This is a genomic window from Sinorhizobium psoraleae (assembly GCF_013283645.1).
Lineage (GTDB): Bacteria > Pseudomonadota > Alphaproteobacteria > Rhizobiales > Rhizobiaceae > Sinorhizobium > Sinorhizobium psoraleae.
The window spans coordinates 110,144-166,240 of the sequence record NZ_JABEKV010000005.1; the positions used below are offsets into that span (position 1 = coordinate 110,144).

Below are 56,097 nucleotides of genomic sequence, written 5' to 3' on the forward strand. Positions count from 1 at the left end.
GAAGGCTTTCTCGGAGGACGAGGCCGAGATCGGCGTCAGTGCGCTGGCGCAAAGGCTGAAGGTCGCAAAGAGCACGGTCCATCGTTTGGCGGTGACGCTCGTAACCGAAGGGTTGCTCGAGCAGAACCCGCAAACGGAACGCTATCGGCTTGGCGTCGGCCTTTTCGCCCTCGGCACGCTTGTCCGCCGGCGCATGGATCTCTCCAACGAGGCGAGACCCTATCTGTTCGACCTGCGCAAGCTGACGGGCGAAACGATCATTCTGGGCATCCCCTCCGACGGCGAGGTGATGCACGTCTATGACCTGGAGAGCCCGCAGGCCCTGGCGATGAAGTCCGATCTCGGCGCGCGCAAGCCCGCCCATTGCAGTGCCGTCGGGCGTGCGATCTTCGCCTTCGCCCCGGAACCGGCGATTGAGCGGATGCTTGCCGGGCCACTGCAGCGGCGAACGGCGAAGACGATTACCGATCCGGTACGCCTGAGGGAGATGCTGGCCGAGGTTCGGGAGCGCGGTTACGCCATCGAGGACGAGGAAAGCGAACCCGGAATCCGCGGCATTGCCGCTCCGGTGCGCGATTCGACTGGCGCTGTCGTCGGCGCGGTCGGTATCGCAGGCCCATTGCAGCGGCTGTCTCTCGAGGCGCTTGAAGGCTTTTCGCCGGCGCTTCTCGAAGCGGTCGCGGCTATTTCATCCCGCCTCGGTTACACGGCGGCTTTTCGAGAGAGATACGACCTAGGGAGTTGAACATGCCGGCAATTGCACTCAAGGGAAGCGACGTCGAATGGAATTGTGCCGATGGCGACACGATCATGCGCTCGGCGCTGCGCGCGGGCCTCGGCTTTCCCTATGAATGCAATGTCGGTTCCTGCGGCAATTGCCGTTTCGATCTTCTCGAGGGTGAGATCGAGGAACTGCGCCCCGATGCGCCAGGTCTCAGCGACCGCGATCGGGAGCGCGGCCGGCGTCTCGGTTGCCAGGCCCGGCCGCTGACGGACTGCGTCGTAAAGCTCCGGCTGATGCCGCAATATGAAAGTCGCTTCCCGCCGGTTCGGCAGGAGGCGGAATTGACCGAAGTGCGCGACATCACGCACGACATCCGCGAGTTTCGTTTCCGGCTGGATAAGCCGGCCCGCTTTCTCCCCGGCCAATATGCCCTGCTGGATCTTCCGGGGGTCGAGGGTAGCCGTGCCTATTCCATGGCCAATACGGAGAACGAGGCGGGCGAGTGGCACTTCCAGATCCGCCGCGTTCCGAACGGCGCGGCGACGGGCAAGCTGTTCGACGGTCTCGCCATCGGCGAGCGCATCGGCGTCGATGGTCCCTACGGCATGGCCTATCTGCGGACCGAGTCGGACCGCGACATCGTCTGTCTTGCCGGCGGTTCCGGTCTTTCGCCGATGATATCGGTTACCCGCGCCGCGGCCGTGTCGCCGCTCCTTGCCGGGTGTCGGCTCGACTTCGTCTATGGCGGGCGAACGGCGCGTGATATCTGCGGCAGGGACATGCTGGCCGAACTTCCCGGCTTCGGCTCGAATATCCACTATCATCCGGTCGTCTCGGGCGCGGACGACGATGATTGGGACGGTCATCGCGGCTTCGTGCACGAGCTTGCGGCAAAGCTTTTCTCCGATCGCCTTCCCGAATGCGAGGTCTATTTTGCTGGTCCTCCGCTGATGGGGCAGGCGATCCAAAAGATGCTGATTGACCTCGGCGTGCCGCCCGCCCAGGTTCATTTCGACCAGTTCTATTGACCGGTGAAAGGCTCGCATCAGAATGCTTGGACATGCAATGAAGCTCCGCCAGCTTGCCTATTTCGTCAAAGTCGTCGAGGTGGGCAACATCACCCGGGCAGCCGAGCAGCTCAACCTCGCGCAGACCGCGCTTGGTATCCAGATTCGCAATCTCGAGGACGCTCTGCAGATCCAGTTGCTCGATCGCCACTCGCGCGGCGTCAGCGCAACGCCCGCGGGCATGCTGCTGTACGAGCGCGCCATCGAAATTCTGCAACGGCTCGAGGAAACGCGCCGGGACCTGATCGCACTTGGCGGTGAGCGGCTGCGCATCAGGTTCGGTGCGACGCCGAGCATTCTAAAGCTGATCGGGACTGAACTGCTCGTTGCCGCCAACGCGCAGCTGCCCGGCATCGCGCTCCATGTCGTGGAGGAACTGAGCTTCGTGCTTGCCGACGCGCTTGAGCGCGGCGAGCTCGATTATGTGCTTGCTTACGATATCGAGGAGAACGCGGGTATCCGGCGCGTCGCGCTGATGGAGGAGGATCTCCTCCATGTGTCGGCGCCGAACGGCGGGGAACAGGGTAGCGATATTTCCTTCCGGCAGGCGGTCGCCGGTGATCTCGCCCTGGTTTCGAACCGCGACATCATCTGGCGGCGGGTGCACGAGACGGCTTCGCGTCTCTCCGTCGACGTCAAGATCACCTACCAGGTCCAATCCAACGAGGCGATCAAGGCGCTCGTTCTGCATGGCGTGGCGCAAAGCATCATGCCTTACGGGATCGTCGCGGAGGAGATCAAGACGGGCCAGATCATCGGGCGGCGCGTGGACCGGCCCGCTGTCAAGCGGACGCTGTTTCTCGCTCACCCGGCGCATCGAGGGGTGGCTGACGAAAAGCCTTTCCTCGCGTTCATCGACAAGATGGTCGACCGCCTGGTGGCTGAGGTCGGGCCTTACGCGCACCCGATCGATCGGCTGGTTCCCGCCGAGCAAGCGTATTCTCTTTGAGCAAGCCAATAGGTTTTATCTTGGACATTTGACGGCGCGCATTCGATGATCGGCGCAAATTGGATGTGAAAAGGGCGGGAAACGGTGGAGGAGCCGTCCGGGATTTTCGCTTGTAAGTCGCGGGCTTGCGCTCGGCCAACCCAAGCTTTCCTGTCCCCGGTATTGCTAGGGAGACTATTCTGACTTCGTCGCTTCGTTTGTCGTTCGGTTGCTGGAACTACGACCGGACACGCCCCCTCATGGACAGAACGGTCGCGCCCGATGGGATCGATCTCGTCTATCTCAACATGCCCGTGGAAGAGACTTTCTTTCGCATGCTGCGGCATCGTGAATTCGACATCGCCGAGATGTCGCTTTCGTCCTACGTCATGTCCTGCTTTGCCGAGACACGTCCTTTCGTGGCGATCCCGGTCTTTCCGTCCCGTTATTTCAGACATTCGTCGATCTACGTGAATGCCGCGGCCGGCATTCGGGAGCCGAAGGACCTGATCGGCAAACGCGTCGGAACGCCCGAGTATCAGATGACCGCCCCGGTTTGGATACGCGGCATCCTTTCCGACGAGTACGGCGTCAAGGTCGATGACGTCACCTATTATGCCGGCGGTGAGGAGCAGCCGAACCGGCCGGAAAAGCTGCCGCTCGATCTGCCAAGTCACATCCGCGTCAACCGCATCGGCCCGACGCAGACGCTATCGGCCATGCTGCGCGACGGCGAGATCGACGCGCTCTACACAGCGCGAAAGCCTTCTTCCTACGAGGGACCGGCCGGCCGTGTCCGGCGTCTGTTCGAGAACTTCGTCGAGATCGAGCGGAGCTATTTCAAGCGGACCAGCATCTTTCCGATCATGCACACGATCGTCATTCGGCGGGAAGTCTATGAGGCGAATCGCTGGATCGCACAATCGCTCTACAAGGCCTTTGCCGAAGCGCAGGCGCGCGTCTACCGCGAACTCGAAGAGACGGCGGCATTGAAGGTCATGTTGCCCTGGTTGAACGCGCACGTCGAGGAAGCGCGTCGACTGATGGGCGACGATTACTGGAGCTACGGTTTCAAGCAGAATCGGGAGACACTCGAGACATTCCTCCGCTACTCCTACGAGCAGGGACTGTCGAAGAGAAAGCTTTGCGCGGAGGAAATCTTCGCGCCGGAGACGATGGAGAGCTTCGTCATCTAAGGCCGAATCGACGCTTGTCTGGCAGAGCGGATCCTATTGGATTAATTCAACCCGAATAAGCCGTTAGCGGAGTTTATGAGAGGCACCCCCTGCCATGCGATCGCTGCATGGCAGGGCTGTTTGCGTTGGTCTTTTTATTGTTGCGTTGCGGTATTAGATGCAACCGGTATGCAACGGAGAGATGATTGAAATGACAACGCTCGCAGCACGCCGTCCGGCTAGCGCAGAATGGGTTCGCAGCATGTTCGGCGGGTTCATGGAGGGCATGAGCCTGGTCAGTGCCGCGCACGAGTGCGCAATGGCGACCAGGGAGCGACGCCGCCCGTCAGCCGCTGCCCTGCAGACACTCGGCATCGACGAGGTCGCCTTCGGTCGCACCCTCAGGCGCCGCTAACGCGATCAGCAGCGAAGAGCGCGGGGCCGCACGGTTGGAAGTGACTTCCTGCGACGGCCGCATTGTTTCTAAGACAGCGTGAACGGGCCGCTCGTTGGAGCCGCCCGTTTTTTGTTTCTTGCGTGGATAGCTTCCCTGCCTCGCAGGAACCGTGCTTACAGAACGCCGGTCATGATGCCCAGGCCGGCGAGTGCCATGGCACCTCCGCCGAGTTGCGTTGCGACATGGGACTTGGCGCCAAAGCGTCCAAGGGCAAGGCCCAGTCCGATGCCGACGAGATGCAGCAATGCCGTTGCAGCCATGAAGCCGAACGCATACTGAACGCCCGATGCATCCATCGGCATCTCGGCGCCGTGGGCGTAGCCGTGGAAGACAGCGAAGAGGCTGACGACACCCATTGCCGCGGCAGTCGACGGGCTCCAGCGAAGCGCGACTGCCAGGCCGAGCACGATCACCGATGCCGCGATGCCGGTCTCGACAAACGGCACGGCAATGCCCTCGGTCCCCAGAGTACCGCCCGCGGCCATCATCAGCACGAAGCTCGCCGGAACGAGCCAGAGGGCGCGTCCACCGAGAATGGAGGCGAATGTGCCGACGGCGACCATGGCGAGGAGATGGTCCAGGCCGCCGACCGGGTGCATGAAGCCGTGCGCCAGGCCGCCTGCCTGGCCGACGCCGGTATGGGCATGGGCGATGGCCGGGAGGGTTGCAGCGGCCAATGCCAGCAGACCACTTTTGATTGCTGCTCTCATCTTTCAGTTCCCTTGATGTTGCGAACGATTCTGCAGATGCCAACCGCTCGGTACCTGTGCGGATCTCATTGGGGGCGAACCTGCTACGTTGAAAATCAACCATCTCAGCACGAAAGTAAATTTTAATCTCTTTACGTGCGCATTAAGTTTTTTTATGCTTCACGAATGAAAAATATCACGTTTCGGCAGTTGAAGTCGATACGCGCGATCGAGGCACACGGTAAGGTCGTCGGCGCCGCGAAAGCACTCGGCTTAACCGCGCCGGCGGTTACCTTGCAGTTGAAACAGATCGAGGCGGAAGCCGGCGTCCAGCTCTTCGAGCGCATGGCCCACGGGATGTTTCCGACGGAAGCCGGACACGCGGTCCTTGCTGCTGCGCGCGATATCGAGGAGCGCCTTTCGCTGCTGGAAGCGGAGCTCGACGCGTTCAAGGGCGTGAAGCGCGGGCATATCGCAGTTGGAGCGGTTTCCACGGTCAAGTACTTCGCAAAACCGATGGTCGCGGCCTTTTCGAGGGCATATCCCGACATCGACCTCGAGCTTTTTGTCGACCGCCGCGCCGAAACGGTGGAGCGTTTGAAGAACAGAACGATCGACATCGCGCTGCTTGGGCGCCCGCCGCGGGAATTCTCGGTGCGCGCGGCGATATTCGGAGAGCATTCGCTGGTCGTCGTCAGCGCGCCCAATCATCCGCTTGCCGGGCGGCAGGGCATTTCCAAGGCGGAAATCGCGCGCGAGCATTTTTTCCTTCGCAGCCCCGACTCCGGGACGCGCATCTTCTTCGATCGTTTCATGAGCGAGATTCCAGGAAGGGTCGATGGCCCCAATACGGAAATGGAATCGATCGAGGACATCAAGCGCGCGGTGATGGCTGATACCAGCGTCGCCTTTCTCGCCGCCCACAGCGTCGCCGCGGAGGTCCAGGCCGGCGAACTGACGATCCTTGATGTCGTCGGCCTGCCGATCCGCCGGCAATGGTTTGCCGTCAGCCGGACAGATCGCGCGATGACCCCGGTCATTGCCGCCTTCGAGGACTTCCTCGCGACCCAGGGGAAGGAATTTCTGCCTGATCTCGTGGCCGCGGAGGATGCGGCCCCCTGATCTTCGGGAGCCGCTTTGTGCTTATCAGCCGTTACGCGACGCTTCTGCCTGGCGGAGGAATTCGATCACGCGCGCGTTGGTGGCGGCGGAAGTTTGCTCCAAGACAGGGACGTCCCAATACTGCGATCCGGGGATGCATTCCTGGAGGTATCGCGCGGCCGATGTCGCGTGAGAGGCGTCGGCCCCAGGAATGATCAGCGTCGGGATGTTCAGGCGCAACAGGTCCTCCGGTTCGGCGCCGGGCGAGGTATCCCTGTCGAGCAACGTTCTTGGCATACCCGCGAGGATCGCCTTGTAATGATCGACATTCTGCCGGACATAGCGCTCCGCGAACTCCGGATCGTGCCTGAGAACCGAAACCCATGGGCCACCGCGAGGATCGGCACCGAAAGCCTTGTTGCTCTCCTTCGCCAATGCGACGACCGCCTCCAGGTTATTCTGATGGACGAAGGCCAGGTGCTCGGCGAAGCGCTGGTGGCCCGCGATGCGGTAACGTGCGCCGCCGACCGGCCAGAAGAGCACCATACCGAGCACGGATTCGGGAAGCTCGGCCGCAAAGGCGGCGACGACGCAACAGCCCATGCAGCCGCCCATCAGATAGGCCTTGTCGATGCCGAGATGGTCGAGAAGGCCCTTGCCCTGCCTGACGTAATCCGACCAGGTGACCCGCTCGACGCGGCCGCCGGACTGGCCAGTCTCGCGCCGGTCGAAGGTGATGCAGGTAAAGTGCTCAGGCAATTGTTCGAGGAACTGGATCTCGGCATAGATGCCCTGCGTTCGCCATTTCTCGATGGTCGCATCAAAGCCGCCGGGCGAGTACATGAGCAGCGGTGGTCCCGAACCAAGGACCTCGTAGCGCGTCGCGATGCCGTCGATCGTTGTCAGTGCCATATTCAATCCTCCTCGAAACGGCGCATCATTCTTTACAAAGCCGATAAGCGCGCCACCGGACAGTGCCTTTGAAGGCACCGTGACGCGTCGGAGCAACCGGCTCCGGAACGTGTCGCTCCCGGCAGGGCGCACCAGATCACTGATTTGGGTCGGATCGACCTAAATCAGTGATCGATTCTGACAGGTCAGAGCGGGATGCGGCGGGAAAACCGCTCACACTATCCCCCGCTCTAGACCCCGCCGCAGCCGAGCTTCTTCAGACTTTCGTCCACCCAGAGCTTCGGGTCGAGCTTGCCGGCGAACGTGTTGGTTAGCGTTTTCGCCTCAGCCTCGTTTTTGGCTTTCGCCTTGGCGTAGACGTCCTCGACCTGGTCGAACGGTACGCAGACGAGGCCGTCTTCGTCGCCGAGCATGAGATCGCCCGGCTCGATGATCATTCCGCTAAGGGAAATTGGAACGTTGATCTCGCCTGGTCCGTCCTTGTAAGGGCCGCGATGGGTGATGCCGGCGGCAAAGACCGGGAATGTATTGGTCTTGATCCAGCCGTAATCCCTGACGGCACCATTGATCACGACACCGGTGACGCCGATCGCCCTTGCATGGGAGAGCATGAGTTCGCCGACGAGGGCGTTGGTGAGATCCCCGCCGGCGTCGACCACGATGACGTCACCCGGGCCGGCCATCAGCAGCGCCTTGTGGATCATCAGATTGTCGCCGGGCCGTGTCTTCACCGTGAAGGCCGCGCCGGCGAGCACGCCGGAGGCATGAAGCGGCCTGAGGGCCGCCCCGCCCGCCGTCATGCGGGACATGACGTCGCTGACGTTCGCCACCGGCAGCTCACGAAATTTTTCGATCATCGCCGTGCCGACGCGCTGCTGCCGCTCGAGGACCCTGAATCCAAGTGTCATCTGCTTGTTCCTCCCTTGATCGCTACGGCTCACATCCACGGCATCAATGATGCATGGATGACATCCGGTACGCCCTGCCCACCGACCGACTTGATCGCCAGATCGGCGTCCTTCAGGCCGAAGCGGTGCGTGGTGATCTTTTCGAGCGGGAAGCGGTTCGATGCGATCTGATCGAGCGCCAGCTCGCAGGCGAGATAGCTGTGACCGCGCGCACTCTTGATGGTGATCGCCTTCGTCGTCACCTTCTCGAGCGGGAAATTCGGGAACTCCTTCATCTCGCCCTGGACGAGGATGGTGCCTGCTTTTCGCTTCAGCGCCTCGACGCCGAGCAGGATCGGAATCGTGCCGGCGCCAGCCGTGCAGTCGAGAGAGATGTCGACACCCCTGCCGCCGGTAATCTCCATGATGCGTGCAAGCGGATCCTCCTGCTGCACGTCGATGACGTAGTCGGCGCCAAGTGTCTTCGCGACCTGGAGGCGGGCCGCGTCCTTGGAGGTTCCGGTGACAATGATCAGCGATGCGCCCGCCTGCTTGCAGACAACCGTTTGCGACAGGCCCTGCTGGCCCGGCCCCTGGATAAGGACTGTGGAGTTATAGCCGACGCCGGCATCGAAGAGCGACCATTCAACCCCATTCGCCATCGGCGTGACGAGGCCCGCGAGCTCCGGCGTTACGCCCTTCGGCACGCGGTGGACGACGGCGTTCCAGGGGAGATAGACATATTGCGCGAAACCGCCCCAAAGGTGCGGCGCGCGTTCGGCCGAGGTGTAGCCGTAACGAATGCCATCAGGATTGTTGCGCCAGTCGGTGTTCTCGCAATGGCGATATTGTCCCTGATGACACCATTGGCACTTACCGCACATGACATAGTGCTCGACGAAGACGAGGTCGCCTTCCTTGAAGCCCTTGCGACGCGTGAATTCGCGGCCCGCTTTGGCGATGTAACCGATGTTCTCGTGCCCCATGATCGTCGGCGCGTTCGTCGGCGGGCTCTTGAAGAGCTTGACGTCCGTGCCGCAGATGCCGGCGACCTCCATCTTGAGGAGGGCTGCATCCTCCGGAACGTCCGGCATCGGGAATTCGCGGATTTCCATCTTGCTCGGACCGGTGCGGACCGCCGCGAGGACCTGTTCTGGCATGTTCACTTTCCTTTCGAATGCTGCGTGGCCGTTCGCATGCGCGGCATGCGAATACGGTCAGGCCTGTTTTTCCGGTTTCGTTTTTGACAGGAGCGGCCACGCCGCCCTATGTAACGGGAGACCGCTTCCGGCTCAGGTGCCGGCGCGACTGGTTCAAAATCATGCTCAAGACCGCCGCTTCGAAACCCGAACATCTCGCCGCCGTCCGCCAGGTGAAGGCCTGGACGCGCGAGCGTTTCGCGCTTGCCGACGATGTCGCGATCATGGTGTCGGAAATCGCTTGCGGCCTGCCGGGTTGCCCGCCGCTCGAAACGGTTGTCGCCTTCTGGACGGCACCCGACCGGCGTCACCAGTTCAAGGTATTCAAACGCGCGGTCGAGGTTCGGGAGGACGATCTGCCGCCGTCCTGGATGAAGAACGCAATCATCTCGGACGACGACGCGTCCTGCTGCTGAAGCGGCCCAGCGGGGGGCCGGCGGGCAGCGGTGGATTATGGGTGAAACGCCTCCCATGGCGTGTCACGCTGCCCGCGCCGGCCGCCCGCGCTTTGCGAGCTGGGCATCGAGTCTCGGATAGACGCGGCGGGCGTTGCCTTCGAAAATCTTGTAGCGGCTTTCCTCGTCGAGCGTTTGAAGCTGATCGATGTAGCGCTTCGTGTCGTCGTAGTGGTGCCCCGTTTCCGGATCGATGCCCTTGACGGCTCCGAGCATCTCCGAGGCGAAGAGGATGTTGTCCGCCGGGATGACCTTGGCCATCAGTTCGATGCCCGGATAGTGATAGACGCAGGTGTCGAAGAAGACGTTGTTCAGCAGGTGCTCCGAGAGCAACGGCTTCTTCATCTCCTGAGCAAGCCCGCGATAGCGCCCCCAATGGAATGGCACCGCGCCGCCGCCGTGCGGGATGACGAATTTCAACGTCGGGAAGTCCCGGAAGAGATCGCCCTGAATCAATTGCATGAAGGCGGTGGTGTCGCCGTTGATGTAGTGAGCGCCGGTATGGTGAAAGCACGGATTGCACGAAGACGTCACGTGGATCATCGCCGGCACCTCGAGCTCGCAGAGCTTCTCATAGAGCGGGTACCACTGCCGGTCCGTGAGCGGCGGATCGGTCCAGTAGCCGCCTGATGGATCGGGATTGAGATTGACGCCGACGAAGCCCAATTCGTTGACGATGCGCTCAAGCTCGGGAATGCAGTTCTTCGGCGGTGTGCCGGGATGCTGCGGCAATTGTCCGACCGCGGCGAAATTGTCGGGCAGCAGGCTGCAGATTCGATAGATCAGGTCGTTCGACATCGCCGACCACTGCATGCTGATGGCTTCGGTTCCGACGTGATGAGCCATGCCGGCGGCTCGCGGCGAAAAGATCGTCAGATCGCTTCCGCGTTCCTTCTGGAATTTGAGCTGCGGTTCGACCGATTTCAGCAGCATCTCGTCGGTGATGCCGAGGTCCGACGACAGTGGCCGTCGCATCGGATCTGCGAGACCGGCGAGCTGCTTGTCTCGGAACTGGTGGAGCGCCTGTGGCTCCGTCGTGTAGTGTCCGTGAATGTCGATGATCATTGCGGCATCCTTGTGCTGCAGCGGGCGAGGGCGGCCTCGTCCGCTTCTTCGAGCCTCAAATTGAATGGAATAGTTCGTCCACGTCGTAGACGCGCGGTGTGATCTGCTGCTCGGCCGAATAGGCAAAGGCGAGCTGCAGCGATCGGCGGTTTTCTTCCAGCCCGTAAGGCGGAGGCGGTGCCGCTCCGTCGGCCTCCGCTACACGCCGCGACTCGTCGAACAACTCCATCAGCTCGCCGGCGAGCCACGGGTGCTCTTGCATAAGAGACGTCTTGACCGTCAGCACGTGGTTGATCGGAACGATGCCGGTCGCGGCAATCCAGTCTTTCGCGGCCCTCTCGGCATCGGGGATGACGCTGCGGATCCCCACCGGATCCACCTCGCGCTCACCCATGATCGCGGACAGCTCGCCTGTGAGCATCAGTGGCCGTAGGGCCATCTCCGATTGATTGCGCACCGCGATGGCCGGGTCGTCGTATTCGCTGAGATGCGCATCCTCCATGGTGACCCAGGTGATGCCGTTGAGGTCGACGCCGTACTCATGCTGAAGGACGCCCCGGACCCAGACGCCGGACGTCTGCGCATAGGCGCGCACGCCGACCTTCGTGTTTTCCAGGTCACGCGGTCCATCGATCTTCGCACCGACGGGACAGACGAGGTTGGTATGCGGCAACCGGCTCCAGAGCGGTACGGCGAGGCCGGTGATCGGCTTTCCATAGTGGTGCGCGAGCAGATGGGTGACGATCGCCATTTCCGAAAGATCGAGTTCTCCGCCGCGCACCATCGTACGGAACGCCTTTGGCAGCGGATCGAATTCCTGGAACTCGAGCGTTACACGGCTCGATCGGACCCTGCCGTCCTTCAGGGGCTTTACGTGATCGTGTTTCCCGACCGCGGTCCGTAAAACCAATGGTTCGGCCATCTGCGTGTACCCTCCCTTCAGGTGTTCCTTTATGCGGAACGATGTTCTGATTTAAGTATCATACCGTGAATCACCTTGCGGTCAATCGCGGCAGGACGATTTTTATCTTTCGTCAGGTTCCAAGGGTGACGTCGGGCAGCAATGGCGACGGCCGAGGTCCTCGGCCGCAGTCGGGTGCGCCCGCGAGACTTGAACACGCATGGAAATCGCGTGAGGTTTCAGGCCATTCCGGCGAGGCTCAGCAGAAAATAGCCGACACCGACCACGGCAAGGAGGGGATAGGCCCCGGTTTTCGTCGTCAACAGGACGGCACCCGCGCCGAGGGACGTTGCCAGTTCGAGCGGCGTGAAGCTGGCCGACTGCGCGACGGTGAAGACGCCGGCGAAAATCAGGCCGACGGCGACGGGGGCGAGGCCCTTTTCCGCCGCCATCGCCCAGGCAGAGCGGCGATGGCGTTGCCAATAGCTGCCCAAAATGCAGAGCAGGACGGACGAGGGAATGAATATCGCGAGCGTTGCGAGGATCGCTCCCCAAAGGCCGCTGACCTCCCATCCGATCAGCGCTACGATCAAGGTGCCCGGCCCGGGAGCCGCGCGCGAAATAGCGTAGAGATCGGTGAACTGCGGACCGCTCAGGAGTTGCAGAACATCGACAGTCTGATGCTGGAGGCTCGCCACGATCGTCTGGCCGCCGCCGAAGGAAACCAGCGACAGAGGGATACAGAGCAGAATCAGACCGAGCAGCTTGTCGTCAACCACGCGATTTCTCCCGTTCGATCCAGAATGTTGCGGCAACGCTGACGGGAATGGTGGCCGCAACGACGGCGACCAGGGACCAATGCAGGACGCCAACCATCAGGAAGACGGACAGCGCCATTAGGATGGGCAACGCATGCGCCTTGAGCCGGCGGGCGGTTTTGATTCCCATCGTCAATGAAGAGGCGATGCCAACGCAGGCAAGTCCCCGCAGCACTGCCTGTGCCTCCGGGTGGGACCTGAGTTGCTGGTAAGTGACGCTCATCACCAGGATCACCGCGAAGGCGGGCAACACCATGCCGAAGAGGGCGATGCAGGCGCCGGCTATCCCGCGCAGTCTAAGACCGATATATACGGCGAGGTTGACCGGATTGGCGCCCGGCATGATCTGGGCGACCGTCAGCGTCTTCAGGAATTCCTCGTCGCTCAACCAGGCGCGGCGTTCGACGATCTCACGATGGGTCCAGCCAGCCATGCCGCCTCCGAAGGAGGAGGCGCCGAGCCGCAGAAAGGAAGCGAGCAGGGCAAGAGAGGTCACGGTCTGCTCCTTCTCCATGCCGATGTCGCCGACAGGTTTGTCCATTGGTGCTCCGAAGCCGCAATCTCCCGCTCGGCAGTCGGCAAGAGCGGGGAGAGCAAATGATAGAGGTGCGATTGGCGCGACACGCTTGCCCTGCGCTTGCGTGAGACCGTCGGATGCTAGTGGCGCAAACTCCGGAAAGTCCATGCTATTTCGCCTTAGCGTCGCTTTAAGAAAAATTTATCGACGCTATCCGTCCACGTGACGCATGTCTGGCGAGAGGGCCAGTTGAGGCCGGTCTTGCCTGACCAAGTCACAACCATAAAGGTGGCGGAGATAGCAGTTCAATTAAGATTACTATGTTCTAAAGAACAGAAATAAAAGGAATATCAAGTGGATAAACGTGGGGTTGCAGGTCGCGGCAACAGCGTCCTCGATCATGGTGCCGATTTCTGTCCGCGCAAAAACTGTTGGACTAAGCATAATTTTTTGCTTTGGACAAAGGTCACAGCGATGGCACTAATGAAAACCACGCGACAGGCAGGGGCCAGCACCAATGCTGGTAATCGCCCTGTCTGCAGGAGGAGTTCGCAAGTGATTGCCCGATGGAGCCGCGATTTGATCGGCGGGAACTCCATTCCACGGGAGGATTGGAACCAGAAATGATCGAGACTATGTTCGGGGCGCTCTTCAATCTTGTGAGCACCCCCCACACCATGGGTCTCATGCTGATCGCAGTCGTCTTCGGACTGCTCGTTGGCGTGACGCCCGGCATCGGAGGCAAGCTCTCCATCGCCATGGCGATTCCGTTCGTCTATGGCATGGACATGGTGGCAGGCGCCGTTTTCCTGCTGACCATGCACGCCGTCAACGGCACCAGCGGCCAGATATCGAGCATCATGTTCGGCATCCCCGGCGATGGGGATGATGCGGCAACTACGCTTGACGGTTATCCACTCGCCAAGCAGGGCCAGGCGGCGCGTGCGCTCGGCGCCAGCATTACCGCCTCCGGTGTCGGCGGCATCATCGGCGCCGTCGTATTCGCCGTGATGATCCCTGTGCTGGAGCCGGTCATCCTGATGTTCAGCCCGGCCGAGTTCTTCCTGATTGCTCTTCTCGGCATCAGTTTCATCGCTTTTCTCGCGAGCGGGAGCAAGATCGTCAAAGGCCTGATTGTCGGCTTCTACGGCCTCATGCTTTCGACGATCGGCATGGATCCGATCACCGGCACGCCGCGCTATGCAGGGGACATGCTTTTCCTGTGGGACGGCGTTAGCTTGGTGACCGCGGTGCTTGCGATGTTCGCCGTGCCGGAAATGCTGGCACTTGCCACCAAGGGCGGTGCGATCTCGGCTGCACCGATGGACAAGGCCTTCTCGTACCGGCAGATGTTTTCCGGTGTCATGGAAGTTCCGCGCCACTGGTGGCTCGTGGTCCGCACCTCGGTTATCGGCTCGGTCATCGGCATGATCCCCGGTCTCGGCGGCTCGACCGCGGCATGGCTCTGCTACGGCCATGCGGTACAGAGCTCGAAGACGCCGGAGCGGTTCGGCAAGGGTGCGATCGAAGGCGTCATCGCACCGGAAACAGCCAGCAACGGCAAGGAAGGCGGCTCTCTGCTTCCGACGCTCTTCTTCGGCATCCCCGGCAGCTCCGGCATGGCCGTGCTGCTCGGCGCCTTCCTCATCCTCGGCATCCAGCCGGGCGCGATGATGGTTACGAAGCATCTCGATCTTGTCTGGACGCTGATCTGGGCACTGGTCGTGGGCAACCTCATTGCCGTCGCCATGCTGCTCGTCGTCTGTCGCTGGATCGCGGTTCTGACCTTCGTCAACGGCCGCATGCTGGCGCCCTTCATTCTCGTCTTCGTGACGATCGGCTGCTTCGTCAGCGATGTGCAGTGGCAGAATCTCGTGGTCCTCGTGCTCTTCAGCGCGATCGGCTACGGCTTCCAGCGGGCCGGCTGGCCGCGCTCGCCATTCGTCATCGGCCTCGTTCTCGGCGGCCAGGCGGAAGCCTCGCTGCACCAGGCGCTGCAGTTGTGGGGTTACTCCTTCTTCCTGCGCCCGATGTCCCTGGTCCTCATCGGCATGATCGTCGCGCTGATGATCTACGCCTTCTATCGCAACTTCCGGTCCGGCAATGGCCAGCCCAGCGTGGAGGTCAACACGTGAAGCACCTTTCCTTCAGCACATGGCTCACCATCGTCATGCTCGCCTTCTTCATCGTCATGGTGGGCCTCTCGATGGAGTTTCCAGCCAAGGCGCGCTTCATGCCGCTGATCGTCGGTCTGCCGGCCATTGCGCTCTGCCTCGTCCAGCTTGGCATCGACTTGATGCCGTCGTCGAAGAGCGCATTCCACAGTGCGCCGCGCGCCGGTGTGGCACATCAGGCCGGTCCGGAGCCGGAACTGCCGGAATTCGGGCCGCACACGGTCTCGCAGGAGATTCTGATGTGGACCTATTTCGTCGCCTTTGTCGCGGCAATCCTGGTCTTCGGTTTCTACGCGAGCGTACCAGTGCTGCTGGTAACGTTCCTCCGTCGGGAGGCCGAGGCGTCGTGGCGGTTCGCGTTGTCGCTGGCGGCAGTTGCCACACTGGTGCTCTACCTGATGTTCGGTGCGCTACTGCACATTCAGCTCCACCCCGGTTTCGTGACACCCTGGTTGGTGCAGGCAATCGGGATAGGGGCAGCCTGACCGAGGCCCATGAGGAGGCGGTTTGAGACGATGCGGGCGCCCTTCGGGGCGCGCGCCCAAACGAAACACCAAACGCATGGCAAGGATGGTTTCACGTTGGCAGCGCCACCGTGAGCGGGACTGGTTTGCCGCTCGCAGACGCTGTCGGGAAACGGGGGCCTCCGAAATCGGGCGGCTTATGCCCGGAACGTAACGGGAGGAAACAATGGGAATGCAAACACTTCGCATAGCGGCATCGGGCGCGGCCGTCCTGTCGGCTTTCTGGCCGGGGCTTGCCTCGGCCGAGGACGGGGTCGACTTCTTCAACGGCAAGACCGTCAACTATATCGTCGCGACGGCGCCGGGCGGCGTCTATGACACCAACGGCCGCCTCGTCGCGCAGTACATGCAGAAATATCTGCCGGGCTCGACCTTCGTCGTGCAGAACATGCCGGGCGCCGGCCATCTGCTGGGCACGAACTACATCTATGCCTCCGAACCGGACGGTCTTACCTTCGGCACCTTCAATACCGGTCTGCTCTACGGTCAGCTCAGCGGCGACCCGAACATCAAGTTCGATCTGACGAAAATGTCATGGATCGGGAAAGTCGCATCCGACCCACGGATTATTCTTGTCACCAAGGAATCGGGGATCGAAAGCTACGAACAGCTGAAAGCCCTGAAGGAGCCGGTCAAATTCGCGACTGCGGGGAAGGGAAGCGCCTCGATGATCGAGGCGACGATGTTCGTCAAGGCGCTCAAGCTGCCGATCCAGGTGGTTTCGGGCTACAACGGCAACGAGGATCAGCTCGCAATGATGCGGGGCGAGGTCCAGGGCGTGATCGGGTCTCGGTCGGAATTCCAGCAGTTCGTCGATGAGGGCAAAGGCCGCTTCATCGCGCAGGTCGGCGGCACGGAGACGGACGTGCCGCAACTTTCCTCGATGGTCGATGACGCGACGGCAAAGCAGGTTGTCGCCCTGATCGAATCACAAAGCGGGATTTCGCGCCTTTCCGCCGGCCCCGCCGGAATTCCGGAAGATCGCCTCAAGGCTCTCCGTGATGCCTATGCTGCTGCGACATCCGATCCGGAATTCATCGAGAAGGCGCGTGCACTCGGTCTTCCGGTCGATCCCGAGGTCGGCGACGAAGTCGGGACGCGAGTCGAGAAAGCTTTGGACCAGGCGCCGGAGGTCATCAACGTGCTGAAAGAGGCGCTGAGCGAAGGCTGATGCGGGCTACATCCCGATGACTTTGGGTCGAACCGACCCAAAGTCATGAACGTGATCGATTCTAATAAGTTAGACCGGGATGCGGGCGGAAAACCGCGCACACTTTTCCTCATCCCGCTCTGGCGAAATTTCAAGGTTCAACTGGGAGGAAAATCAATGAAATGGCAATCAATTCGCATGGCTGCTTGCGCCACTGCGGCTCTGCTCACGATCTCGTCGGGCTGCGCCTGGGCGCAGGAGGGCGCGGAATTCTTCAACGGCAAGACGATAAACTATATCGTCGCGACCGGACCGGGCGGCGGCTACGACACCAATGGCCGTCTCGTGGCGCAGTTCATGCAGAAATACCTGCCGGGCTCGACCTTCGTCGTCCAGAACATGCCCGGCGCAGGCCACCTCATCGGAGCGAACTATATTTATGCTTCCGAGCCGGACGGCCTGACATTCGGTACCTTCAACACCGGCCTCATCTATGGGCAGCTCGGCGGTGACCCCGGTATCAAGTTCGACCTGGCGGATATGTCCTGGATCGGAAAGGTCGCCTCCGACCCGCGCGTCATCGTCGTGAGCAAGGAATCCGGCATCGAGAGCTACGAGCAGCTCAAGGCTCTGAAGGAGCCGATCCGGTTTGCTTCCGCCGGTGTCGGCAGCGCCTCCACGATCGAGACCACGATGCTGGTCAACGCGCTCGACCTGCCGATCCAGATCGTTTCCGGCTACAACGGGAGCGACGACCAACTCGCCTTGCGCCGGGGCGAAGTGCAGGGGATCATCGCCTCGCGCTCCTCCTTCCAGCAGTTCGTGGATGAGGGCAATGGCCGCTTCATCGCCCAGATCGGCGGCTCGGAGACGGACGTGCCGCAGCTCTCGTCGCTGGTCGACGACGAAGAAGCCAAGAAGGTCGTTGCGCTGGTAGCCTCGCAGAGCAACATTTCGCGGCTTACGGCAGGTCCGGCCGGCATCCCGGAAGACCGGCTGAAGGCGCTGCGCGATGCCTACAAAGCAGCCACGTCCGATCCGGAATTCCTGGCGAAGGCACAGTCTCTCAGTCTGCCGGTGGATCCGAAGGTAGGTGAAGAAGTCGCGACAACGGTCAAGGCGGCCCTGGATCAGACGCCGGAAATCGTCGAGTTCCTGAAGCAGACCCTTCTGTCGCGTAACTGAGCCTTGCGGCGTTACGGGCGGCGGTCATGCCGCCGCCCGTTGGATTGGCCTGCCACCACCCACGCGGCCGTCATCGCCGGCACGACGGGCCGGCGCCAATTCCTTAAATCGGAGCCCATTTAAGGAGAAATACACAACTAATCAAAGCGTTACACATGTTTTTGCACGTCTGAAAAGACGCGCGGCGCCGTAGCGCGGCAAGCAGGTCCTGAGGTGGAAAATGAAAATCGGTGTCGTTGGAACGGGAGAAATGGGCCTCGCGATGGCCGGTCACATGCTGGAAAAGGGCTTCGAGGTTTCGGCCTTCGACGTCAGCGCCGAGCGACTGGCGACTGCCGAGGCACGCGGCATCGCATCGGAGCGAAGCCTCGATGAACTGGCTCGTTCGGCTGATGTCTTTGTTCTCGTCGTTGCAACCGATCAACAGGTTATCGATGTTTGCGAGGAGCTTGCAGTCAAGGCAGCCGACGATGCGCCCATCGTCGTCGCAGCGACGATCAGCCCGGAGACGATGCGTGACCTTGGTCCGCATCTGAAGGCAAAAGGCAAGCGTCTCGTCGATGCGCCGGTCGTCTACGGCGCCGCCGGAGCGCGGTCAGGCACGCTGCTTTCGCTCTGCGGCGGGACGGAGGAGGACGTCGAGCGCGTTCGCCCGGCGCTGATGAGCTACAGCCGCGATGTCGTGCATGTCGGACCGCTCGGGGCGGGGCAGATTGCGAAATCCTGCAACAACCTGCTGCACTGGATTCATTGCGTCGCCAATTTCGAAACCCTCCTGATCGCCAAGCGTTACGGCATCGACGCGCAGCGCATGCGCGAGATTCTGCTGGCCTGTCCCGGCACGAATGGCACGCTGGCGCGCTGGGATTCGACGCGTTTTACATGGCAGGAGAAGGACATGGACGTCACCCTCGAGCTTGCTCAGAAGGCCGGGCTGATGCTGCCGCTCGCCGGTCAGGTGGATCAGATTATCAAGACATTGAAGGCGGACGACGTGAAAGCCCTGCTCTACGGACCCGAGGCGACCTATCTTGGGCGGACCGTGAGACCGCTCGCGCCGTCGGAGGGCGGTCTCGCCTGATCGGTTGCGCCCTTTGGTATCTCCGGCGAGCGCAGTATCGGGAAAACGCCTTTTCCGAAAACACACTACCGACGCCAGTTCAAAAAACTCATAGTTCGCGCCGAATGCGGAACGACAAAGCCAAATGAAAGTGAACCAGATGGCCAGTACTGTTGATACAAAGCCGCTCAGTGGTGAACCAGTTGCGGTCCCCGACCCGGGCAATACCAAGTTCCTTGTCGATCCCTATAAGGATTGGTCGAAGGGCGAGGGCATCCCGATCCATTTCGATCTCGGGCACGATCTGCTTGCGCTCGAAACCGGACCATGGGATCGGTATGATGCGCGCGGCTGCTTCGCGCACACCCACGGCATGGGCGACTTCATGGCGAACTACGTCATCGAGGTCCTGCCGGGCCGCAAGACACGCCCGGTGAAACACCTCTACGAAGCGTTCTTCTATGTCCTGTCTGGCTATGGCTCGACGACCGTATGGCTTCCGAACGGCGAAGTCCGCACCTTCGAATGGGGGCCGAAGGCGCTCTTCGCCATCCCGTTGAACTGCCTCTACCAGTTCAACAACGGTTCGGGTGTCGACACCGTGCGCCTCTCCTGCACGAACAACGCGCCGCTGACCATCAACCTTTACCACAATCTCGATTTCGTCTTCGACAACGACTTCGCTTTCAAGGACCGCATCGGCCAGACCAAGCATTTCGAAGGCGAGGGCGCGCTTTATTCCTATGGCCTGGAATCGGCGCGCAAGGTGCAGAACATCTGGGAAACCAATTTCGTCCACGACCTGACGAGCTTCAAGCTCTATGAATTCGAGGGACGCGGCAAGGGTTCACTCAACGTCAATTTCGTGCTGGCGGACGGAACGATGCATTCCCACGTTTCGCAGATGCCGGTCGGCCGCTACAAGAAGGCGCATCGCCACGCCGCAGGAACGCACGTCCATGCCGTCGACGGCGAGGGATACTCGCTGATGTGGTACGAGGGAGACTCCGAATTCAAGGAGATCCCTTGGCGCCACGGCTTCATGTATACGCCACCGTTCTGGATGTATCACCAGCATTTCAACACCTGCGAGCAGCCGGCGCGCTATGTCGCCTGCAGCCTCGGCAGCCGGCGCTATCCGTTTATCTCGTTGCGCCGCAAGAGTGCGGAAGGGGGCGGAGCGACTTCGGTCAAGGACGGCGGACGGCAGATCGAATACGAGGATCAGGATCCGCGCGTGCATCGCAAGTTCCTCGAGGAACTGCAGAAGACCGGCGTTCCGTCGGCCATGGGCGACATCTTCGATGAAGCGGCTATCATGGCTCTGCCGAAGGAAAGCCTGACGGGCGTCATCCAGACGCCGATCCTGGCCGGTCCCGCGACGTAACGCACGGCGCGGATCAGGGCGGCCGGGTGGGCCCGGCATCACTGCATGATTTCTTGAATCGGGCCGATTAAGAACAAAATCATGCAGCAATTCAAAGTGCTACAGCGATCTTTTGCGCCGCTTGAAGAGGCGCGGCGCTGTGGCGAAGGAGGAGTTGCGGGTGCACGATCTCGATTTCGACCACGAGCATGACGATCTGTCCGACAGCGAACGTCAGCAGATCGCGGATTGGCTGTGGAAGCAGGAAACTGTCGATCTGTTGACGGTCGGCATCGATATCGGCAGTTCCACCTCTCACCTGCTGTTTGCAAACGTCGTCCTGCGGCGGGAGACGGACGATCTTTCCAGCCGGTTCGTCGTTGTCGATCGGCGGGTGCTCTGGCGCTCGCCCATCCTCCTGACGCCGTTTTTGCCTGATGGGACGATCGATGCGCATGAACTGTGGCACTTCTTCGAGCACTGCTATCATGACGCCGGCTACAAGCGCAGCCACATAGACACCGGCGCTGTCATTCTGACGGGCGAGGCGATCAAGCGAAAGAACGCGCGGGCGATTGACGAAATCTTCGCAAATGAATCGGGCCGTTTCGTCTGTGCGACCGCCGGCCACAAGCTCGAATGCATGCTCGCAGCCCATGGTTCGGGCGCGACGGCGCTCTCGAAGAAAAGGGATGCCTGCAGCCTGCATGTCGATATCGGTGGCGGCACGACTAAGCTAGCCCTGATTGACAAGGGAGAAATTGTCAGCGTCGCGGCGTTTGCGGTAGGAGGGCGGCTGCTCGCTCAGGACAACCAAGGTGCATGGTCCCGTGTCGATGATTCCGCTCGGATCGTTGCCGAGGAACTTGGGCTCGGCACCGACCCCGGTACGATCGCTGACGCCGGGAACCGTCGCGCCATTGCGAAGCGCCTCGCGGCAATCGCCGTAGATGAAATCCTCGGGGGGCCGCTTGATGCACTCGGCCATCGCCTCCTGCTGACCGAGCATCTCGAGCGGCCGGTTCAGCCCGCCTACATCACCTTTTCCGGTGGCGTCTCCGAGTACATTTTCGACTACGAGCCGAACGACCATGGCGATATAGCGCGGGATCTCGCCAACGAGATCATGGCGCAGCTCAAGCCGCGCATCGAAATACCGGTCGTCGATGCCGGGCAGCGCATCCGCGCGACCGTCATCGGTGCCTCGCAATTCACCGTCCAGGTAAGCGGCAAGACGCTCTACATGAACGGCGCCGACGCGTTGCCGAAGCACAACATCCCGGTGGTCCATCTCGGAAAGACACTTGCCGAAGACATCGATCCGGAGGAAATCGCCGCCGCATTTCGTGAGAGTGCCGACAGGCAGGATCACGATGTTAACGCGATGACGGCGCTTGCTTTCTCCTGGACAGGGTCGCCGGACTACCAGCGCCTGCTCGCCGTGGCCGAGGCGATCAAGATGGTTGCCGCGCCAGAGGGCGAGCGCAAGGAGTTGCTGGTGCTGATGATCGATGGCGACGTCGGCCAGACGATCGGCCGCATCCTCGACCGGGAGCTCGGTATCCAATCTCACCTGATCTCCATTGACGGCGTGCGGCTCAAGGATCTGGATTTCGTCGATCTCGGCGAGTTTCTCAACCCGCCGGGGGTCATTCCCGTTGTTATCAAGTCGCTGCTCTTTTCTTGAATTGTCCCCGGCGCAGAGTTGTGCCAAGACGCCGGAGATGATCAAGTCTTCCGACATGCCGAGATCGAGTTTTGACGGGCTCGATCTCAACGACATCGTGATCTTCACGCGCGTGGTGCAGCATGGCAGCTTCACGACCGCCGCAAAGATCTTTGGAAAGTCGCCGTCCTATATGAGCAAGCACGTCTCCCAGCTCGAGGAGGCGTTGAAGCTGACTCTGCTCAACCGCTCGACGCATGCCGTCTTTCTCACCGATGCGGGTAGCGTCTTCTTCGATCATTGCACGCGGATCCTCGCCGAGATCGACGCCGCGAAAGCGGATGCGAGCGGGCTCAGCAGCGAACTGATAGGCACCCTGCGGGTTCACAGCACCCCCGGCGTCGGTCAGGCGCTTGTCGCTCCGGCAATCGTCGATTTCAACGCGCGATATCCTTCGATCAAGGTCGAGCTCACCGTCAGCGCCTACTCGGTGAACCTGATGGAACGCGGCGTGGATGTCGTTATCGGCAGCCGCGATTTCGATGACGACGAGTCCTTTCACACCGGTCTCTTCGAACGCAAGCTCGGACCGGCGCCCTACGTCATTTGCGCCGCGCCATCCTATTTCGCCGAGCGGCCGAGACCGATGAAGCCCGCCGACCTTCGAGAGCACAACTGCCTCATCCACACGACGCAGAAGCCCGACCCGCGGACCTGGAGTGCGCGATTTGACGACGACGAGATTACGGTCCAGGTGGACGGCACGTTCCACTCGAATTTCGAGAGCGCGATCCTGCTTGCGGCCCTCCAGGGCGCTGGCATTGCGCGTCTTCCGCATTACAGCGTTGTCGACGAAATTCGTGCCGGGAGGCTGCTTTCCGTCTTTGATGGCGAGATCGTCTCGCACCGTGTGATCAAGGCGTTCTATCCGCGCAGCCGCTTCGTGCCGAAGAAGCTTCGGGCTTTCCTGGCGATACTGGAAGCCCGGCTCAAGGATGCAATGCGGCCTGGCGCCGAATGAAGCCGGGACTGAATCGGAGGGAATTGCCTTGGATAAGAAGAAGCCGACTGTCTTGATGATCATGGACGGATGGGGCTGGCGGGAAGAGATGGAGGGCAATGCCGTCCTGCTTGCGAAGACGCCGAACTTCGATCGCTTGCGGGCAACCTGTCCGCACGCGTTCCTGACGACGCATGGTCCCGCGGTCGGCTTGCCTGAGGGGCAGATGGGCAATTCCGAAGTGGGGCATCTGAATATCGGGGCGGGGCGTATTGTCATGCAGGAACTGCCTCGCATCGACGCCGCGATCGCCGACGGCACTTTGCGCGATCTGCTTGCTGAGAGCCGGCTGCCTGACACGCTCAAGCGGGCGGGGGGCGTGTGCCATATCCTCGGGCTCGTTTCTCCGGGGGGCGTGCATTCGCACATGGACCATGTCGCGGCGGTCGCCCGGGAGCTTGCGAGCCTTGGCGTGCGGCCGATCGTTCACGCGTTCACCGACGGCCGCGATACGCAACCGGGGCAGGCCGCCTTGTATCTTCGCCAACTCACTGAGAAGCTTCCGGATGGTGCTCTTGTCGCCACCGTCAGCGGCCGTTTCTTCGCGATGGACAGGGACAGCCGCTGGGATCGGGTCAGGCTCGCCTACGAGGCGATCGCCTTGGGCAATGGCGGCCGTTTCGCGACGGCAGAGGACGCAATCGACGCCGCGGCCACGCAGGGCAAGACGGACGAATTCATTCCGCCGAGCGTCATCGGCGACTATGCAGGTATTCGGGACGGCGACGCGATCCTCTGTGCAAACTTCCGGTCGGATCGTGTCCGCGAGATCCTGTCGGCCCTGATGCTTCCGGACTTTGATGGCTTCGAGCGTGGGCGGAGGCCGCAACTGTCGATCGCCATTGGAATGGTCTCCTATGGATCGGAGCTCGACCCATATATGCGTACCTTGTTTCCACCTCAGCGTCTCGATGACGGACTGAGCGAGACGGTCGCGAAGGCAGGGAGGACGCAAGTCCATCTCGCAGAAACCGAAAAATACCCGCATGTGACGTATTTTCTGAACGGCGGGCGCGAGGCCGCATACGAACACGAGGATCGCATCCTCGTACCTTCGCCTAAGGTGGCCACCTACGACCTGCAACCCGCCATGTCGGCTCCGGAATTGACGACGAAGGTCGCTGCGGCGATCGAGAGCGGGCACTACGACCTGGTGGTCGTCAACTTCGCCAATCCGGACATGGTTGGTCACACCGGCAAGCTGGAGGCGGCCATTGTTGCGGTGGAGACCGTTGATGCGGCGCTCGGCGAAATCGACGCTGCCGTCGCCCGCGCGGGCGGGTCGATGCTGGTGATCGCCGACCACGGCAACTGCGAGATGATGATCGATCCCGAGAACGGAGAGCCGCACACGGCTCACACCGTAAGTCCCGTGCCGGTCATGCTGTCGGGCTCATCGCGCGACATGCGCCTACGCGATGGTATTCTCGCCGATGTCGCGCCCACTATTCTTGCCCTCATGGGGATCCGGCAGCCGGAGGCGATGACGGGCCGTGTACTTTTCGCGGATCAATGATCTCGCCTGCGGAAAAGACGTGGCGGCGCGGCCGGCCAAGTGAACTTTGCGCCGGTGCATCGGCCAGTTTGCGTTGAGCGGATAATACCAGTATAGCTCCAGCTGGTGCCTGAAGGAAATCCACAGGCGGCAGAACTGGCATGGAGCGGCAATGGCAACCGATGTCTTCGTCGAACTGATAGGCAAGGAACTCGCCGATACGGCGCCCGGGCCGCCGTTGTACAAGCGATTGAAGGCGGCGATCGAGGCCGCGATCCGCTCCAATGCCTTGAAGGCCGGTGCAGTCCTGCCGGGTGAACGCGTCATTGCAGACGCATTTTCCCTGTCCCGCGTGACCGTGCGAAAAGCGCTCGCGCTGCTTGAGGAGGAGGGGCTCCTCAATCGCCGGCATGGCTTCCGCACGGAAGTCGGTTCGCGCGTCGAAAAATCTCTGTCGACGCTGACCAGTTTTTCCGAGGACATACGCGCACGCGGGCTGACGCCCGGATGCATATGGCTTTCCAGGCAGATAAGCCGCCCCTCGCCGGCCGAGATGATGGCATTGGGGGTCGCGGGCAACGCCAGTGTCGTCCGCATGAAACGGGTTCGAACCGCCGATTCTGTGCCGATCGCCGTCGAGATTTGCGCCGTTCCGGTTCGCTTCCTGCCGTCGCCGGATCTGGTCGGCGATTCCCTTTACGAGGCATTGGAGACGCGGGGTTTTCTGCCCCAACGCGCGATCCAGAGAATGCGCTCGCGAGCAGCCAGCGAAGAGGACGCGCAGCACCTCAATTGCGCCCCCGGCGCTCCGTTGTTGATGACCGAGCGGCGCTGCTTCCTCGCGGACGGACAGATCGTCGAATATTGCGAGACGCGCTACAAAGGCGACGTCTACGATTTCGTGTTCGAACTGCAGCGGTAATACCAGTCACAAACTGGTTGTAATCTGGTATTTTCCATTTATCGTGATGCCGAAACGGAGTGTCACGATTGCAGCGCGAAGACATAAGGAACGGCCTGATCGTCTCTTGCCAGCCGGTTCCGGCAGGCCCGATGGACAAAGCCGAATTCGTGACCGGGTTCGCAAAGGCGGCGCTCGACGCCGGCGCCCGTGCGTTGCGGATCGAGTCCGTCGCCTACGTCGGAGCCGTGCGCTCTGCGGTCGCCGCCCCCATCATCGGCATTGTCAAACGCGACCTTTCCGAAAGTCCGGTGAGGATCACGCCCTATGTCTCCGACGCCGAGGCACTCGCGGACGCCGGCGCGGACGTCGTTGCCTTCGATGCGACGGACCGGATGCGCCCCGCCGGGGTTGAGGATCTGGTCAGAGCGGTAAAGGCAAAGGGCAAGCTGGCGATGGCCGATTGCTCCTCGTTGAAAGATGCCGAGCGCGCCCTCGCCGCGGGTGTGGACTTCGTCGGCACGACCCTTTCCGGATATGTGGGTGGTCCCGAACCGGTCGCCCCCGACATAGATCTCATTGCGGCCATGCGGAAGCTCACACCCTATGTCATCGCCGAGGGGCGTATCCGCTCGCCGGAACAGGCAGCAGCCGCTGTAAAAGCCGGCGCCTATGCGGTGGTCGTGGGCTCGGCCATCACCCGCACGGAGCACGTAACTTCGTGGTTCCACGAGGCTTTGGCAAAAGCTTATGGCAAGGCGGAGGAGAGGGCGGCGGAAACCGTGCTTGCGATCGACATAGGCGGCACCAAGACGATGGCGGCGCTGGTGAAAGGCGGCGCGATTATCGACGAGATCGTCGTCCCGACGGCACGCGAAGCGGGGCCTGACTCATGGCTTGCGGCCATCGCCGACAAGACGGGCCACTGGCGCGACCGTTATGTCCGCGTCGGCTTTGCGGTAACAGGGCTCGTTCAGGATGGGCGCTGGTCGGCGCTTAATCCGGCGACGCTCGGCATTCCCGACGACTACCCTCTGGCTGAGAGGGCGACGCGCCTTTTCGGCAAACCGGCCATCGCCATGAACGACGCTCAGGCGGCGGCTTGGGGAGAATTTAAATTCGGAGCCGGCTCCGGCGGAAACCTTGTCTTTCTGACCATCTCGACCGGAATTGGCGGCGGGATCGTGATCGACGGACGGCCGCTATCGGGATTGGCAGGTCATTTCGGTCTCATTCGTGGCCCCTCGCAGGGGCGGTCACCGCTTGAGGACGAGACATCCGGCCGCTGGATCGCCGCAGAGGCCCTGAAGGCCGGCCATGAGGCGAACGCCGCCGAGGTATTCGAGAAAGCGAGACAGGGCGAGCCATGGGCACGAGCGATCGTTTCGCAATCGACGCTGCGCGCGGCGACCCTCTGCCGCGACATTCAGCTGATGCTTGATCCGGACCAGATCGTCATCGGCGGCGGCATCGGGCTTGCCGCCGGCTACATCGATGAGATGCGCGATCATCTGAAAGACATTGCGCCGCGTCTCGCTCCTCGTCTCCTGGCGGCCAAGCTCGGCAGCCGCGCGGGCATTATCGGCGTCGCCGATCTCGCGGGAGAGGGCGGGTAGCGACGCTTCGCATGCATTCGAACTGTGAAAAGATAAGAAAGGGAACAACGATGAAACTGAACAGGACGTCTTTTTCGGCTGTGGCCGTTCTTCTCGCAAGCGTTGCCCTGCCGGGCATGTCCCATGCAACGGTCACAGTTCTCGGTTGGCCGGGCGGTTCGGAGGAGACCGCGCTCCGCGCGACCGTCGAAGCCTATAATGCTCAGTCCGGCGTCACCGATGCCGACAAGGTCGAACTGCTCTTCTTCAACCGAGACGGCTTCTTCGACAAATTGCAGGCGGACATGGCGGCTGGCTCGGATGCCTTCGATGTCAATCTTGTCGCGACCTATTCGATTGGTCGTTACGCGCCCTACATGGAGCCCGTCGATCTGGGTACCGGTGCCGGCAAGGTGTTCGGCGAGTCCGTGCTGAAGACGATGCAGTTCGACGGCAAGCAGTATGGCGTGCCGACCGATCTGTCCCTGCACTTCATGTACTACCGCAAGGACTTGGTGGACGCGTTGATGCGGGACGATGCGGCCAGGAAGAAATATGCGGAGATCGCCAAGGAGCATCTCGGCAAGGACCTCCAGCCGAAGGATCCGGACAGCTGGACCTGGGACGATTGGGCGGCGACCACGCTCTATTTCAGCAAGCAGGTGAATTCCGAGAGCCCGGTCCGCTACGGTACAGTGCTGCAGATGAAGAACCTGCTTTTCAACATGATGGTCTTCCAGTCGCTGCCGCGTTCCTACGGTGCGGATTGGATGGACAAGGAGGGCAACGTCACTGTCGATTCCGACGCCTACAAGACCGGGCTGGAACTTTACAAGAAGCTCTATGATGCAGGCGCTTCACCGAAGGATTCGCTGAGCTACGAATATGCGGAGACGAACGCGGCCTATGGTTCCGGCCAGGCGGCGACCGCGCTGCAATGGAATGCCGCCGCCGCTGATTTGACCAATGCGGAAAAGACGCCGGCGGTTGCTGAGGTCACCGGGATTGTCGCACCGCCGGCAGGTCCGGATGGCCGCGCCGACCACATCCATGGATTGGGCCTCGGCCTTAACAAGAACGCCAAGAACAAGGAAGGTGCCGTCAGATTCCTGAAATGGCTGGCCACCGAAGATGCTGCTCTGCTCTACGCCCGCAGTGGTGGTTCGCCGGCGCTTGCCCCGGACGTGGTTGCCAAGGTTTCAAAGGAGCGGCCGGACCTCGTCAAGCTCGGCGAATTCGCCAGCAAATACGGCTACGTCATGAACGGCGCAACCTCGGCAAAGGCGCTTTCGGTCTACGAACTGCAGGCGAAGGAATTCACCGGCTATTGGGCCGGCCAGCAAAGTCTCGAAGATGCACTGGCGCACACCAAGGCCGGTATGCAGGATCTGTTGAAGAAGTAATTCCCAGTCGGGCGCCGGGCGACAGCTTGGCGTCCGGCGCACTCGATGGATGGAAATGGCTATCGTAAAACGCGCCGAAGGCAGGGCGTATCTCACGCCGCTCGTGGGCTTCCTGCTGCTTTTCCTGGGGTTTCCGGCGGCGGTCAATCTTGTCTATTCGATCTCGACCGTTTCCTTTGAAACATTGCGTAGCCCCACTCTCAGCGGGTTCGGCAACTATGCGGCGGTCCTCGCCGATCGCGAGTTCTGGGGCGCTGTCTCGTTCTCGATGCGCTTCGGCATTCTGACGGCTCTCGCGGAATGCCTGATCGGGCTTTTCCTGGCCGTCTTCCTCACGCCGCTTCTGGCGAAGCGCTCTTATCTGATGGCACCCCTGATGCTGCCGCTGATGGTCGCGCCGGCAATGATTGGCCTCATGTATCGGCTTGTTTTGCACGAGTTCGCTGGCCCGGTGCCTTATTATCTGTTCGAATGGCTCGGTGATAGCCCGGCATTCCTCGACGTCGACAACGCGTTCCGTACGCTGCTTGTCGTCGAAATCCTGCAGTGGACGCCGTTCGCCTTCCTGCTCTTTTACATGGCCTACGCCGCGATACCGCTCGAGGTTCGCGAAGCCGCCTCGCTTGATGGTGCGTCGGCTCTGAAGGCGCTCTGGTGGATCGAGCTGCCTTTGATGATGCCGACGCTGATGATTGCCTTCTTCATCCGTTTCATCGACGGCTTTCGTGTCTTCGACAACGTCTATGCGCTCACCGGCAGCGGGGCCGGCGGATCGACGACCTCGCTCTCGATCTACATCTACCAGGCCTTCTTCAAAGGCGGGGCGATCGGCAAGGCCGTCGCGGCATCCGTCGTCCTTTTTCTGGCGTCGCTTGCGGTGCTTTATGGCCTCAACTGGATAACGGGTCGCAGGAGGCGCTGACCGATGCTTAATCTGCTGCGCTGGCTCGTTTTTTCGATCGCCGTGCTCGCGATGAACTTCCCTGTCATCGTGACAGTGATCACGTCATTCAAGAGCGCGCGCGAACTGTCGTTCAACCCCGGGTTCTGGATCGGCGAACCGACACTTGAAAACTACACGCGAGTGCTGGGCGAGACCGATCGGTTCAACATCTACGGCTATCTCTTCAACAGTACGGTTGCCTCGCTGATCGGTACGGGGCTGGCGATTGCGCTCGCCTTTCCGGCTGCTTACGCCATCGCTCGGAGCGAGACGGGAAAGCGCACGCTGCTGCCGCTCATCATCAATCTGCGTGCCGTACCGCTCATCATTTTCGCGATCCCGCTTTACATGATGTACCAGTGGTTGGGGCTGCTCGATACGCAGCTCGGCCTCGGTCTGATCCTGACGATCGTCAACACGCCGCTGGCGCTCGTCATCCTCGTCAACGCGATTTCCGACGTGCCGGCGGAGCTGGACGAGGCAGCGAAGATGGACGGCGCCAGTTCCTGGCAGGTCATGCTCATGATCATCCGCCCGATCGTGCGACCGGCCCTGGTCACGACCTTCATCTTCGGGTTCATAACGGCCTGGAACGAATTCCTCTTCGGCCTGATGCTGACGACGAACCGAGCGGTTCCGATGACGGTCGGAGCATCGTTCTTCTTCGCCGCGAGCGGGGGCGGCGTGCAATGGGGCACTGCCTCGGCCGTGATGGTGCTCGGCGCATTGCCCCCCGCCTTGCTGGGCCTGTTGATGTACCGGCAGATCTCGGCGTCTTTGACTGCCGGTGCCGTGAAGGGCTAGGCACGCGCTTGCGCGCGCCCACTCGACTGCTCAACCCGGATCGGCGCCGATTGCCTTCAGGGCTGTGCGGGCTACTTCGAAATCCTGCTCGCTCGTGCCGGAGCCGACGCCGATGGCGCCGGCAAGTTTGCCCCCGAAGCGAATGGGCAGACCGCCCGGAAGATGCGTCACCCCGCCCTGCGATGCGATTCCGGCGGCAACGCCGAACTCGACCGGCATCGCGCCAGTCGGCCCGTTGATCGAGGCCGCGGTGCGGGCCTTGGAGCGGGCAGTATGCATGCTCAGATATTTCGCGCCGTCCATGCGGATGCTGGCGATCGTCTCGCCGCTGGCGTCGACGACGAAGACGCATTGCGGAACGCCGATGCTTTCCGCGTGACGCACTGCCGCCGCAAGGGCATTCATTGCGCCTTCGTGGGCAAGGCTGATCGTCTCTTTGTAATTTGTCATCGTTCTCTCCCTGTTTTCGTCACGACACTACAACGGGGCGGGAAAGAGAATGCTCGTGTTCGGCGAAGCACTTTCGCTGTCGGGGAATAAGTCGGAGTGCCATGTTGCGCGGGGCGAGCAGAGACTGGGCTTGTTGTGGGCGAGTAGGAAGGTTGAAGTCATTACGTCATGGCGCTGTCGGCCGGGGGCCGTCTGCAGCGCCGCACAACGAACCAGACAGGCGTCACCGTTGCGCGGTATGATGTTGTGAAACCATGATGACAAACACGAAAAGGATAGGGACCGATGACGCCGATGGAGCAGGATGCGCGACGGCTTGAAATGACCGTTTTGATGACGCCGGACATGGCCAATTTCAGTGGCAAGGTCCATGGCGGTGCGCTCTTGAATCTGCTCGATCGCGTTGCCTTTTCCTGTGCTTCGCGCTTTTCCAAGCAATATGCGGTGACCTTGTCCGTTGACCAGGTGATCTTCAAGGAGCCGATCCAGGTGGGCGAACTGGTCACCTTCCGCGCATCGATCAACTATGCCGGCCGGACCTCGATGGAGGTCGGTATTCGCGTGGAGGCGGAAGATATCCGTGCCGGTACCCGACGGCATACGAACTCGTGCTATTTCACCATGGTCGCCGTGGATAGCGCAGGCCGCCCGGTGGAAGTGCCGCAATGGCGTCCCGAGACGGCGACCGACCAGCGCCGGCATCGCGCGGCCGAGTTGCGCCGGACGCTGCGGCGCGAGTTTGCCAACCGTCTGGAGGCGGTGGCGCAAACCGGCCGCGACGTGGAAGGGGCGCCAGGTTGAGGCGGGGCGCCGGTTATTCTTGTGATGATCGGTCAATTCCGCCGCACGAGCGATCTTCTGCCGCGAAATGATATTGGGCTTATCTCGCACGGAACGGGGGCGCGAAGCTGACCTACGATGCGATCATCTGGCTCAAAGAGCGGGAAGTAGTTCGACAGGCAGCGAGTGGATGATACAAAATCCCACGCGCGTGAAGAGCCGGGGCCACATGCGGGCCCCGACAAACAGCCCTGGAGACCAAAACACTTTCGTCCCGGCCGAACGGTCGGGCTGATCGAATAATCCGGCGACATCCGCTCTGCGGCAGGCCAAGCTGGCCGCTTAGCCATGAGCCCGCAGAGCGTTGCCGGCTCGCTTCAACCGACGAAGATCGCGCGCAAACGCGCGAACAGGCCTGTCTGTTTTCCCGCGATCGCTGCACGGATGTGACGGGCTGCCGTGGCAGCACTCACCGTGGCACCGAAGTGGCAATAGCAGATAACCCTGTGCAATTGCTCGTCGCTCAGTTCGAAGAACCGCTTTGCTTCGCCGTAAGTGTCATTTTCCAATCCGGCTGCGCGCAGGACAGGATCCTTGAATGCGACCGAGATCGGCGAGTCGTCGCCGCGCATGGTCGCACGCACTCTGGCCGGCTGATACTCGGTCTCGTGCAGCGTCGAGAGGTGGCGGTGGGGGATTTGTTCCAGGAGTTCCGCCCAGCGTTCCAGACGCTCTGCGCGCGTTGTCAGCCGGCGTGGGAAATCCTGTTTGACCTCGGCGACGATCTGCAGTTGGTCGAGTGCATGGTGCTTCATTTTGGCCTCCATTCAGACGATAGTTGCTCCGCCCCAGTTCCGAATTTAGCCCGCTATAAAGGTGACTCTTACGGGTGCCGAAGTCCAATCACGATATGCTCTGGGGAGCCGCTTTCACCAAAATGTGCAGCCTTCACAACGATGTGGCCGTGGTGCGAGACCGTTTTGCGCGTGTCCGGTGATATTGCCGAGCAGCTACAACCGCGCGCCGGTTGCGACCGGCGTGCGGGGTTTGATCGCCGCGGCGTGCTACGCGCCGAACCCGCCGTCGATGGTGTGGAGCGCGCCGGTCGTGAACCCGGCTTCGGGACCGGCGAGATAGGCGGCCAGGCCGGCGACTTCCTCCGGGCGACCGTGGCGCTTGATCGCCATGAAGCTGTGCATGAATTCGCTCATCGGACCGTCCTCCGGGTTCATGTCCGTAGACGTCGGACCGGGCTGGATGACATTGACCGTTATGCCCTTGTCTCCGAAATCGCGCGCGAGGCCGCGGGCCATGCCCTGCACTGCCGACTTTGTCAGCGCATAGGCGGCTCCGCCGGCAAAGGGCATGCGGTCGCCGTTGACCGAACCGACGATGATGATACGGCCGCCATCGGGCATCTGCCGCGCGGCCTCGACCGCCGCGTGATAGGGCGCGCGTACATTGACGTCGATCATACGGTCGACGGCATCCGCATCGACTTCCAGCGGATCGCCGAGGACGAGCGATCCAGCATTCACGACGAGCACGTCGAGCGCGCCTTGATCCCTGACGACCTTGGTGACCGCATCACGGTTCGCGGCATCGGATTGAATTGCGATCGCGCCCGTTTCCAACGCGAGTGCCTTTGCTGCTTCGGTTGAGCCCGCGTAGGTGAAAGCGACGGTCGCGCCTTCACCGGTAAAACGACGGACAATGGCCGCGCCGATACCGCGGCTACCACCTATGACGAAGATTTTCTTGCCGCTGAAATTTGCCATGGTTCGCTCCTTGAGAAGAAATGTAGTAAACGCTACATAACGAGTATTCCACGTTGGCGCAAGGATTTTGTAGTGACTGATACAAAAAATGTGAAATCGCGCGGGAGACCCCGTAACTTCGACGTAGACGAAGCCGTCGGCAAAGCGCAGGCGCTGTTCCATCAACGGGGATATGACGCCGTCAGCCTTGCCGATCTGACGGGAGCCCTGGCTATCAATCCGCCGAGCTTCTATGCCGCCTTTGGCAGCAAGGCCGATCTCTATGGGCGTGCGCTGGAGCGTTATGCGAAAACGGAGGGGCTGGACTTCGATCGTCTGCTCGCGCCGGAAAAGCCGCTGAACGAAGCGCTGGCGGACCTGTTCGATGCTGCGGCCGTTGCCTACACGACACATCCCGAGGCGACCGGCTGCCTGGTTATTGAAGGTGCGCGCGGCGGCACGGATGCGGTCGCTTGCGACAAGGCAAAGACGCTGTGGCGTCGGAGCCGGCAGGTGGTGCGCGATGTGATCGCTGACCGAGCGGCAGACCGCGCGGACGAGATCACGGACTATGTGATGGCGGTCCTGGCGGGCCTCTCGGCAAGCGCCCGCGACGGTCTCGGTGCCGCCCGACTGCGCGCAATCGGGCGCACGGCATCGCTGGCCTTCATGTCCGACAAGGCGCGATGAGTCTTCTCACGGCCCTCAACCGTGCTCTGACTGCGTCGCGGCGATGAAAGACTCGGCTACTCTGCCGTGCGCAGCCCGGAGACGTTGACAGACCGGTTCAGCTGTCCGATACAATGCGGGCATTCCGAGGGGAGCACCGAGCGGTGCTGAGATGGCGATGAGCCGAACCCTTGAACCTGATCCGGGTCATGCCGGCGTAGGAACGGGAACACGGGGCTTTGACGGCCTCCAGCCACGTCTTCGCGAGTTCCCGGATCTCCGTGATATTCCGATCTGGAGACCGACCGATGATGCACTCACCTTTCTTACCCCTTGTCGCGGCGAAAATCCGATGACGGCGATCGTACTGACGATAGCCGGGTCCGACTCCGGCGGCGGCGCCGGCATTCAGGCGGATCTCAAGACCTTTTCCGCCCTCGGTGTCTATGGCGCCAGCGTCATAACGGCGGTCACGGCTCAAAACACGAGGGGCGTCACCGCCGTCGCCGACCTTTCACCGGAAATCGTCACAGCACAGATCGATGCGGTATTTTCCGATCTAGACGTGACCGCCGTGAAAATCGGCATGGTCTCACGTCGGGAAACAATCGCCGCCATCGCCGACGGACTGCGTCGTTTCGGCAAGCGCGCCGTTGTGGATCCGGTCATGGTGGCGACTTCGGGCGACCGGTTGCTGCAGCCGGATGCGGTCGCGGCCCTGGCGGAGGAACTCTTGCCACTGGCGCTTGTCGCCACTCCAAACCTACCGGAAGCCGCGTTGCTGACTGGCCGTTCCGTCGCCGAGGATGAAAAGGAGATGGCGCGGCAGGCCGAAGCCATTCTCAAGAGCGGCGCCCGCTCGGTTCTGGTCAAGGGCGGGCACCTGCAGAACGGCGAGGCCACCGACCTCTTTTTCGACGGCAACGTGATTACTCGCCTCCCGGCTGCGCGGGTAGAGACGATCAACGATCACGGCACGGGCTGTACGCTTTCGGCAGCGGTCGCGGCCGGCCTCGCGCTCGGGCAGCCACTGACGGATGCCGTACGCGCCGCCAAGGCCTATCTGCATGCTGCGATTTCCGCAGCGGATGCCTTGGCCGTGGGCAAGGGACGCGGTCCCGTGCACCACTTCCACAGCTGGTGGTAGTAGCCGCGAGACGTCGTCGAAACTGCACCCGCCCGCAAGCCGCTCCGGACGCCGCGGTGTCGCGACGGTTGCGACTCAAACATGATTTCCATGGTTAATGGGCTCGACGGCGCCGCGCGTCTTATCAGACGGCGGCTCGTTCCCTGCGGAGTTTTTCCTGTTTCATGCGCTGGCACTCGCTGTGCTGGCGGTCGTGGTGGCCCTGATGGCGCTGGCTGGATCGTCGGGCTCGATCGAAAGCCGTCACGATGATTTTTCGCCGCTGCGGAAATCCGAAGTCAGTCAAAGTCAGGTCGCTTCCCGGTTTCGATGAAACCGACGGCAGTCCGCACCTGCCTTCGCAGATGCGGACGCGAGCCATGAGCTAAGCTGCGGGGCGGTTCCCGTCGATCGTATGCTCGACATAGTATTTGCCGTAACGATGCCGATATTTTTCCACACCGCCGAAGTCGCTGTACTTCGAAAGCTCGTCCATGTCGGTCTTGTTGAGGATAACCCCAAGCACCTTTGAATTGATCTGCGGCTCGGAATGCAAGACGTCGCGCACCAGTCGGGACGGCGTTCTTCCCCATTCGACAACGAAGATGAAACCGTCGGCAAGGGGAGCAAAGGCCTTCGCATCCACGACGGGTGCCAGCGGCGCGAGGTCGACGACCACGTAGTCGAACGAGCTGCGCGCGTTCTCGATCAGGTTTGCCATGGCAGCCGATGCGAGCAGTTCGTGGCTTTGATGCGGTTGATGATGGGACGCCTCGCCGCCAACCGGGAAAATGGCAAGCTTGGTCCGCTGGTCGACCTTGATGCCGGCGGGCCAGGTGGCCTCTCCCATCAGCGTCTCGACGAGCCCCGTGCGCGGAGCGGGCGTGATCATCTGGGTGAGGCCGGGCTTGCGTATATCGCCGTCGATCAAGAGCGTCCGCTTGCCGCTTGCGGCCAACAGCGCCGCGAAGTTTGCGGCGACGACGGATTTCCCCTCGTCCGGAACCGCCGAAACGATCCCGATCACACGGCTTTCGTTGCCGTGCAGCATGTGATCGCAGGCGAGCTTGGCGTTTCGGAAGGTTTCCGCAAAAGAGGATTGCGGCGCATCGAGGACCATGCGCGACAGGCGCTGGAATTCCACCGTCCCTTCGGGGATCGCTTCTGGTTGCCTGTCGGACGCAAAGCGCGTGCGCACGAGTTCCGCAGATTTTTTCGTTCGTATGCCGACCAGCGGAACATAACCGAGCGACTTGTGGCCGAGGATGGTGCGCACGTCGTCTTCAAGACGGAAGGTTCTCTCGCGGAACTCCTGGAAGGCGGCGAAGGCGCCACCGGCCATCAAGCCGAGCACGGCGGAAAGTGCAAGCGTCAAGGTCTTCTTCGGGCTCGATGGGGCGGTGGGAACCCCGGCTTCGGAGATGACCCGGGCCTTGGCGATCGGGAAGGAGCGTTGCTGCGCCGCCTGCTCGTAGCGGCCGAGATAGGACTCGTAAAGCGTCTTGAGCGCCGCCGCCTTCTGTTCGAGCTCCCTCAAATGAACAAGCGACTCGCTGGCGTTCGTGTTCCGGCCCACGACCCCTTCGATGCTCTCGCGCAACGACGACTCGCGTGAGCGGGCGACTTCGTATTCATTCTTGTAGCTTGCCGTCAGTTGCTGCAGTTCCTGATAGATCTGCCGCGCGATGTCGGCCTGCTCGGTCCTGAGCGATACAGCCTGCGGGTGGTCCTCGCCAAAGTTCTGGGCGACCTCCTGCTCGCGTTTGCCGATGGTGAGATAGCGGGCCCTGAGATCGCGGATAACCATGTTGTCTCCCTCCTTGGGAGAGATGGTCGCGTTGTTTACGGCGGTCTCGGGCCCCTGGTCGATAATCGACTTGAACTGGTTGTAGCGCGCGGAGGCGGTGGCCGTATCGGCCTGGGCGACGATGAGCTGGCTGTTGAGGTCCGACAGTTGCTGTTCGGACATCAGTTCACCGCGCGCGGCGGTCAGACCGTTTTCGCTCCTGAACCGCTCAACCTCGAGTGCTGCCGCCAGCGAGCGCTGCCGCAGATCCGCGAGGCGTTCCTGCAGCCAGACGGAAGCCCGTTCCGTCGCTTCGAAATTGGCGTTCAACTGATCGGTGAGATAGGCTTCCGCATAGCCACGCACGACGGTAGCGGCAAGCAGGGGATCGCTCGACTTGTAGGCTAGTGCGACTACGGAGCTTCGCGATACGCGCTCGACCGTCAGGGCCTGCTGGATCAACGCTGCTGCCTTCAATCGCCGGCCATTGCGTGCCGCCTCCTCCGAAACCACGGGACCGGACGAAAAGAGGCCGGTCGCTGTCCTCAGCCACTCCTTTACGATGGCAACCGGCGAACGCGGCGGATTGATGATCGTCTCGTTCTCGGAAAGGTTCAGCTTGTCGACAACCCGCAGGGCAAGCTCGCCGGACTTCAGGATCTCCACGGCGCTTGCGATCTGGGTGTCCAGCATCTGGCTGTTTGCGGGCGTTGGCTCTTCCTCGGCAAATTTGGACAGATTCTCGTCAAGCAGAATCTGCGTCATGGAAGTGTAGATCGATGTCGCAAACAGCAGGTAGGCGACGCCCAGCATGATGAAGAGGACAACAAAGGCCGCAACCAGCTTGGCCCTGCGAACGACAATCGCCAGAAGTCGATCAAGATCGATAAAACCGTCGGCTTCTTCCTCGCGGGGCACGATGCTCAAGGGGACACTTCTCTGTTTCATGGGGGCCGCTCTGTTCATTTTTTTCTCCGGTCCGTGCGCCGGCGGCTCCAGGAGCCGCCGGGAAACATTTGCTTATGCCGCTCGGATGCGGCTTTCGTGAGACAGGACAATCTCGCGAACGGATTCGAGCACCATCTCGCCGATATCCGCGCGGTTGAGCGCGAAAGCGACATTCGCCTCGATGAAGCCTTGCTTCGAACCGCAGTCGAAGGTTCTGCCCTCGTAGGGATGGGCGTGGAAGGGCTGTGTCGTCGAAAGCTTCAGCATGCCGTCGGTCAACTGGATTTCGTTGCCCGCGCCGCGCTGCTGGTGCGCGAGAATGGAAAAGATCTCCGGCTGGAGAATATAGCGCCCGTTGAGATAGTAGTTCGACGGTGCCTCTTCCGGGGTAGGCTTTTCGACCATCTGCGTTACCGCGAACCCGTGCCGAACCGTTCCGCCCTTGCCGACGATGCCGTATTTGGGCGCGTCCTCGGGGGCGCATTGCTCGACGGCGACGACATTGCCTCCGACTTCCCGATAGAGATCCATCAGTCCGGCCATGCAGCCGCGTGCGCCGAAGGAGAGCATGTCGGGAAGCAGAAGCGCGAAAGGCTCGTCGCCGATAAGGTCGCGTGCGCACCACACCGCGTGGCCGAGACCAAGCGGGGCCTGCTGGCGTGTGAAGCTCACGGAGCCGGCGGTCGGCAGCATGCTTTCGAGCTCGGAAATCTGTGCTTTCTTACCCGAACGCGCCAGCGACGAGATGAGCTCGGGCGTATCGTCGAAGTGGTCCTCGATTGCCTGCTTGTTGCGGCTGGTGACGAAGACGATGTGTTCGATACCGGCCTGACGCGCTTCGTCCACGGCGTATTGAACCACGGGCCGATCGACGATCGTCAACATTTCCTTCGGCACGGCTTTCGTCGCGGGAAGGAACCGGGTTCCGTTTCCGGCAACCGGAATTACTGCTTTTCTGACGGTCCTGATACGGTCCATTGTATCATCCTTTGCTTGTGTGAGGGCTCTCGCCGCCCAGCGGGGATCGTTCAGCCGCCACCGTCATGGGGGCGGTCTCTGCGGATCGCGCCGCAAGGCGGCGCAGTCGTACGGCGATCGGCATGTGCAAATGCCGAAGCGCAAGGGGGTCGGCGAGCGCGGCCTTGAGCGCGCCGGCCAACGATCTTTTTTTCAACTGCTCGACCAGCAGTAGAAACGAGCGCGCCTGGTGGAAGCCGCGGGTACGCTTGCGCTGCATCCTTTCCGACAGGACATCGAGCGGATAGCGGCGCAGGAACGCTTCATCTGCGGACATCATGGCGTCGATATGCTCCAGCTTGAGCACGCGTGAGATGGAACCCTCGCGGATATGATAGATGTAGCCGGCCGAGGGTTCGATGGCGCAGCGGCCGCCGGAGGCAAGGGCGGAGGCAAGCAGAATATAGTCTTCGCCGATCCGGAGCGTCTCGTCGAAACGAAGATCATGCTCCTCGAGGAAGCGCCGCTCGAAGACCGGCTTCATGTAGCCGAAGTTGTGCTGCGAGCGAAAAATCACGTTCGACCCGATGAAGGCGGCGAGTGTCAACAGCGGCTGTCGAGCGAGCTCGGCCTCCGAGAACATTCTAACGCTGCGCCCATCAAGCGAAACGACGTCGAGATTGTCGACGACGACCTGGGCTCCGGATTTCTCGGCGCGCTCGATCATTCGCGCCAGCCGATCCGGCCTTACGGTGTCGTCCGAATCGAGAACCGCGATCCATTTGCCGCGCGCCGCTGCCAAGCCCACATTGCGGGCCCCGCCGGGGCCGCGATTGTGCTCGAGCGCAATCAGCCGCACCCTCGGATCGCCGATCGTCGAAACAATGCCCACCGTCCCGTCCGATGAACGGTCATCGACGACAACCACCTCGACGGCAACGCCTTCCTGGCGAAGCGCGCTCTCGACGGCGCGGACAATCGTGTCCGCGGCATTGTAGGCAGCCACAACAAAGGTGACGTCCGGAACGAACTCGCTCATGCCGACGTCACTCCCGTTGCTCCATACTGTTCGAGTTGCTTGTGACCGAGAAGCCCGCTCACGACGCCGGCGTGCATGATCGCGCGCAACGCAAAACGATAGCGATGCACGGGAGAAGGCAGGAAAAGCAGGGCCGCCAACGAGCAATAGACCGACTTGGCAGACGCCAGAGCCAGGTTCCACGGCTGCCGTGAACCGTTTGATTTCTCCGCCAGCAGGCGGCCGTGCGTCTGGCCGGAACGAAAGCGACGCTTCGAAAGCCATGAGAGGGAGGCGCGTTTTTCCGGAACCGGCTCATCGACCCAGGCCTCCGAAGCAAAAGCGATGGTTCCGCCGGCGTCATGCATCGCGGCGAAAAAGTCCGTGTCCTCGCCACCGCTCTTGCCGAGTGCGAGCTTGAAGCGGCGGCCATTAAGCGCAGGCGCTCCGATGTTCAGCAGGACGTTGCAGGTATAGCCGGTGCGAATTTCACCGCCGACCCAAACGGGCCGGGTCGAATGAAAGTCGCCGCGACGCATCCAGGCAGGTGCCGACGTGCCATAGGTGGCACGGACAGGCCCCAGAACCGCATCGGAGCGGGTCGTGCGCGCCGCTTCCAGCAGGCTTACCAGCCACTCTTTCGAAGCGGTCTCATCGTCATCGATGAAGGCGAGAAAATCGCCTGTGCTGCTGTCGAGGCAGGCGTTGCGTGCGAGCGAGATGTTCGACGCCGGGCAATGGACATAGGTCAAGTCGAAGGGCATCTCCGCTCGGAGAGCCTCCACGAGAGGTTTTGCGCTGGGTTCGATGTCGTTGTCCGCGACAATGATGCGGATCGCGGCCCCGGCAGGCACCGCGATTGCGCCGAGCGAACGAAGCGTCTGGACGAGCTCCGGCCGCCGAAAGGTGCAGACGGCAATATCGATCCGCACCGGCGAGACTTTCTCGGTCGCTGTCATCATGGGATCACCCGAAACCGTCGCAAGTCGAGAAGCTCGCGCCAGAAGCCGGCCGACCAGGCGAGGTGCATGACCATGGCCGAGATCGCGGCCAGCGGCCCATAGGGATTTCGCTCACCGAGCACCATCCATGCTCCATAGCCAAGGCACGCGAGTGCCCAGACACCGAACGGGATGACGGCGATCCAGTTGACGACCGCAAGCAGCGCCCCGACTGCCACGGGTGCTACCGCCAGCGGCAACAACTGCCGCAAGCCGGGCATGGCGCGATGCTTCAGGAAGTTCTTCGCCCGGCCCCGGCCATAACCGAAATATTGCCGGAAGAGCGGACCAACCTTCGCGCGCGGATAGTAAACCATGTTCGTCTTGTCGGTCATCCAGATACGGTAACCGGCTTTTCCCAGGCGATAATCCAATTCGGCGTCTTCGTTGTGGCTGAAGGTCTCGTCATAACCTCCGACCGCCTCGAAAGCGGCGATGCGCATGAGCGCATGGTGTCCGTGGTCGGCCCAATGGCCGGTGGCGCCGGCTCGATGCTTGGAGCCACCGTTGCCAAGCTTTGAGTTCTGCGCGAAGGCGGTCGCCTTCTGAAAGGTGCTGACGCCGACGGTCTCCATTGCCACGACCACGGCGTCGGCGCCGGTCGCCAAGGCCTCTTCGACGAGACGCTGGCAATAGTCGTCCGGGTAGCTTCCGTGCGCGTCGATGCGGATCAGGTAGTCGAAGGAGGCTCCAAGTTCCGAAACGGCGCGGTTGATCGCGGCGCTCTGTATGCGCATCGGGTTATCGAGGAAAAGGACACGCTCGTCCTCGGCTGCAAGACGGCTCGCAATCTTGCGCGTGCCGTCGGTGCTGCCGCCGTCGACAATCGCAATCGTTGCGTTCAGCGGCCCCAACGACGGCCGCAGCTTCGTGACCAGTCCCTCGATGTGCTCAGCCTCATTGAGGCAAGGAATGACGATCAGGCTGGATGTCAAACAGTCGGTGTTCATAGCAATCCACCCTCGTTGTGGCGGGGCTGCGGCACGGCCGGCGTCGGCATCGTCTCAGGCGTTTCGGCGGCGAGCGCCGTGAGGCGCCGCACCAGTGCCTCGCAGTCCGTACGATCGAACACCCAGGTTCCCGGGTTGCATTGGGCGACACCCTCAGTCGCCTCGATGTATCGATCCGGCGTCATCGGACCGAGCAGAGCGGCCAGGCTCTCGGCGTTGGCCTCCTCCAGCACCAGCCCAATGCCCCGCACCGAGAGAAAGCGCGCCGTCTCCGTGCCTTTCATGGCTATCGGAACCCGCCCGTAACGGCATCCCTCATAGAGGCGGTTCGGCAGCAGCCATGCGGAGTTCTGGCCTTCCTCGAAGAAATCGATCGCCCAGGTGAAATGGACGCCGCCATAGATGTCGGCGAGATCTTCGGGATTGCGATAGGCGCCCTCGAAGCTCATGAAGGGCTCATTTCGGACGAACGCGTCAAAGTCCTCGAATTCGGAGTAGGCGGGCCGGCCGCGGAGAACGATTTCGAAGCGGCCCTCCATCTTTCGCGAGAAGTCGGCAAGCAGCGCCAGCGACTTGCTGCAGCGCAATGCCCCAAACCAGCCTATCTTCCACGGTGGACCGGGCACGGGGCATTGCGCCGAATCGGCGATCCGATCGGCGGGGCCATCGATTTCGAGGACCTTGTTTTCGAGAAGCAGTGCTGGTGCATCGAGACCCGAGAGCGGGCGAAAATAGTGCTCGATGAAAGCCGGCGAACTGGTGATCAGCCAACGTGCGTCGCGTCCGAGGTGGGCTTCGGTGGCACGCAGCGCGCGCCCGACGACGTCCTTGCGCAAGAGCAGCCGGTGTATGTCAAGGCATTCATAGACAATCGGGACCCCGCCGCCGAAAAGCGCCACGGCGCGCTTGGCAACGGCCAGCATCTCGAGGTTGCGGGCGATGATGAGGTCGGGCTTTCCGACATTCGCCAGCTTGCTCTTAAGCGAAAGGCAGGCGGAGGCAATCGCTCCGATCCGTTGCGCGAAGCGTCCGTCGGCTGTCACGCCGAGTTCGATCGGCTCAATGCCATGCGTCGCGGCGAGCGAATTGACGTCGCGGCGAAAGCCGGCAAGCGTCACCTTCGCGCCACCCGCGACAAGCGTCAGAATTCGACGACGCACCGCAGGATCGGCAAGGTCCTGTGCCAAATAAAGTATCTGCAGCATGAAAACATCCGTTTCCGTGCTCAGCCCCGGCCGAGCTTAGTTCAGTTTCTTGTGCATCGCAACATGTTGCTGCATATGCTCAATACTTGGTCAAATGCTCAGAAATCACTCACTCAAACGACATGCGACCGACTCGGCGAACTGGCATTCGTCGCCGGGGGCCGTGAAAGCGACGCGGTCGACTTGGAGCCTTGTCGGCTCCATGTAGGAGAATGTGCCCATCCAGTCCCTGAGGGTGTCCGTGCCCCAGAGACTGAAGAATATCTTCTGCGCGTTGGTCGGGATCTTTTTCGGATCCGTGACCTCATGGACCAACTCGCCGTTGACGTAATAGCGGATCCGCTCCTTCTCCCAGACAAAGGCATAGTCGTTGAAGCCCTGGTTGGCGCCACCGGGAACATCGGCAAGATGTTCGTTGCCACCCTTGGCTGAGACATATTGATTGAGCTGGACCTTTGCCGGGTTCTTGCCGAGCACTTCGAAATCGATTTCGTCGTGCGGCTTCTTGTCGGCCGGACCGATATAGGTGAAGAAGGCCGAATTCAGCCCGGAACCGTCCGCTGTCTTGATCCGTGCTTCGTAGGTGCCATAGCCGAAGCGCTTGCGGGTCTGAATTTCACCGCAGACGAAATTGCGTTCGCCTTGCTTGCCCTCTTGAAAGACCAGCTCCAGTATGCCGTTGGCTATTTTTACCTGCTTCTTGGACCAGGTGCAATTCTGGTGAGGACCATTGTTCCATCCGTCCGAGACATACCAGAAGCCGGTGTTCAGTGTGTCGAAGTCGTCCATGAAGGACGCGCCGTTGGCGCCCGTCTGGGCGGTCGCGGTTCCGGCGAGGCTCGCAAGCGGGAGTGTGACGAGTGTGAGGCGGCGCAGACGCGCATAGCGGTCGGGTGTCATTGTCATTACCTTTGTTGCGGCGAATAGCTTGCGTGCCCGCCATCTTGTGCCGGAAGCGCCATTCGCCCGGAACCTGATCGGCTTCCCGCCAGGACGCCGAGCAGATCGGTTGCCAGTCGCTTCACTAGATCGTGGCAAGCGACCAGGACTGCGATCATCAGGATCGGCATCGTGAAGTCGGAGAGGGGGTAGTCTGCAAACCTGCTGCCACTCCAGAGCAGACCTTCACCGGGATGGAAGAGGAGCCAGTCCAGAAAACCGTAAGCGCCCGGGAATGCGCTCGTTTGCCGATCAAACGGGACGTGCACGAACACGATGCCGCAAACCAGCACAATGCGCAGCAGATCGACTCGCGACGAAACATTCGCGTCCATACCCACGATGTCAGTCACTCCCTATCTGGCAGCGCCTCGGCGGCAGCCGTTTCAACAGAGCAGTCTTGAGCTCGTAGGAGACAAACTAGGGCACGGGCGAAGAAAAAATATGGCAGTGCAACAGAAAAATGAAACGAATCATGTTGCACTGCACCTAAGGAGCGAATCCTAAAAAAACCGGCGGCTACCGCCCCATGCCGCCCTTCTTCAAAAAACCTCGGATTCGCCGCATGTTGCAGAAATTGTGCCCTGCAAAATTCTGGGGCAATCAAGGGTTGAGTCCCGGAAATATGTTTTTTTTAATTGAATGTTTTTTTTCGAGAATAATCTGGCCTTGGAGCGAGGACGCGACGAATTGCGGCAAGGTTTGGGCAGCTTTGTAGCATTCGATCGAAGGTAAAGCCCGCAAGGCGACAAAGCCGTTGAACATGCTCGGATATTTCGCCGGTCCTGTTATGCAAGCCCGCCTTACCTTGTGGCGGTTACGCGACCTCGGTGCATAGTGGGCGCTGTGCAAATTGCCGTGCCGCGGAGCTGCCTTTCGCGATCTACATCGCCCTTTGAATCGCTACATGGTTTTAGGCTACGGAAACATAGAGTGGCGCGGCGTATGTCAGACGCGCGAAGGCTCACTCAGGCGGGTCAATCATCGTCCTGCTTTGCGGAAACGGTGTGCGCTTCGTCCTCCAGCAGCGGTCTGGCACTGTTCTCCGCATTGCCGTTTTGCTCGGCTGCCGCAGCCCTGTTCTCCGATTTCAACGAAGGCATCAGAAGCGCTGCAATGATGCCCACGGGGCCGAGAACGCAACCAATCAGCAGCCAGCGAAGACTGTGGCCGCCCCTGAGCGCGGCCACGACCGCGGTCACGATGCTGCATAAGATCCAGATTTCAACGATCATTGATTTCGCTTGCTGCCTTCACAGGTCGGCTTTCGGTTCACGCGTCCGGCCAGCGCCGGACATGACCGGCCGAACTGACTGCGCCAAATTCCGGCGCCAGCCGAGCGGGCGGTGGCCTGCGCGTCAGCATAAGCGCCCTTGCTGTGTTCTTCCCGGTCAATGGCATTGCCGGTCTCCACGAGCCAGCGGTTCACGTCTTTGCCGTCGGCGCGAAAGCAGGTGCCGACAAAACGGCCGTAGCGATCGCGCTTGACGAGGTCGCAGCGCGTAGGGCGGGCCGCGGCCAGAAACGCGTCCAAAGCAGAAGCCGCATCCTTGCCACATCGGAAGTCTGAGCCTTTCTCATCCGAGCAGACTTGCCAGCCTTCCGGTGCGTCGACACCACTGAACTGGATGCGCTCGCCGGCGATTTCAATGGTATCGCCATCGATAACCGACGCGTGGCCAACGATCGGCTCTGCTCCTTGCGCGCTGTTGGCCATGACCAACAGAACCAGGAAAAAATAAACTTTTCGCTTCGTTACTGGAGACACGGCGCTGCAACTCGATTTCGCTCGGCGCTGAAAAGCGGGAAGTCTGCCGTCGAAGGCCGCTGCCGCCATCTCAAAGCCGATCATGCGCCGTTCCCGTCCAGCCTCGTTGGCTGTCACACTAACTCAGGTGCCTCGTCGTGCGTATCCTGCAAAACTGGGGGTGAGTGGCCGTGTGAGGCTTTTTACCGCTGATTGAGCAGTTCTGCAGGACGGGGCCGGGACGTGAAGCGCAAGGGTGAGGCGCTCAGAAGACAAATATGTAAAGCAGGATGATGACGACCAGGGGAACACCCATTAGCCACAGAATGATGCCTTTCATACCGCTCACCTTCATTTCGTTGCTGTTGAGGCGGTAACGCGAAGGCCGAAGAAGCGTTCCTTTCCGGCATGCAGGCAACAAAAAAGGCCGGGGCAACCCGACCTTTCCTCTTCGCTGCTCTACCCTGCCAGTACATCCGTGGTCAGCGGCATAAGCGCAAAGCCTACCTGCAGGTCAGGCGATCTCGCCGACATCTGCACAGGCAATTTGTTGAGCGGGATGTGGGAACTCCAATGGAGGATTGCAAGGTCTGTCACGTCTAATCTTTTTCAAAGCCACTCTACGTAGGCCACGATCCGGCGCGCTGCCTCGCGAGCGCGGCGTTACGGACTCTGTTGAGCTTTGCCGCTACTCCCCGGCTCGATCATGGGCGTTTCAAGCAGGTAGCGGATGGCACCTGAGCCGCCGAGTGCGACCGGTGCCGACGATTGACGCGGCCGAAAGCGCTCGGTCTTGTCGGCAAGGATTCCGCCGACGATCGCCGGGAGCGCACCGGGATTTTTGAAACCATAGCCTATCGCGCGCAAGTAACCCGCCTGGTTCTTGAGATCGAGAAAGTGGCGCAGTTCGTAGCGGTCCCGGATGTGGCGCTCATGGCGACGGATGGCGGTCGCGGCATCGGCGCTCAATGGACTTTCGGTAAGGATCGCCCGGTCCGCCTCGTAAAGTCGCTTCAAGTCGTCCGTGCGGTGGCTACCGCTCAACGAATTGCCACGTACGACGGCGGCATAGCCGCAGCTGTGGATGATCTTGTAGCGAGCGCCCTTGGCCAGTGCTCTGGCATAAAGGTCGTAGTCTTCGCCGAGGCGCAGGTCTTCCTTGTAGCGGAGCCGATGTTCATCGAGGAACGAGCGTCGCATCAACGGCTTAAGGAAGCCGATCTCGCCGCGACGAACGCCGCGCCGGGAGATATTGCCCTCTACGAAACCGATAAGATCGAGCAGGCGGGGACGGGGCGTGAAACGGCCGATCCTGCCGTGCGCTGTGTCGGCCTGGCTTGCGTCGATGAACGCGATGTTGTCTGCAATGAAGTCCCAGTCTTCCTCTAAGAGGAGCTGACGAAGTCGACCAGGGAAAAAGAAGTCGTCGGCATCCAGCACGCCAAGAACCGGCGATTGCGAGATTGATATCGCATGATTGCGTGCGGCGGCCGGACCGCGGTTTTCTTCGAAGCGGACCACCTTCAGTCGGCCACTTCCGTCGTCCGCCGCGTGTGCGGTGCGGGCAGTGTCATCGGTCGAACCGTCGTCAATGATCACGACTTCGGCAGCTTCCGGTTCGGCAAGCGCGGAGGCGATCGCCCTGGTGATCGTGTCGGCGGCGTTCTTTGCGGCAATGATAATGCAGACGTTCGTCGGCGCGGCTGCGGTCATACTGGCCTCCAGCAGGTGATCGAGATGCGTCGGTGTAATGCAATTTCCACCAGACCCGCAAAACATGTCCGGCGATCATGTCGCAAACGCGTCAAGCTCGAAATTTTTTGCAGTGCGGCAACGCAGCGGCTGATGCGGCCCCCGAATTGCTGCCTTGATCAGAGGCGATCGACGGAACCGGAACCTAGCGGTTGGAGTGGCCCGCGCGGTTCAAACGGCGGATCGAAACCTTGCCTGTTTGCTTGTCATCGGAAGCAGGTTCGACCGGCACCTTGCCGGTAGATAAACTGCGCCGGGCCCGAGCCTCCTTCCAGACCAGGAAGACGACGGCGATGAAATATCCGACTTGCATCAGCACGGCGCAGATCAGTGTCTGTATCGCCGCCGATGTCAGTGAGCCGTTCAGGATGTAGGTTGCGATGGCAAAAGCCACCAATGCGCCGATCATGCTGGCAAAGACGCGTGGTGCGAACATCCCGCTACCCCGCCTTCGGATTCTTTATGCGAATGACCATCGGACTCTTACGCCTCTCCTCCCACTTTTTTCACTATATTAGTGGTCTCTTTTCTCTTCAACATGCAAAGCAGAACTTTGTCGCTACTGTTTTTTACCGCGAAAATCTTTCCGTCACGTTCACTGCGCGTGAGAGGGCGAATCACGTTGGAGTGATCATTCCTGGAATACAATGGGTGGTTGTGTCGCTGAAAGAAATGCAACAAAACTTGTGGAGATCGGGTACGAACTGGTTCGTTTGCGGACCCCTAAATTGAGAGGGGTATATGCGAACTCATTCTGATCGCTGCATCTTTTGGCGCTGCGAAAGGAGTTTTCCTGATCAACTTTTGTTACAAGTAGTGTTCGTAAAGGTCGAGAAAAATGTGCACTGCAAAACTATGGTGCAATGCAAAAAATCGAACCGGATCGAACGTTTGTCAATTTCGTGCCGGCGCCGCTGCCGCCCGTCCGAGTGAAACAATGATAGGATCGCTGTAATACTTCGCGATCCGCAAGAGTTACGCGCCGCCAATGTTTCAACATGGCGGCCTTGTGACAAATTATCATGATTATAAGTTGCGGATGTTTGTAATTAAATTTTAGTAATAGTGCGTGCGCCCAAAGGGTTAAAACGCTCTGGCGAGGGTGCCCGCGGAGGCGGCCTTGTTTTTGCCTTCAAAAAACAAAATCTCACCATACACTCGCGCTAGATGACCCGCGTCCTGCGGGACCGACACTCGCAAAACGTAAATGGAGTCACCTCTATGAAGTCCGCGACTCGCTCGGCCACTTCGCCGTTTTTCATCGCACAAGAGACCGGGGTCTTCCGGCCGATAGGTGGCATATCAAAACGAAGTTTTGACGTTGCCGCGGCATCCTTGGCTCTTATCTTCTTCAGCCCGCTCTTCCTGCTCATCATGGCGCTCGTTAAGCTCTCTGATGGTGGGAGTGTTTTCTATGGACACCGCCGCATCGGCCACAACGGTCAGGCCTTCAAGTGCCTGAAGTTCCGGACGATGATGGAAAACGGCGATCGTGTGCTGAAGGACTATTTCAAGCAGAATCCATCCGCCTACGAGGAATGGCGCACGACCCGCAAGCTCCAGCACGACCCGCGGGTTACCGCTGTAGGCAGCGTGTTGCGCAAGCTCAGCCTCGATGAATTGCCGCAACTTCTCAACATCATTCGCGGCGAAATGAGCGTGGTCGGCCCGCGCCCGGTCGTCGAGGACGAACTCGAGCTTTATGATTCGGCTGCCGTCTACTATCTGCGTTCCCGGCCTGGTCTGACCGGCCTTTGGCAGATCAGCGGCCGCAATGACGTATCTTACGAGGCCAGAGTGGCCTTCGATACGCAATACGTCCAGAACTGGTCGCTCCTTGCCGACCTTGCCATCGTCGTCAAGACGATCCCTGCCGTCTGCTTCTCACGCGGCAGCTATTGAAATCTTGGCACTGACCGCATGGTCGAGACAGTGTCAGGCATCAGGAAATCACGAAAATGCAACCTATCAGAATTTCGGGGACATTCGCCGTCTCCCAAAAGCTTTCCTGCTTCGCGCGTGTTGCGCTGATCGCGGTCATGGCCGTGGTAGGGGGCGCGGCGGCACAGGCCGACGAATACCGGCTCGGCGTGATGGACAAGCTGCGCGTCCGCGTCGCCGAGTGGCAGACTGCCGAGGGCGCCGTCCGCGACTGGTCGGCCGTCAGCGGCGACTATACGATCGGTGCATCGGGGAATCTCTCTCTGCCCTTTATCGGCGACCTGCCAGCCTCGGGCAAGACGACAACGGAAGTCGCTGCCGAGATCGGCATCCAGATGCAGAAGCTCTTCGGCCTGCGCGACCGGCCTACGGCGTCGGTCGAAATGGCGCAATACCGCCCGGTCTATCTTACCGGCGAGGTGGAGACTCCGGGCGAATACCCCTATGCGCCGAAGATGACCGTACTCAAGGCCGTCAGTCTCAGCGGGGGATTGCGCCGCGCTCCAAGCGGCCAACGATTCGTCCGGGACTACATCACCGCGAGCGGCGAATCCGCCGTGCAGGTCTCCGAGCGCAACAGGCTGCTCATTCGCCGCGCCCGGCTTCAGGCTGAAATCGGCAAGCGCGACAAGATCGAATTGCCCGACGAACTCAAGAACGCCGAGGGGGTTGAAAAGCTGCTTGCCAATGAGACGGCTTTGATGCAGTCGCGCGACAAGCGGCAGGAGCGGCAGCTGGCAGCCCTTGCCGATCTTAAATCCCTTCTTCAAAGCGAGATCGAGTCGCTTGCGAAGAAATCCGAGACCCAGGCGCGCCAACTCGAACTCGTCATGGAAGACCGCGAGAAGGTCGACAGCCTCGCCGAAAAGGGGCTGGCGTTGAGCCAGCGCAAACTCGCGCTCGAACAAAGGGTCGCGGACGTGCAGTCGTCGCTGCTCGACATCGACACCAATTCGCTCAAGGCAAAGCAGGATTACAACAAGGCGACGCAGGACGAGACCAATCTGCGCAACGATTGGGACGAGCAACTCGCCCAGGAACTGCAGAACACCGAGGCCGAGCTCGAAACGCTCTCGCTGAAGGTCGGCACCAGCCGCGACCTGATGGCCGAGGCACTGCTGCAATCGGCCGAGGCGGCACAATTGGAAGAGCAAAACGCCGAGGCGAACATCACCTATTCGATCATCCGTGAAAAGGATGGCACGCCGACGGAGATCGCGGCGAGCGAGAATACCGAGGTGCTGCCCGGCGACGTCATCAAAGTAAGCGCCGCGCTGGCGATGCGGTGAGTTCACCATGCGGATTTCGAAGGCGAGCCTCGTCAGCCCTGGGGTGAATCAGCTTTACGGCGCTGTGGCCGTGGCGCTGTCGTTGTTCGTCTTCGCCTATTCGCCCCGCTTCGGGCAGGTTTCGATTCTGCTCTATTACGCTTTGTGGCTGCCGCTGGTCCTCGTCGACTACCGCAAGGTTCTTGGCAACTACGGCAAGTATCTCTGGATCTTCGCCTTCACCATATTTGCCTGTCTTTCCTTCTTCTGGTCGGCGGCGCCGGCGATGACGATGCGCACCGGAGTGCAATATCTCAGCCACGTCGTCTGCGCGCTGATTGCCATGCGGACGATCGATATCCAAACACTGACGCGGGGAGGGATCGCCGGCGTCGCCATTGTCCTGCTCTATTCGCTGCTTTTCGGCGTCTATCATTACGATCCGCTGGACGGCACGTACAGCTTCGTTGGCGCTTTTGCATCGAAGAACCAACTGGGCTTCTACGCTTCGCTAGGCATCTATTTCGCCTTCGTTGCTGTTTTCACCCTTGGCGAACGTGGTTTCTGGATGGCGGCGGCGGGCGTCGCCGGGCTGATCTCTGCCTATTCTCTGCTGGCTTCCCAGTCGGCAACTTCGGTCCTGACGGCTGCGGCAATCATCAGCCTCTGCCTCGGAATGCGGGTGATATCCGCCCTGCGGCCCTCGAGCCGCAAAGGGCTTTTCGTCGCCGCGGCAGTGTTCGGCATCGTTGCCTCCGTGGCCGTGGTCTATGGCGGCGGGCTCGACCTGGTGCTCGGCGCCTTCGGCAAGGATTCGACCCTTACCGGCCGAACCTATCTGTGGCAGCAGGGCATCGAAGCGGCCGCGGCTGCGCCGATCGTCGGGATCGGCTACCAGGCCTATTGGATCCAGGGATTTTCGGAGGCGGAACGGCTCTGGGAGGAGTTTTACATTACCGCGCGCTCCGGGTTTCATTTTCACAATACCTATATCGAGGCGATCGTGGAAACGGGGGCGATCGGCCTCCTGTTGCTGACCACGATCCTGCTCACGACCGTGTTCGGCCATCTGAAGCGGCTGCTTTCAGAAGACCGCGATCCGGATTCGCTGGTGCTCTTCGGCATTGCAATGCTGCTTCTCATCCGATCCTTCGTCGAGGTCGACATTCTCAACCCGTATCACGTCGGGTCGTTCTTACTGTACTTTTCGGCGGGCAAGCTGACGATCCCGCGCACGCGACCGACCACGAACTGGCTCTGGCCGGAAGACGGGCGTTCCACAGCCTACAGGGTTCGTTTCAGCGCGTAATACTGCGTCACGGGGGCGCTCAATGAAAACGATCCACGGGGCCCAATACCTGCGCGCGGTGGCAGCGCTCGCGGTGGTGATATTCCACGCGGCTGAAAAGACCGGCCATCATTTCACGATCGGCGCGGCCGGCGTTGACGTCTTCTTCGTCATCAGCGGCTTCATCATGTGGGTCATCAGCGATCGCCGGCCCGTCACACCCGCAAGGTTCGTGATCGATCGCCTCCGGCGAATCATGCCCGTCTACTGGATGGCGACGATGGTCATGGTCGCCGGAGGCGTCGCGGGGCTTTTCCCGAATATGGTTTTATCTGTGAAGCATGTGCTCGCTTCATTGTTCTTCGTGCCAATGCGCTCTCCGAGCAATGGCGAGATATGGCCGGTCCTGGTGCAGGGCTGGACGCTCAATTTCGAGATGCTTTTCTACGCGGTCTTCGCGGTCTCGCTGCTGCTGCCGCGAAACTGGCGCTTGCCGTCGATTGCAGGCCTGTTCTTCCTGCTGGTATTGGGCGGACTGGCGACCAGTATCGACAATCCCCTGATGCTGACTTATACGCGACCCCTCATCCTTGAATTCGTGGCAGGCATGGTCATCGGCGAGTTCTGGCTGAAGGGTAGGGTGCCGCCGCTCGCGGCCGGCGTGGCGCTGATCGCCTGCTCGCTCGGCGGCTTCGCACTTATCGGCCTTCTCCGACTGCCGTTCGATGAATTCACAGTCGGCCCGTTGGCGACGATGCTTGTTGTCGGCGTCCTCTCAGCTGAGGCTAGCGGACGTGTCCGTTCGATGTGGTTGCCTAACCTTCTCGGCAACGCCTCCTACTCGATTTATCTTTGGCACACTTTCGCGATTTCCGTGGTCGCCAAGGCCGCTTCCATAGTCAGGATCGATGCCGACTTGTCGATGGCCATTTGCGTGCTTTCAGGCATCCTGATCGGCATTGCCGGCTATACGATGCTGGAGCGCCCGTTGCTTCATCGAAGCCGCATACAACCGGCGGCCCAGAGCTTGGCTGGGTAAGTCAGCAAGTGCTGAGGCGCGGCATGTTCCTCGGACGAGAACATGCCGCAGCGCTTGGTGCAGAAATCAGGCGCCTTGATTTCTGCGCGAGTGCCAGTTCCAGGCGGACTCGGTGATCGCCGCAAGGTCATATTGCGGTTGCCAGCCAAGCACCGCGCGAGCCTTGTCGTTGTTGGCGACCAGCGTGGTGGAGTCCCCTTCACGCCGCCCGGCATAGCCGATATTGAACGGTCGCTTGGCGACCTTTTCGATCGCGCTCAGAAGCTCCTTGACCGTCGTGCCGGTGCCCGTGCCAAGATTAAGTTCGACGCTCTCGCCGCCATCTAGCAGATAATCCACCGCCCGCACATGCGCATCGGCAAGGTCGAGGACGTGGATATAGTCGCGCACGCAGGTGCCGTCGCGGGTATCGTAGTCGGTTCCGAACACGTTGAAGCTTTCCCGCCGACCGAGCGCCGTGTCGATCGCGAGCGGGATCGCGTGGGTTTCCGGTTCGTGCCACTCGCCGATCCGCCCCTCGAAGTCGGCGCCCGCGGCATTAAAGTAGCGCAGGATCACGGAACGCAAGCCCTTGTAAAGACCGTAGTCCTTCAGCGCCTGTTCGCAGATCCATTTCGTGCGCCCGTAGGGGTTGATCGGCGCTTGCTTGTGGGTTTCGTCCATCGGCACGCTGTCGGGCAGGCCATAGGTGGCGCAGGTGGACGAGAATACGAAGGCGTCAATCCCGGCAGCGAGCGCCGCCGACAGCAAGGTCAGCGTACCGATGACATTGTTGTCGTAGAACGCGGCCGGGTCCTTTACCGACTCGCCGACTTCGATCATCGCCGCAAAATGCAGGATCGCGCGCGGCCGATGTCGTGCGAGAACGTCATCGAGACGCTTGCGGTCGCGAATGTCGCCTTTTTCGAGGACACCCCATTTGACGAATTCTTCATGCCCGTTCGAGAGGTTGTCGTAGACGATAGGCTGGTAGCCTTTGTTGGCCAGCTGGAGGCACGTATGGGAGCCGATATAACCGGCGCCGCCGACGACAAGAATGTTGTTGTTCTGCACAGGCAACCTCGAGAATCACATCTAGTTTCAATAGGGACCGCTGCACGGTTTGCAACGAATAGCGGCGAAATTCCCAGCACATTGTGAAAGTTCTGCAACGGACGCGCATTTTCAGACAGCGCAGCCGCCTTGCGACAGGATGTGGCGAACGACTGTTGCAAACCGGCTGCACCTTGCCCGCAGCGACACCGAAATACAATATCCGCGCTTGGCGCTATGGCCGTATTCAACTATAAGGGGTCTTCCGGTGATCAGAATCAGGGAGGCTAAGATGACAGTTTTTTCCATCTCCCTATCGGGCGATCCAATATTCTCCGTGTGACATGGGGCGTTTGCGCTTCCGATCGCAGTTTAGGGGATTGGCTCCGTCCGGTGCTCTCCGCCTTGGAGACCGCGCCGATTCATTGATGCCGCACCGGTTTCGCTTTCCCTGACGGCATTCCTTTCGTGACCTAGATTTTGAGGCCGGTGCACCGTCACCGGGCAATTCATATGGCTTTTACTCGTTTTGTCGCACGCGACCGCGCGTTCCGCAGCGTCTTCCGCTTTTGCTGGGCCCATTGGAAGAAACAGCCGGCGCGGCTTTCGGCGATCCTCGGCGCCGTGCTTCTCTCTACGCTTGCCGATGTATTGACGCCGCTTTATTCCGGCAGGCTCGTCGACGCCGTCGTCTCAGGCGCGCCGACCGATGAGATTGCCTGGAACGCGGCTGTTGCGGCCTTCCTGATGCTGATGGCGCTGTCGCTCGGCGCGATCGTGCTCAGGCACGTGACATTCATGGGCATCGTCAGCCTGACGCTGAGAATGATGTGCGATATCGCCTCGGCCGCGTTTCATCACATTCAGCGGTTTTCCAGCGACTGGCACGCCAACAGCTTCGCCGGCTCGACGGTGCGCAAGGTGACGCGTGGAATGTGGGCGCTGGATCTCTTGAACGATACGCTGCTGGTGGCGCTGTTCCCGTCGGTGATCATGCTGGTGGGGTCGACAGCGCTGATGGCCTGGTACTGGCCGATGATGGGCGTGATCATCGGGCTCGGCTCGTTAGCCTTCATAGTGACGACGGTCGCCCTTTCACTCGGCTATGTGGCGCCGATGGCGAGCCTTGCCAACAGTTGGGACACGAAGCTCGGCGGTGCGCTGGCTGACGCCGTGAGCTGCAACATCGTCGTCAAGGGGTTCGGCGCCGAAAGTCGCGAGGATCAACGCCTCGCCAGGGTGCTCGGCAAGTGGCAGAACCGGACCCGCCGCACGTGGACTCGTGGAACTGTAAACGGCACGACACAGGGCGCCATGCTACTCATATTGCGCGCGGCGGTGATCGGTTTCGCCCTGGTATTGTGGGCGAGGGGGCAGGCGAGCGCCGGCGATATCACCTTCGTGCTGACCTCGTTCTTCATCCTGCAAGGCTATCTGCGCGAAGTCGGCATGCACATCCGCAACCTGCAGCGCTCGATCAACGACATGGAGGAGCTTGTCGACATCCATGCCCAGCCGCTTGGCATCGAAGACCGGGCCGGCGCGAAGCCGATCCGCATCACCGACGGCAAGATCGAGTTCAAGGATGTGACCTTTCACTACGGCGCGCACCATGCACCGCTTTATGACCGCTTTTCGGTAAGCATCCGCGCCGGCGAGCGGGTAGGCCTCGTCGGGCATTCCGGTTCGGGTAAGACGACCTTCGTCAAGCTGATCCAGCGCCTCCACGACCTGAAGGCAGGCGAGATCACGATTGATGGGCAGGATATTGCCGGCGTGACGCAGGCGTCGCTCCGCCAGCAGATCGCCATCGTGCAGCAGGAGCCGATCCTGTTCCATCGTTCGCTTGCGGAAAACATCGCCTACGGGCGGCCGGGAGCAACGCAGCGCGAGATCGAGGAGGCGGCGAGGCTTGCGAGCGCCCACGACTTCATCGAAGCTCTCCCGAAGGGCTACGGCACACTCGTTGGCGAGCGCGGCGTCAAGCTCTCCGGCGGCGAGCGTCAGCGCGTCGCCATCGCCCGGGCATTCCTCGCAGACGCGCCAATCCTGATCCTCGACGAAGCGACGTCGAGCCTCGATTCCGAATCCGAGGTGCTTATCCGGCAGGCGATGGAGCGGCTGATGATGGGACGCACGACACTGGTGATCGCGCACAGGCTGTCGACGGTGCGCGCGCTCGACCGCTTGCTTGTCTTCAACCGTGGTCGTATCGCGGAAGAG

General features: G+C 61.1%; 54 protein-coding genes and 1 riboswitch (2 of these 55 only partly in view). Of the genes, 30 read left to right on the forward strand and 24 right to left on the reverse strand.

Annotated features, from left to right (window positions below):
* From ILFOPFJJ_RS26010 to ILFOPFJJ_RS26030, 5 genes are all read left to right on the forward strand, one after another.
* Positions 1 to 745: the 3' portion of an IclR family transcriptional regulator gene (locus tag ILFOPFJJ_RS26010; RefSeq protein ID WP_173513450.1), read on the forward strand. It extends 95 nt beyond the left edge of the window; the window shows 745 of its 840 coding nt (coding positions 96–840); the start codon falls outside the window, past its left edge; the stop codon is at positions 743 to 745.
* Positions 746 to 747: 2 nt separating this feature from the next.
* Positions 748 to 1,752, forward strand: coding sequence for an FAD-binding oxidoreductase (locus ILFOPFJJ_RS26015; protein ID WP_173513451.1), 1,005 nt, complete (start codon positions 748 to 750; stop codon positions 1,750 to 1,752).
* Between the two features lie 37 nt (positions 1,753 to 1,789).
* On the forward strand, positions 1,790 to 2,740 hold the full coding sequence (locus ILFOPFJJ_RS26020; RefSeq protein WP_173513452.1) for a LysR family transcriptional regulator: 951 nt from the start codon (positions 1,790 to 1,792) through the stop codon (positions 2,738 to 2,740).
* Between the two features lie 239 nt (positions 2,741 to 2,979).
* Complete coding sequence (locus tag ILFOPFJJ_RS26025; RefSeq protein ID WP_173513453.1) at positions 2,980 to 3,915, forward strand: ABC transporter substrate-binding protein; 936 nt, start codon at positions 2,980 to 2,982, stop codon at positions 3,913 to 3,915.
* 190 nt (positions 3,916 to 4,105) lie between these two features.
* Complete coding sequence (locus ILFOPFJJ_RS26030) at positions 4,106 to 4,309, forward strand: hypothetical protein (protein WP_173513454.1); 204 nt, start codon at positions 4,106 to 4,108, stop codon at positions 4,307 to 4,309.
* Positions 4,310 to 4,464: 155 nt separating this feature from the next.
* Here the strand turns inward: ILFOPFJJ_RS26030 and ILFOPFJJ_RS26035 are convergent, their stop codons facing one another.
* Positions 4,465 to 5,061: a HupE/UreJ family protein gene (locus tag ILFOPFJJ_RS26035; RefSeq protein WP_173513455.1), complete on the reverse strand. Its 597-nt coding sequence runs from the start codon at positions 5,059 to 5,061 to the stop codon at positions 4,465 to 4,467.
* 165 nt (positions 5,062 to 5,226) lie between these two features.
* Here ILFOPFJJ_RS26035 and ILFOPFJJ_RS26040 point away from each other — a divergent pair, with 165 nt between their 5' ends.
* A complete protein-coding gene (locus tag ILFOPFJJ_RS26040) occupies positions 5,227 to 6,162 on the forward strand; it encodes a LysR family transcriptional regulator (protein WP_173513456.1) in 936 nt (311 codons plus the stop codon).
* A gap of 24 nt (positions 6,163 to 6,186) precedes the next feature.
* On the opposite strand, the gene ILFOPFJJ_RS26045 is transcribed toward ILFOPFJJ_RS26040, so the two are convergent.
* The 3 genes from ILFOPFJJ_RS26045 to ILFOPFJJ_RS26055 all read right to left on the reverse strand — a co-directional run bounded on the left by ILFOPFJJ_RS26045 (position 6,187) and on the right by ILFOPFJJ_RS26055 (position 9,100).
* The gene (locus tag ILFOPFJJ_RS26045) at positions 6,187 to 7,053 is read right to left on the reverse strand and encodes an alpha/beta fold hydrolase (protein WP_173513457.1); all 867 of its coding nucleotides are present in this window, start codon (positions 7,051 to 7,053) and stop codon (positions 6,187 to 6,189) included.
* Between the two features lie 230 nt (positions 7,054 to 7,283).
* A complete protein-coding gene (locus ILFOPFJJ_RS26050; RefSeq protein WP_173513458.1) occupies positions 7,284 to 7,961 on the reverse strand; it encodes an RraA family protein in 678 nt (225 codons plus the stop codon).
* Between the two features lie 29 nt (positions 7,962 to 7,990).
* On the reverse strand, positions 7,991 to 9,100 hold the full coding sequence (locus tag ILFOPFJJ_RS26055) for a zinc-dependent alcohol dehydrogenase (RefSeq protein WP_173513459.1): 1,110 nt from the start codon (positions 9,098 to 9,100) through the stop codon (positions 7,991 to 7,993).
* A gap of 161 nt (positions 9,101 to 9,261) precedes the next feature.
* Between ILFOPFJJ_RS26055 and ILFOPFJJ_RS26060 the strand changes: the two genes are divergently transcribed.
* The gene (locus ILFOPFJJ_RS26060; protein WP_173513460.1) at positions 9,262 to 9,555 is read left to right on the forward strand and encodes a hypothetical protein; all 294 of its coding nucleotides are present in this window, start codon (positions 9,262 to 9,264) and stop codon (positions 9,553 to 9,555) included.
* Between the two features lie 63 nt (positions 9,556 to 9,618).
* Here the strand turns inward: ILFOPFJJ_RS26060 and ILFOPFJJ_RS26065 are convergent, their stop codons facing one another.
* The 4 genes from ILFOPFJJ_RS26065 to ILFOPFJJ_RS26080 all read right to left on the reverse strand — a co-directional run bounded on the left by ILFOPFJJ_RS26065 (position 9,619) and on the right by ILFOPFJJ_RS26080 (position 12,919).
* Positions 9,619 to 10,659, reverse strand: a complete 1,041-nt coding sequence (locus tag ILFOPFJJ_RS26065; RefSeq protein WP_173513461.1) for an amidohydrolase family protein — start codon at positions 10,657 to 10,659, stop codon at positions 9,619 to 9,621.
* Positions 10,660 to 10,714: 55 nt separating this feature from the next.
* On the reverse strand, positions 10,715 to 11,581 hold the full coding sequence (locus ILFOPFJJ_RS26070; protein WP_173513462.1) for a substrate-binding domain-containing protein: 867 nt from the start codon (positions 11,579 to 11,581) through the stop codon (positions 10,715 to 10,717).
* A 218-nt stretch (positions 11,582 to 11,799) separates the two neighbouring features.
* Positions 11,800 to 12,339, reverse strand: coding sequence for a chromate transporter (locus ILFOPFJJ_RS26075; protein WP_173513463.1), 540 nt, complete (start codon positions 12,337 to 12,339; stop codon positions 11,800 to 11,802).
* Positions 12,332 to 12,919 (reverse strand): chromate transporter, encoded by a 588-nt coding sequence (locus tag ILFOPFJJ_RS26080; protein ID WP_173513464.1) that lies wholly within the window; start codon positions 12,917 to 12,919, stop codon positions 12,332 to 12,334. Before ILFOPFJJ_RS26080 ends, ILFOPFJJ_RS26075 begins: the two co-directional genes overlap by 8 nt.
* Positions 12,920 to 13,518: 599 nt before the next feature.
* On the opposite strand from ILFOPFJJ_RS26080, the gene ILFOPFJJ_RS26085 reads away from it, so the two are divergent.
* The 14 genes from ILFOPFJJ_RS26085 (at position 13,519) to ILFOPFJJ_RS26150 (ending at position 30,221) form a co-directional block, all read left to right on the forward strand.
* Entirely contained in the window at positions 13,519 to 15,030 is a 1,512-nt protein-coding gene (locus ILFOPFJJ_RS26085; protein ID WP_173513465.1) for a tripartite tricarboxylate transporter permease, read from the forward strand.
* Positions 15,027 to 15,554, forward strand: a complete 528-nt coding sequence (locus tag ILFOPFJJ_RS26090; RefSeq protein WP_173513466.1) for a tripartite tricarboxylate transporter TctB family protein — start codon at positions 15,027 to 15,029, stop codon at positions 15,552 to 15,554. The genes ILFOPFJJ_RS26085 and ILFOPFJJ_RS26090 overlap by 4 nt, the downstream gene beginning before the upstream one ends.
* A 205-nt stretch (positions 15,555 to 15,759) precedes the next feature.
* Entirely contained in the window at positions 15,760 to 16,764 is a 1,005-nt protein-coding gene (locus tag ILFOPFJJ_RS26095; protein ID WP_173513467.1) for a Bug family tripartite tricarboxylate transporter substrate binding protein, read from the forward strand.
* Between the two features lie 156 nt (positions 16,765 to 16,920).
* Positions 16,921 to 17,928 (forward strand): Bug family tripartite tricarboxylate transporter substrate binding protein, encoded by a 1,008-nt coding sequence (locus tag ILFOPFJJ_RS26100; protein WP_173513468.1) that lies wholly within the window; start codon positions 16,921 to 16,923, stop codon positions 17,926 to 17,928.
* A gap of 220 nt (positions 17,929 to 18,148) precedes the next feature.
* A complete protein-coding gene (locus ILFOPFJJ_RS26105) occupies positions 18,149 to 19,009 on the forward strand; it encodes an NAD(P)-dependent oxidoreductase (protein WP_173513469.1) in 861 nt (286 codons plus the stop codon).
* 139 nt (positions 19,010 to 19,148) lie between these two features.
* Positions 19,149 to 20,375, forward strand: a complete 1,227-nt coding sequence (locus ILFOPFJJ_RS26110) for a cupin domain-containing protein (protein WP_210267571.1) — start codon at positions 19,149 to 19,151, stop codon at positions 20,373 to 20,375.
* Positions 20,376 to 20,535: 160 nt separating this feature from the next.
* Positions 20,536 to 22,041, forward strand: a complete 1,506-nt coding sequence (locus ILFOPFJJ_RS26115) for an ethanolamine ammonia-lyase reactivating factor EutA (protein WP_210267572.1) — start codon at positions 20,536 to 20,538, stop codon at positions 22,039 to 22,041.
* 37 nt (positions 22,042 to 22,078) lie between these two features.
* Entirely contained in the window at positions 22,079 to 23,041 is a 963-nt protein-coding gene (locus tag ILFOPFJJ_RS26120; protein WP_173513470.1) for a LysR family transcriptional regulator, read from the forward strand.
* Positions 23,042 to 23,069: 28 nt separating this feature from the next.
* On the forward strand, positions 23,070 to 24,596 hold the full coding sequence (gene gpmI / locus ILFOPFJJ_RS26125; protein WP_210267573.1) for a 2,3-bisphosphoglycerate-independent phosphoglycerate mutase: 1,527 nt from the start codon (positions 23,070 to 23,072) through the stop codon (positions 24,594 to 24,596).
* 151 nt (positions 24,597 to 24,747) lie between these two features.
* Complete coding sequence (locus ILFOPFJJ_RS26130) at positions 24,748 to 25,497, forward strand: GntR family transcriptional regulator (protein ID WP_173513472.1); 750 nt, start codon at positions 24,748 to 24,750, stop codon at positions 25,495 to 25,497.
* Between the two features lie 68 nt (positions 25,498 to 25,565).
* Positions 25,566 to 27,092 (forward strand): putative N-acetylmannosamine-6-phosphate 2-epimerase, encoded by a 1,527-nt coding sequence (locus tag ILFOPFJJ_RS26135; protein WP_173513473.1) that lies wholly within the window; start codon positions 25,566 to 25,568, stop codon positions 27,090 to 27,092.
* A 50-nt stretch (positions 27,093 to 27,142) separates the two neighbouring features.
* Complete coding sequence (locus tag ILFOPFJJ_RS26140) at positions 27,143 to 28,474, forward strand: extracellular solute-binding protein (protein WP_173513474.1); 1,332 nt, start codon at positions 27,143 to 27,145, stop codon at positions 28,472 to 28,474.
* A gap of 55 nt (positions 28,475 to 28,529) precedes the next feature.
* Positions 28,530 to 29,396, forward strand: a complete 867-nt coding sequence (locus ILFOPFJJ_RS26145; RefSeq protein WP_173513475.1) for a carbohydrate ABC transporter permease — start codon at positions 28,530 to 28,532, stop codon at positions 29,394 to 29,396.
* Between the two features lie 3 nt (positions 29,397 to 29,399).
* Positions 29,400 to 30,221, forward strand: coding sequence for a carbohydrate ABC transporter permease (locus ILFOPFJJ_RS26150; protein WP_173513476.1), 822 nt, complete (start codon positions 29,400 to 29,402; stop codon positions 30,219 to 30,221).
* A gap of 30 nt (positions 30,222 to 30,251) precedes the next feature.
* Here ILFOPFJJ_RS26150 and ILFOPFJJ_RS26155 read toward each other — a convergent pair whose 3' ends face one another.
* Complete coding sequence (locus tag ILFOPFJJ_RS26155) at positions 30,252 to 30,671, reverse strand: GlcG/HbpS family heme-binding protein (protein ID WP_173513477.1); 420 nt, start codon at positions 30,669 to 30,671, stop codon at positions 30,252 to 30,254.
* Positions 30,672 to 30,956: 285 nt separating this feature from the next.
* On the opposite strand from ILFOPFJJ_RS26155, the gene ILFOPFJJ_RS26160 reads away from it, so the two are divergent.
* Positions 30,957 to 31,472: an acyl-CoA thioesterase gene (locus tag ILFOPFJJ_RS26160; RefSeq protein WP_173513478.1), complete on the forward strand. Its 516-nt coding sequence runs from the start codon at positions 30,957 to 30,959 to the stop codon at positions 31,470 to 31,472.
* Between the two features lie 356 nt (positions 31,473 to 31,828).
* Here the strand turns inward: ILFOPFJJ_RS26160 and ILFOPFJJ_RS26165 are convergent, their stop codons facing one another.
* Positions 31,829 to 32,266 carry a hypothetical protein gene (locus ILFOPFJJ_RS26165; RefSeq protein ID WP_173513479.1) on the reverse strand — a complete coding sequence of 146 codons (438 nt, stop codon included), beginning with the start codon at positions 32,264 to 32,266 and terminating at the stop codon, positions 31,829 to 31,831.
* A gap of 249 nt (positions 32,267 to 32,515) precedes the next feature.
* Complete coding sequence (gene bdcA / locus ILFOPFJJ_RS26170; protein WP_173513480.1) at positions 32,516 to 33,229, reverse strand: SDR family oxidoreductase; 714 nt, start codon at positions 33,227 to 33,229, stop codon at positions 32,516 to 32,518.
* Positions 33,230 to 33,301: 72 nt separating this feature from the next.
* Here bdcA and ILFOPFJJ_RS26175 point away from each other — a divergent pair, with 72 nt between their 5' ends.
* From ILFOPFJJ_RS26175 to ILFOPFJJ_RS26185, 3 genes are all read left to right on the forward strand, one after another.
* Positions 33,302 to 33,898 carry a TetR/AcrR family transcriptional regulator gene (locus ILFOPFJJ_RS26175; protein WP_173513481.1) on the forward strand — a complete coding sequence of 199 codons (597 nt, stop codon included), beginning with the start codon at positions 33,302 to 33,304 and terminating at the stop codon, positions 33,896 to 33,898.
* A 117-nt stretch (positions 33,899 to 34,015) separates the two neighbouring features.
* A riboswitch (TPP riboswitch) is annotated at positions 34,016 to 34,118 on the forward strand.
* Between the two features lie 111 nt (positions 34,119 to 34,229).
* Complete coding sequence (gene thiD, locus ILFOPFJJ_RS26180; RefSeq protein ID WP_173513482.1) at positions 34,230 to 35,024, forward strand: bifunctional hydroxymethylpyrimidine kinase/phosphomethylpyrimidine kinase; 795 nt, start codon at positions 34,230 to 34,232, stop codon at positions 35,022 to 35,024.
* 97 nt (positions 35,025 to 35,121) lie between these two features.
* Complete coding sequence (locus ILFOPFJJ_RS26185) at positions 35,122 to 35,337, forward strand: hypothetical protein (protein WP_173513483.1); 216 nt, start codon at positions 35,122 to 35,124, stop codon at positions 35,335 to 35,337.
* A gap of 51 nt (positions 35,338 to 35,388) precedes the next feature.
* On the opposite strand, the gene ILFOPFJJ_RS26190 is transcribed toward ILFOPFJJ_RS26185, so the two are convergent.
* The 12 genes from ILFOPFJJ_RS26190 to exoX all read right to left on the reverse strand — a co-directional run bounded on the left by ILFOPFJJ_RS26190 (position 35,389) and on the right by exoX (position 47,742).
* Positions 35,389 to 37,755, reverse strand: coding sequence for a polysaccharide biosynthesis tyrosine autokinase (locus ILFOPFJJ_RS26190; protein ID WP_173513484.1), 2,367 nt, complete (start codon positions 37,753 to 37,755; stop codon positions 35,389 to 35,391).
* Between the two features lie 54 nt (positions 37,756 to 37,809).
* On the reverse strand, positions 37,810 to 38,715 hold the full coding sequence (locus tag ILFOPFJJ_RS26195) for a UTP--glucose-1-phosphate uridylyltransferase (RefSeq protein ID WP_173513485.1): 906 nt from the start codon (positions 38,713 to 38,715) through the stop codon (positions 37,810 to 37,812).
* Between the two features lie 4 nt (positions 38,716 to 38,719).
* The gene (locus ILFOPFJJ_RS26200) at positions 38,720 to 39,733 is read right to left on the reverse strand and encodes a glycosyltransferase family 2 protein (protein WP_173513486.1); all 1,014 of its coding nucleotides are present in this window, start codon (positions 39,731 to 39,733) and stop codon (positions 38,720 to 38,722) included.
* A complete protein-coding gene (locus ILFOPFJJ_RS26205) occupies positions 39,730 to 40,671 on the reverse strand; it encodes a glycosyltransferase family 2 protein (RefSeq protein ID WP_173513605.1) in 942 nt (313 codons plus the stop codon). The genes ILFOPFJJ_RS26200 and ILFOPFJJ_RS26205 overlap by 4 nt, the downstream gene beginning before the upstream one ends.
* Complete coding sequence (locus ILFOPFJJ_RS26210; protein ID WP_173513487.1) at positions 40,671 to 41,663, reverse strand: glycosyltransferase family 2 protein; 993 nt, start codon at positions 41,661 to 41,663, stop codon at positions 40,671 to 40,673. Before ILFOPFJJ_RS26210 ends, ILFOPFJJ_RS26205 begins: the two co-directional genes overlap by 1 nt.
* Complete coding sequence (locus tag ILFOPFJJ_RS26215) at positions 41,660 to 42,868, reverse strand: glycosyltransferase family protein (protein WP_173513488.1); 1,209 nt, start codon at positions 42,866 to 42,868, stop codon at positions 41,660 to 41,662. The genes ILFOPFJJ_RS26210 and ILFOPFJJ_RS26215 overlap by 4 nt, the downstream gene beginning before the upstream one ends.
* 105 nt (positions 42,869 to 42,973) lie before the next feature.
* A complete protein-coding gene (gene exoK, locus ILFOPFJJ_RS26220; RefSeq protein ID WP_173513489.1) occupies positions 42,974 to 43,768 on the reverse strand; it encodes an endo-1,3-1,4-beta-glycanase ExoK in 795 nt (264 codons plus the stop codon).
* A 5-nt stretch (positions 43,769 to 43,773) separates the two neighbouring features.
* Positions 43,774 to 44,160, reverse strand: a complete 387-nt coding sequence (locus ILFOPFJJ_RS26225; protein ID WP_173513490.1) for a hypothetical protein — start codon at positions 44,158 to 44,160, stop codon at positions 43,774 to 43,776.
* 624 nt (positions 44,161 to 44,784) lie between these two features.
* A complete protein-coding gene (locus ILFOPFJJ_RS26230; RefSeq protein WP_173513491.1) occupies positions 44,785 to 45,042 on the reverse strand; it encodes a hypothetical protein in 258 nt (85 codons plus the stop codon).
* A complete protein-coding gene (locus tag ILFOPFJJ_RS26235) occupies positions 45,039 to 45,524 on the reverse strand; it encodes a thermonuclease family protein (protein ID WP_246299801.1) in 486 nt (161 codons plus the stop codon). The genes ILFOPFJJ_RS26230 and ILFOPFJJ_RS26235 overlap by 4 nt, the downstream gene beginning before the upstream one ends.
* Before the next feature lie 693 nt (positions 45,525 to 46,217).
* Positions 46,218 to 47,267, reverse strand: coding sequence for a glycosyltransferase family 2 protein (locus ILFOPFJJ_RS26240; RefSeq protein ID WP_173513493.1), 1,050 nt, complete (start codon positions 47,265 to 47,267; stop codon positions 46,218 to 46,220).
* A 184-nt stretch (positions 47,268 to 47,451) separates the two neighbouring features.
* Positions 47,452 to 47,742, reverse strand: a complete 291-nt coding sequence (gene exoX / locus ILFOPFJJ_RS26245) for an exopolysaccharide production repressor ExoX (protein WP_173513494.1) — start codon at positions 47,740 to 47,742, stop codon at positions 47,452 to 47,454.
* Positions 47,743 to 48,527: 785 nt separating this feature from the next.
* Here exoX and ILFOPFJJ_RS26250 point away from each other — a divergent pair.
* The 4 genes from ILFOPFJJ_RS26250 to ILFOPFJJ_RS26265 are packed head-to-tail and all read left to right on the forward strand — an operon-like array spanning position 48,528 to position 52,842.
* The gene (locus ILFOPFJJ_RS26250) at positions 48,528 to 49,208 is read left to right on the forward strand and encodes a sugar transferase (protein ID WP_173513495.1); all 681 of its coding nucleotides are present in this window, start codon (positions 48,528 to 48,530) and stop codon (positions 49,206 to 49,208) included.
* Positions 49,209 to 49,264: 56 nt separating this feature from the next.
* A complete protein-coding gene (locus ILFOPFJJ_RS26255) occupies positions 49,265 to 50,536 on the forward strand; it encodes a polysaccharide biosynthesis/export family protein (RefSeq protein ID WP_173513496.1) in 1,272 nt (423 codons plus the stop codon).
* 7 nt (positions 50,537 to 50,543) lie between these two features.
* Positions 50,544 to 51,824: an O-antigen ligase family protein gene (locus ILFOPFJJ_RS26260; protein ID WP_173513497.1), complete on the forward strand. Its 1,281-nt coding sequence runs from the start codon at positions 50,544 to 50,546 to the stop codon at positions 51,822 to 51,824.
* 22 nt (positions 51,825 to 51,846) lie between these two features.
* Positions 51,847 to 52,842, forward strand: a complete 996-nt coding sequence (locus ILFOPFJJ_RS26265; RefSeq protein ID WP_173513498.1) for an acyltransferase family protein — start codon at positions 51,847 to 51,849, stop codon at positions 52,840 to 52,842.
* Between the two features lie 66 nt (positions 52,843 to 52,908).
* On the opposite strand, the gene galE is transcribed toward ILFOPFJJ_RS26265, so the two are convergent.
* Positions 52,909 to 53,895: a UDP-glucose 4-epimerase GalE gene (gene galE / locus ILFOPFJJ_RS26270; RefSeq protein ID WP_173513499.1), complete on the reverse strand. Its 987-nt coding sequence runs from the start codon at positions 53,893 to 53,895 to the stop codon at positions 52,909 to 52,911.
* Positions 53,896 to 54,387: 492 nt separating this feature from the next.
* Between galE and ILFOPFJJ_RS26275 the strand changes: the two genes are divergently transcribed.
* On the forward strand, positions 54,388 to 56,097 hold the 5' portion of the coding sequence (locus tag ILFOPFJJ_RS26275) for an ABC transporter ATP-binding protein (protein ID WP_173513500.1). 105 nt of this gene lie beyond the right edge of the window; the window shows 1,710 of its 1,815 coding nt (coding positions 1–1,710); its start codon is at positions 54,388 to 54,390; its stop codon lies off the right edge, out of view.

Bases quoted from the DNA above. Each gene is read 5' to 3' on its own strand.
- ILFOPFJJ_RS26015 (WP_173513451.1), top strand. From the start codon at position 748: ATGCCGGCAATTGCACTCAAGGGAAGCGACGTCGAATGGAATTGTGCC.
- ILFOPFJJ_RS26020 (WP_173513452.1), top strand. From the start codon at position 1,790: ATGAAGCTCCGCCAGCTTGCCTATTTCGTCAAAGTCGTCGAGGTGGGC.
- ILFOPFJJ_RS26025 (WP_173513453.1), top strand. From the start codon at position 2,980: ATGGACAGAACGGTCGCGCCCGATGGGATCGATCTCGTCTATCTCAAC.
- ILFOPFJJ_RS26030 (WP_173513454.1), top strand. From the start codon at position 4,106: ATGACAACGCTCGCAGCACGCCGTCCGGCTAGCGCAGAATGGGTTCGC.
- ILFOPFJJ_RS26035 (WP_173513455.1), bottom strand. From the start codon at position 5,061: ATGAGAGCAGCAATCAAAAGTGGTCTGCTGGCATTGGCCGCTGCAACC.
- ILFOPFJJ_RS26040 (WP_173513456.1), top strand. From the start codon at position 5,227: ATGAAAAATATCACGTTTCGGCAGTTGAAGTCGATACGCGCGATCGAG.
- ILFOPFJJ_RS26045 (WP_173513457.1), bottom strand. From the start codon at position 7,053: ATGGCACTGACAACGATCGACGGCATCGCGACGCGCTACGAGGTCCTT.
- ILFOPFJJ_RS26050 (WP_173513458.1), bottom strand. From the start codon at position 7,961: ATGACACTTGGATTCAGGGTCCTCGAGCGGCAGCAGCGCGTCGGCACG.
- ILFOPFJJ_RS26055 (WP_173513459.1), bottom strand. From the start codon at position 9,100: ATGCCAGAACAGGTCCTCGCGGCGGTCCGCACCGGTCCGAGCAAGATG.
- ILFOPFJJ_RS26060 (WP_173513460.1), top strand. From the start codon at position 9,262: ATGCTCAAGACCGCCGCTTCGAAACCCGAACATCTCGCCGCCGTCCGC.
- ILFOPFJJ_RS26065 (WP_173513461.1), bottom strand. From the start codon at position 10,659: ATGATCATCGACATTCACGGACACTACACGACGGAGCCACAGGCGCTC.
- ILFOPFJJ_RS26070 (WP_173513462.1), bottom strand. From the start codon at position 11,581: ATGGCCGAACCATTGGTTTTACGGACCGCGGTCGGGAAACACGATCAC.
- ILFOPFJJ_RS26080 (WP_173513464.1), bottom strand. From the start codon at position 12,919: ATGGACAAACCTGTCGGCGACATCGGCATGGAGAAGGAGCAGACCGTG.
- ILFOPFJJ_RS26085 (WP_173513465.1), top strand. From the start codon at position 13,519: ATGATCGAGACTATGTTCGGGGCGCTCTTCAATCTTGTGAGCACCCCC.
- ILFOPFJJ_RS26095 (WP_173513467.1), top strand. From the start codon at position 15,760: ATGGGAATGCAAACACTTCGCATAGCGGCATCGGGCGCGGCCGTCCTG.
- ILFOPFJJ_RS26100 (WP_173513468.1), top strand. From the start codon at position 16,921: ATGAAATGGCAATCAATTCGCATGGCTGCTTGCGCCACTGCGGCTCTG.
- ILFOPFJJ_RS26105 (WP_173513469.1), top strand. From the start codon at position 18,149: ATGAAAATCGGTGTCGTTGGAACGGGAGAAATGGGCCTCGCGATGGCC.
- ILFOPFJJ_RS26110 (WP_210267571.1), top strand. From the start codon at position 19,149: ATGGCCAGTACTGTTGATACAAAGCCGCTCAGTGGTGAACCAGTTGCG.
- ILFOPFJJ_RS26120 (WP_173513470.1), top strand. From the start codon at position 22,079: ATGATCAAGTCTTCCGACATGCCGAGATCGAGTTTTGACGGGCTCGAT.
- ILFOPFJJ_RS26130 (WP_173513472.1), top strand. From the start codon at position 24,748: ATGGCAACCGATGTCTTCGTCGAACTGATAGGCAAGGAACTCGCCGAT.
- ILFOPFJJ_RS26140 (WP_173513474.1), top strand. From the start codon at position 27,143: ATGAAACTGAACAGGACGTCTTTTTCGGCTGTGGCCGTTCTTCTCGCA.
- ILFOPFJJ_RS26145 (WP_173513475.1), top strand. From the start codon at position 28,530: ATGGCTATCGTAAAACGCGCCGAAGGCAGGGCGTATCTCACGCCGCTC.
- ILFOPFJJ_RS26150 (WP_173513476.1), top strand. From the start codon at position 29,400: ATGCTTAATCTGCTGCGCTGGCTCGTTTTTTCGATCGCCGTGCTCGCG.
- ILFOPFJJ_RS26155 (WP_173513477.1), bottom strand. From the start codon at position 30,671: ATGACAAATTACAAAGAGACGATCAGCCTTGCCCACGAAGGCGCAATG.
- ILFOPFJJ_RS26160 (WP_173513478.1), top strand. From the start codon at position 30,957: ATGACGCCGATGGAGCAGGATGCGCGACGGCTTGAAATGACCGTTTTG.
- ILFOPFJJ_RS26165 (WP_173513479.1), bottom strand. From the start codon at position 32,266: ATGAAGCACCATGCACTCGACCAACTGCAGATCGTCGCCGAGGTCAAA.
- bdcA (WP_173513480.1), bottom strand. From the start codon at position 33,229: ATGGCAAATTTCAGCGGCAAGAAAATCTTCGTCATAGGTGGTAGCCGC.
- thiD (WP_173513482.1), top strand. From the start codon at position 34,230: ATGACGGCGATCGTACTGACGATAGCCGGGTCCGACTCCGGCGGCGGC.
- ILFOPFJJ_RS26185 (WP_173513483.1), top strand. From the start codon at position 35,122: ATGGGCTCGACGGCGCCGCGCGTCTTATCAGACGGCGGCTCGTTCCCT.
- ILFOPFJJ_RS26190 (WP_173513484.1), bottom strand. From the start codon at position 37,755: ATGAACAGAGCGGCCCCCATGAAACAGAGAAGTGTCCCCTTGAGCATC.
- ILFOPFJJ_RS26195 (WP_173513485.1), bottom strand. From the start codon at position 38,715: ATGGACCGTATCAGGACCGTCAGAAAAGCAGTAATTCCGGTTGCCGGA.
- ILFOPFJJ_RS26200 (WP_173513486.1), bottom strand. From the start codon at position 39,733: ATGAGCGAGTTCGTTCCGGACGTCACCTTTGTTGTGGCTGCCTACAAT.
- ILFOPFJJ_RS26205 (WP_173513605.1), bottom strand. From the start codon at position 40,671: ATGACAGCGACCGAGAAAGTCTCGCCGGTGCGGATCGATATTGCCGTC.
- ILFOPFJJ_RS26210 (WP_173513487.1), bottom strand. From the start codon at position 41,663: ATGAACACCGACTGTTTGACATCCAGCCTGATCGTCATTCCTTGCCTC.
- ILFOPFJJ_RS26215 (WP_173513488.1), bottom strand. From the start codon at position 42,868: ATGCTGCAGATACTTTATTTGGCACAGGACCTTGCCGATCCTGCGGTG.
- exoK (WP_173513489.1), bottom strand. From the start codon at position 43,768: ATGACACCCGACCGCTATGCGCGTCTGCGCCGCCTCACACTCGTCACA.
- ILFOPFJJ_RS26230 (WP_173513491.1), bottom strand. From the start codon at position 45,042: ATGATCGTTGAAATCTGGATCTTATGCAGCATCGTGACCGCGGTCGTG.
- ILFOPFJJ_RS26235 (WP_246299801.1), bottom strand. From the start codon at position 45,524: ATGGCCAACAGCGCGCAAGGAGCAGAGCCGATCGTTGGCCACGCGTCG.
- ILFOPFJJ_RS26240 (WP_173513493.1), bottom strand. From the start codon at position 47,267: ATGACCGCAGCCGCGCCGACGAACGTCTGCATTATCATTGCCGCAAAG.
- exoX (WP_173513494.1), bottom strand. From the start codon at position 47,742: ATGTTCGCACCACGCGTCTTTGCCAGCATGATCGGCGCATTGGTGGCT.
- ILFOPFJJ_RS26250 (WP_173513495.1), top strand. From the start codon at position 48,528: ATGAAGTCCGCGACTCGCTCGGCCACTTCGCCGTTTTTCATCGCACAA.
- ILFOPFJJ_RS26255 (WP_173513496.1), top strand. From the start codon at position 49,265: ATGCAACCTATCAGAATTTCGGGGACATTCGCCGTCTCCCAAAAGCTT.
- ILFOPFJJ_RS26260 (WP_173513497.1), top strand. From the start codon at position 50,544: ATGCGGATTTCGAAGGCGAGCCTCGTCAGCCCTGGGGTGAATCAGCTT.
- ILFOPFJJ_RS26265 (WP_173513498.1), top strand. From the start codon at position 51,847: ATGAAAACGATCCACGGGGCCCAATACCTGCGCGCGGTGGCAGCGCTC.